Raw genomic sequence first — 56,268 nt, 5'->3', positions numbered from 1 at the left:
CTTTTCTCGGTGTTCTTTGCGATACCTTGCAGTCGCATCTAACGCGGCATCCTGACGTCATGCCGGTGACTGTCGCCCAAGGTGCGGGGCTCCTAGCAGGCTTATGGAAGAGCAGTGGGTTAGCACGCTGTGTTCGACCCACGACGGTAGCAGTGCCGAATAAAGCCTTAGGATCTCACTGATTCGACTGGGGTGGCGTGCCGCTTTCGCGGACGGCTGTCGTGAACCGAGCCACTCCGCGTCTCGGCCCTGCCGGGCTTCCATCCTCACGTCTTTGGCCATAGGCCTGCGCGCTCCGCTTACGTGGGGGCGCTGCGCGGTGCTAACGATTTTTAGATTTGAAATTGAGGCGAATTTGAATGTCCTTCACCTGGAAGAATAGATGCTTTCAGCCCTTCGGCGTTGAACATCAGGCAGAACAATTTATTCACTCGATCATCACGCTTTGGTAGTAGCCAGGCCACATTGAGCGAAGCGTTACCTTGCATAAGCTCTTCGACAGCATTTTCTTGTTGTTGGAAATTCTGACGATTTTTCGACCCGCAATCATATTACCCACCACTGCCTCAGATGGCAGTACCCATATCCAATTCGTCATCCTTTCCCCCTCATCAAAGCTTCCAAGTCGAATCACAGCCTACCAAACCAAAAGCATCGGAGTGCAGCGGTCTTTCTGCAAAAATCAGTTTTTTGATGTCTCTAACCGCGACTCGATGGATGAACTAAGCACAGTATTGGATCGATCTGCTGGGCTAGTGTCTGCGACTTGACTTTTATAGAGAAAATTTTCAGTATTGCCACTGCGCCAATGACGGTGGCGTTCAGCCCTAGCTAGATAAAGCCTCTGCACCGTTGCTTCAACTTCTTCATCCCAGCCATCTCGAATGGTCAACGGAATACTAGGGTTCAACGTTGGCCGTGAGAGGTTTGGCCATGAGTCGTTTTGTTACCCCCTCCCTCAGTGCTTTCAAGTCGGATGCAGCTGTCCTGCTTCGCGATTTCCGTGACGGTTGTCCTGATGCCACAAATAGGCTCGCTCGGTATTCGCCTCGTCCCAAGACAGAAATCAAGCTCGCGACATGCCTGCGAACCATCGCCAGAGAATACGAGACCACATACGAGGAAATCACAGCTGAAGAGCAGCTGATTTCTAGGTACGCGCAGCATTCCTATGCGCAGGGGTACTGGAGGCAGCCCTACAGCGGCGAGTTTCGTCGCGCTCGATTCCTGCTTCAGTTTGATGCGCTTATTGAGTGCCTACGAGATCAGGTGCCCCTTGCCGTCGCCGCCAACAAACGAAATGTAGATTTCAGTGGCTTTCACTTCAGTAGCTTGCTTTTCAGCAGGATCAGTCAAGTGCTCGCTCGTAAAAAACTCCCTGACTTTAGCAATCTCCAGGCACCAGGAAGCCTCGTGCACTGGCACTGGGTATTGGATGTGAAGAGTTTTAAGAACTCAAATTTGAGTGACGCAAAATTCTATTCGACGAGCGTCGATCCATTGGTTCTACCGGGGGTCAATTGTTGGATGGCAGACTTCGACAGCGCCGACTTAACTGGGGCGGATTTCCGCGGATCCTACCTTAGAGGTGCGAGTTTTTGTAGCGCGAAATTGGAAGGCGTGGATTTTCGTAATGCCAACATTTTCGAATGCAATTTCACCCGTGCTCAAGGGGCATTTGTGGGTGGTAACGTTCCGGATGATGATTGGGACGTAGGGCCAAAGGGGCTCATTGAACCGGACGCCGAATTCACGTCGCGGTGATGTATTTGGAAAGCTCATCACCTCGCTTTGTAGCCCAATCCTAGCCGCTCACATTGCTCAACTGTCTATCGAGCCAGGCAGGCGCCAGCCCCATTTACGGGGCTGGAATCTAATTGTTAGCGTTTATCTGGAGGTGCTTTTCGGTTGATAGCCGGTTCTTCAGATCTTCGCTGATATTCAGTAGTGGGAGGCGGAGGAGGTGGAGTCTTGTTCTCGTTGTTCTGCAGGTTCTTGTCTGTCATGAGGTCAGCTCTCTGATGGTTGTGAGAATCGCAAGTAGCATGAAAAACCCGGCGCCCCAGACAAGTTCGCTGTAAGCCAAATCAAGAGGCTTAGATTTCGCGTCGATGGCAACTTGGAGTTTTCCGATGGTGTCAATGTAGCATTTGTAAATGTGGAGCTTTTGCTGTTCAGCGTCTACGGCAAGCAAATACTCTGCAGTCTTACGACTCGATGGTAGGCTCGGACAATCGCAAATGCGTAATGCGCTGAAAGCATGCCCCCAAGAGCAAGCCACGCAGATGGCGGTAGCAGCAAATGAAATGAAGATCAGTGCAGCGAAAGGGGATGTCACCTGGAAAAGTATTCCGTTTTTCAAACCTGCCAACGCGCTCAAGGCCGCAATCCCAATCGATACCGCAGTCAGAAATTTTGCACATTTGTTTTCGAAGTGATCAAAGCGACCCTGTTCCTCTTTGAAGCGATCTTTCAGGTAGCTGATTGTCTCGTCCATATCAGTACGTATCCGTTTAAAAAGCGTGAAGGCTGTATAGAAAATCGAGTGGGCCACTCTACAGGGATTGCTATGATCAAGCTTCAGTCAAGGAGCGGCGCATGAGCATTGAAATGTATCGAAGGCAGGTCAACACGTGTCAGCAAAACATCGCAAAACTGCAAGCTGACAAGGGAAAGCTTTCGGTTAAAGCCGCAGCGGCATTGAAGAAAAAGCAAGACGCTTTGGCTGCCGCTGGCAGGTCTACTAGCTCTTCTACAATCAACATGAAGTTGCGAGAGGCGGATCGTTATGCATCCGATAACAGCAGGGCCACGATCGAAATGGCCAAGCTCGATAGCAAGATTGCCGATGAGCATAAGAAGCTTGTGGCCGCTCAAAGCAAGGTTAGCCAGGAGGAGACTCGCGAGCTGAAGAAGCAGGATGCGGCTAAGAAAAAGCGCGATGCCGATCTCAAGAAGCAACAGGCCGATCATAAACGCACAGAGCAGGCCAGAGAGCGACGTATGCGTGAGATGGGAGCAGGGCTGGCCAGGCATGAAGATTTGCACGCAGAAGCGGCCTTGCAGATTCAGATGCTGAAGGCATTACCTGAACAGATTACCGTACTTTTCATGGCGTCGGATCCCGGGACAAACAAGCTCGCGCTTGATGAGGAGGCTAGGTCTATTGGTGAAAAGCTCCGAGCGTCACAGCATCGGGATGCCGTAAATTTTCAGACGCGTTGGGCGGTCAGGCCGATGGATATTCTTCAGGCTATAAACGAACTCCACCCGACGATTGTGCATTTTAGTGGTCATGGCACCTCGGCAGATGCATTGGTTCTTCAGGATGATCATGGTAGGCCGAAGCATGTTTCCAAGGAGGGGATCGTCAGCGCAATCGCCTTCGGCTCTGATAGCGTCAAACTTGTGTTTTTCAATACGTGTTTCTCTTTCAATCAAGCGCGTAGCAGCGTTGAAAAGATAGATGCTGCCATTGGTATGAATCGTGAAATCGGCGATGAAGCTGCTCGGGTATTCTCATCCCAGTTTTACTCCAGCATTGGCTTCGGCCACTCAATCCCTAAAGCATTTGCACAGGCCACATCTGCGCTGATGATGGAGGATCTCACTCAGTGCGATATTCCAGAGCTCTATCTGAAGGAGGGGCTTTCGGACGAAGATTTGACGCTTGTGCGTCCTTCGACAACGTCAAATAAAAAACCCTGACTTTAGGAGTGACAGTGAGCGATGGGTGATTACGTTCGTCGCGTGGCCGCGCCTTTGGTGCATGAAGACGCGATCGAGCATGCAAGGACTTAGACCGGTATCGCATCTCTCTCAGGATTCCAAAGCCGCTCAACAGCCCAGAGCGGCTGACGCCCCTGAAATAGTCGTATAGCTTTGATATAAGCGTCGTAGGTCGCACGATCAAAGGTTGTCCAAGTTGTGCCCAGTTTCTTGGCAATTTTGAGCTTACGACGAAATTCCTCGAGATCGCATTCCTGATCTATGGACTCCGCTGAGTCTAGGGCCTTCAATAACACCGCATCGAGCGGAGGGTGCACACCTTTCGTGTGCGGATGATCATGATGTCCAGCGCAGACGATTTTCAGTTTCAAATACATGTTTACAAGCTTTTGAGCACGACCGTAGCTACAGAATAAAGGCTCTGTGGTGCTTGGCCCGCCTTTCGGACGCTTTGTGTAAGTGAGGCCTTGGGAAGCTGCCATGACAGCTTGTATCCGCTCATTTATAAATTCGTCCATTAGTTCAGGAGGCGGCAGTTGATCCGCTGTTTTGATTGATCCCAAACCAGAACGCTCGATTAGATATCTCGCGACTGCTATGGTGTGCCCAGGCCCTTGCCGAGAATAGGCACGACCAGCTCCCCAAACGGCGACACGATGCCGGTGCTCATGAATGTCGTACATAATTAGTTCCCGTTTCTCAATTTGCTTCCGAAGAAAGCCTATCCATGTATAAAGGTTTCACCGCGCTGACCTCGCGTTTCACTCAGAACGTATGTGAACGTGTTAAATGCGAAGGGCCAACACGAAGCATTCTCTTCAGTTTGTCGCGGTGGTCGTACCCGGAGCGGGGCCTTCACTGAACGTGTAGTTGATGACTACGTCGTTGCGGATAAGAACGTCGAGGGTTTTCTGAGTGCCAGTGGTCGTGACCTTCATGGTGACCAAGTAGCTCTGGGCATGTGCTGAGCCATTGGTGTAGGTGTAGATCCACTTCTCGTCGGTTTCGCTGACGGCGCTCTTGGCGTAGGGCTCACCAAGCAGCGACTTCAACTCAGAGGTGGTGGTTTTGCCTTTAGTGATGCTCGCCACACTGGCCGAAGGAAAGTCTCTACCTGCGGTGAAGTGCGACGTAGCGCAACCGCCCAGTGCCAGACAAATGGCCATAACTGCGATCAAATTTTTCATGGTCGTCCTTGATAATAGAAATTCTGAATTTAACTGGAGGCGAAGCTAAAAGCCATCACGCTTTTATCCGCTGATTTTCGCTACATCGACTTAATGGATACCGCTTCCACGTACCTGTACTTCTTACTAGGGCTTCACAGCCGTTTTGCGCTTGCCCCTCCGGGTACGGCTGTCGTAAACCGAACCGGCTGCGCCTGGTTTCGGCCCTACGGGCTTCCATCCTCAAGCCTTCGGCCTGAAGGGCCGGCGCGCTCCGCTTGCACTCTGGGTACACCCTCACTTGGGTAGCACGACCGACTTGGTCTTTGAACGATGGCATCACCTGCAATATGCCTTGGCCATACGCTTACGAATCAAGTAGCACAAGAGCACAGCATCGAAGGGTTAGTGATGGAATTCAGGGGTTGCGGAGTGCATTCGACTTGAGTGAGTTTAGGTTTCACTTATTCACGTTCCTTGAAGGGAAAAGCTTTGCGAATTCAACTATTGATTCAATGAATTTAGGGTCAAAGGAGGAAGCATCCATTCCCGAGAAAGAGGAGCTACGATCAATATTCCAATGCTGAAATACCTCCTTTAGCTCCGTCCATTGAGTTTTCTCACCAAAAGCACGCAAATAGAACTCTCCGAAACGTATCGCATGAATGCGATCTGAGCACTTCAGGGCCTCGCTCGCGTAAGACTTTCCGAGGGTAAATGCGTACTTCGCGCATGCTCCGAGTAATCCAATCACAAGAAGCGCCTTCAGCGCGGCAAGGATGAGACTTTGGCTTGGCAGAGCTGTTTGCGCACTCGCACTAGCAAGGCCAAGCAGCCCGAAGCCGATACCAATCAGTAGTGATAAGAACCCGAGGGAATACCACAAATAACCAAGGCGCCGGTCGCGCACCTCCAATCCCGCGAGAGAATCTATGGCTATTTTGATGTAATCAGCAGCGTTGGTTTGAAGCTTCTGAGCGACTTCGGAAGCCTCAATTTCTATCGCTGCGCGCCTCCCGATGAAAACCGAAACTGCTGTTTCGATCTTCTGGCAAATCTCATCGAGATTTTTATCAGGCTGGATGATTGCGTGAATATCCTGAAGTGCTAAAGGTGGTGGGCTGTGGTCGATGATTAGCGGCACGATCAGCATTCGACCGGATTCAGATGCGTAAGCTCTAGCTGCGCCAACCTCGGTCAATACGTACTGTGACTGCGTCGTATTCTCCGATATCACAACTATAAAAACTTCAGCCGATTTCAACCGCTGATCTAGGGCCGAGCGCCAATCCGTTCCCGCCGAAAGAGTGTCAATATCGTAGCCAAGGTTGTGCCCCTCGCTTTTTAGGCGCTGAGCTAGCGTAGTAACAAAGGATTGGTCGCTTCGCTGGTATGAAATATAAATATTTGCCATAAACTAAACCTTCCATGTTTATTTAAAGCGCCCTGATCTGCTTGAGCGCCGAGATATCAACGGAACATTACGGCGTGATCAGCACTGTGTCCATAAGTCTGTTTTTTGACGATAGCAGCCGGGCTGTATTAACCGCACAGCGCAGTAATTTATACAGGGCTGCTACCTAGCCTTTACCGTCCACAACTGATCAACCTTCGTCGTGTAGCTCTGACTCATCAGCTCCCGACGCATTGCCCAACTGGGAGCAGCAGGCACGCTGGCTAAACGCAGCACTCCCTTTCCCCAGCGGCCATTGATCTCATCCAGGACGGTCATCACCTTGTCCGCCGTAACAGGCTGGGAATGTGTAAACAGGTCGTCCGTGAATTCACCGGGCTGTCGCAAATCCATCAAGAGAACCTCCGCCTTGCTGTATTTGAAGCCTGGTCGGAAGAGGCGATTGACCGCTTCGGTTGCAGCTTTGGTCATGAGTCGAACGTCGTTTGTCGGGTAGGGTAGTTCGACCAGTGCGCCGTTCGCGTACTTCGCTTCTTCGGGATTGAACATGCCTGTCCTGATACTCACGCGGATCTTCTTGCACAGCGAGTTTTGCGCTCTGAGCTTTTCCGCCGCCCGTTGGGTATAGGTGGCGACGGCCTCCTTGATCGGCTCGATCTGCGTCAGCCTGCTGCCGAACATCCTGCTACAGCAAATCTCTTGCTTGGGTGGGTCAGCTTCGCCCAGTTCCAGACATGGGGTGCCGGCGAGCTCCCGTGCCGTCTTTTCGATCACGACGCTGAATTTCTGGCGAAGCATCCACGGATCGGCTTTCGCCAAGTCCATTGCAGTCTTGATGCCCATCGTTTCCAGGTGTGCCTTCATGCGCCTGCCGATGCCCCAGACCTCGCCGACATCGGTGTTGCGCAGCGTCCAGTCCCGTTTGAACGGGTCGCACAGATCCACCACACCACCGGTGATATCCAACAGCCTTTTGGCGGTATGGTTGGCGAGCTTGGCCAGCGTCTTGGTGCGTGCGATGCCTACACCGACAGGAATGCCTGTGCGTTTGAGAAGCGTGGATCGCATGTGCCGTCCGAATGCAGACAGATCGCCTGTGACGCCGGTCAGATCGGCAAACGCCTCGTCGATACTGTAGACCTCAAGCGCAGGCACCAACGACTCGATGATCGTCATGACGCGCTCGCTCATGTCGCCATAGAGCGCGTAATTACTGCTGAACGCGACAATACCGTTTCGGCGCAGGTGATCTTTGATTTGAAAGTACGGCTGGCCCATTTTCACAAAAGGCTTAGCGTCGTAGCTGCGCGCGATTACGCAGCCGTCGTTGTTCGAAAGCACCACGATGGGTGTCTTGGCTAGGTCTGGTCTGAAAACGCGCTCGCAGCTCGCGTAAAACGAGTTGCAGTCAACCAGGGCGAAGATTGGCTCAAGTGTTGTCATGATCGCGGACGCTGTATTTCACCACTCCCCAGATCACAAGCTCGTCCCCTTCCATCACATGCCTTGCTGGATATTTTGGATTTTCGGACAGGAGGATCACGGCGTTGTCACGTAGATGCAGGCGCTTGCAGAATGGCTCGGAGTTGAGAGCTGCGATGACAATATCCCCACTGACCGGATCTACACTTCGATCAACAACTACGAGATCCCCGGAATAGATACCTGCGCCCTGCATACTGTCTCCGTCGATCCTCACCAGGTACACGTGCGGGGCTCGAATTTCGAACAGCTCATCAAGGGAGATGTGCTTTTCGATGTGATCAGCCGCAGGGGAGGGGAAGCCCGCCGGCACCTTGGATGAATAAAGGGGCAGCTTCCTACCGCCAGTAGCGAGCGGGCCGAGGATGGTGATGCTCATGATGCAAGCCTTAAGTTTTAGACTGTACGTATATACAGTTAACGATTTGCATCGCTTGCGGTCAATCTCATAAGCATCACTATTCGACGGGTGACAGCATGTGCGGACGCTACTCGATCTACGAATCGATGGATTACTACCTGAAGGCGCTCGCGCCAGAGCAGTTGGTGATCAACGGCTACGATCTTTGGCCAGTAGAGCGATACAACGTCGCACCCTCGACCCGCGTGGAAATTATTCGCTCCTTAGACGAAAAGCTGAGCATTGATAAGGTGAAGTGGGGATGGTCGCCATTTTGGGCGAAAGGAAAGCGTCCTGATCCGATAAACGCCAGGGTTGAAACACTCGTAACAGGGAAGTTTTTCAATCAGCTCTGGCCAAACGGTCGCGTCCTTGCACCGGCGAACGGGTGGTTTGAGTGGGTCAAAGATCCGGCTGATGCAAAGAAAAAGCAGCCTTACTTCATAACCCTGAAAGAGCAGGCTCCGATGTTCTTCGCTGGTTTAGCAGAGGTTCACCACGGCCTGGAGCCAGACCCTCGCGACGGCTTCGTCATCATCACCGCCGCCAGCGATCAAGGGATGGTAGATATCCATGATCGGAAACCGCTGGTTTTGGCTCCTGAGCACGCCCGCGAATGGATCGCCTCAGATACTTCCCCTGAACGTGCGCGGGAAATCGCGATGAAACACTGCCGGCCTGCCACCGATTTTCATTGGTATAAGGTGAGCAAGGCTGTGGGTAGCGTTCGTAATCAGGGCCCAGAATTGGTTAAGCCGCTCTCAGGGGCGTCAGATGTCGATGAATGATCAACCTGAGTCGTACATCCCGTTGGCTGTAGATGTTGATGGACGGCAACTGGAGCGTTGTCCTGCCTGTCCATGAGTAGTTCTTGTCAGCTTTCATCAAGAACGGACATCGCTTAGATCAACCACCAGTTTTGACACCCGGCATACCTGAGACTGCCCAGATACCGGCTGGTACTGTAGGGGTCATGTGGTGGGATTATTCGCCCCGAAGAGTTGGACACCATTAGGGTGGCCTGACATAAATTAAGGACAAATTATGTTCAGCAAATCTCAGATCATTACCATCCCAGTCCTGATCTCGTCGGTACTTTTACTCACCGGTTGCCCCCCATCACCGGAATTCACCCGATGGCAACGCACTTCGACCTCTGTAGATGGTGTAAGAGCTGCAATGGCAGAATGCGGCGACCCTGTGGCAGGGCCACAAAACCATTTCCCAATAAACGAACAGATAATTCACTTTCAGTGTATGCAGCGCCTCGGTTTTACCCGTAAAGACGGCTTTGAATACTGTGAAATAATGAAGAATATGCCAGCCTGCGTCGAAGAAAGGCAGGGTCGTCCGCTCAGTTTGTCGCAGCTCGAAGCGTTGCCGTTTGTAGAGGATGAAGCATTTCACCCAATCAAGCCTAATTCTGGTCGGGATGAACGTATGCAGGTCTCATGGCGTAAAGCGGGAGCATCACTCCATTTCTCAGTCCAGGTAGCCAATGATAGTGAAGCCTTGCCGGTGATGTATGCATGCGGCTATGCGAAGCCACTTGGGTCGAATCTGGACGTCGCAAGCATCGGTCGCACTGCAGAAGTGCAGCGCTGCATGATTGATCACGGCTTTGAGCCCAAAAATAAAATTATGCTGGTTTGCCAGACCTACCCACAAGTGACGGGCTGTTCGTCGACAACGCCGCCGAGCTGATTCAGATAGAGAGCGGAGTGAAGAGGGGCTTGCTCGTGAGAAATAAGAGATCTTCCTAAGCGCACGACGTTCTACCTCATGAGCCCAGCTACGTTTCTACATCGATTTGACCGATACCACTTCCACGTACTTGTACTTCTTCCTCGCAGCCTTCACAGCCTCCTGCTCAGCAAGCAACGAGCTCAACGTATCAGCCTCGTGAATCAACTCGATCATTTTCCCTTCAAATTCGTTTCCAACACGTAACGTGACCCTCAGCCTTGGCGTAAATGCTTTCGCCACTTTCTTCTTCACTTGGGGAGCTTCTGCTGGCTTTGTAGGTACCACTTCTGGCTCAGGCTCCTGTACTTGAGGCGCAGACACCTGGTCTTCGGGCTGAGGCGTACCGAATAGGGCACGACGCATTTCTTCTTCAGTTAATTCAGAGCTCATAGAACATCTCAAAGGGGGCGGTAATCAGCTCGACGAATTCTACTAGGATGGCTGCTCCAGCGTGTCCTCTGGAAGCATGTATACCCACTGTGAATTCGGGCTACGTGCTCGCAACATTTCAACGTGGTAGCGGGCCTGATAGCGATAAAAATGATGCAACGTAAGCTAGGCTATTGAGGGCTTAAGGGGTCATCGCAATGGTTGTCTGGCTTCGTCTTCGACAACTGAGTGAACTGCTCCAATGCGTTTTGGAAGGCCTCCAATGCGAAGCTTACCGGCTTGCTCTCGGCGATCCATTTTGTCGAGATTCCAACTTCCAGTTTGTCCGAAATACTTCGACCGAAGCGCCGCCAGTGTACGGTGTCAGCCTCGATTACCTGCTCAGCGACCAAGACGATACAGTCGAAATTCATGTCATCGCTACAGACCAGCAACGGCACGATTGTGGAGCTTCCATCCTCCGCCGGAATGATGCGACGGTTCGCAAGAGCGTCTTCGTCTTCGTCGATAAGCCAGATTAGAGAAAGACCAAGGCTTGCGACGTCTGACCATTCGAGATGAGTGGACAGCCATTGCTCAATGCCAATGCCGTCAATCATTAACCATGCGCAAGCGCTCCTGGCGAATCCAGGTCGGTAGTAAGCGGCGCTGATAACTTGGTGCATGGCGAAGTCCTTTAGTGCGGTGCGGCTGGGTCATAGAGAATGATGATACTCCAGTGGTATTAAGCCTATCGTCGTAGCGCCTGCTTCAAGCCGAACGCCTAAACCAGATCAACAGCCCTGACCTCCTTAGCTCGTTGAAGGACAAAGCTGGCACCTTGTACTGTGCAGGATCTGAATCAAACTACAAGGAGGCGTGAGGTGCGCGACAAGCAGATTTGGGAACTGACAGCGAGCGATCTGCACGATGTTGGGGTATGGTGCTTTCCGATGGACGAGTCCGTTGAGGATGAATGCACAGTCCGACCTTGTGTTGAGGAAGTAGGCTTGGCGATGATCGTGCGAGCCGAATTTTGCGATGCCGATGGCACTCGCTATCTGGGGTACGTGCACTGGAGTCTGGTTGAACATATTGGCCATCGACAACCCACGCTGTTCCTCAATGACGGCACAGCTGTCTCGTTCTGGGGAGGAATTGTTAAACCCTCCTGGGATGAAGCCTCAGATGAAGCGAAACGGATTTCTTTCCCCATCACATTTAAGTCTGAACCGTTACTCGGGCTCACGCCGATGGTTGGTTTCCTAGAAGGGATGTATTACTTAGATAGCAATGACCAGATTTCTTGCCTTCGATAGGTGAAAGGTAAGGGCAATAGCTACGCTAATCTGGCTTACACCAGAGCCAGAATGCGGCAAAAAAGCCAGCGCATGTCGACCGGTTCTGGCCGTTTCAGCCGATCACCTCAGGCAGAAAACGGTCAATAGCGGATTGTCGTTCCCATCCGGAGCGGACAAGGAATCGTTCATGGATGTGATCTGCTATAAGGGATAATCGACAGGTTTCAATCAAAAAAACTCAACATACCAATCTCTGGAACGGTTGAAACGGTGGAAAAAATCAAGTTGATCAAAGCGATGATGAAAGCCGGTCGGGCTAAAGATCTACTGGCATTCGTCGAAGGTGAGTCCCCCTACCTGACTGATGCGTCGGAGGGCGTACCAAATGCGCTAGAGCTGAGGCGCAATTGGATTCTGGTCGTTTATCACCTGCGATTTGTATCTATATTTGGGCACGAAAAATCTCCTCAGAAATGGAAAGGCAAAATTTTGGCGTCATATCCTTCTGACTTTGAGTTTTGGCTTGGCGCCGGAGCCCCAGGGATTGCGGAAGTGGATCTGCAGGCTTATCTGGCAGACTACCCTCTGTGAAGTTATCCAGAGGGCTGGCGGTCTAGAGCCGGTGTCACGCTTTATATTGAGTATCGTTCGGGTGTCCGCTGAGGGTCGGTGGCAGCGCTTCATTACAGGCTACTACCGACCCATAGCAGCCCTTCACGTTCTGCGACAGTCGGCCAGAAGCTGGCACTCACGGATGAGCGCCCCCACAACACCGAAAAAAGCTGTTATAGCTGTGTTCATCACTTGTCACTGATCAGGTGAAATGACTAGGCTTACCGGAATCTCGCCTGCAACTCTCGATAGTTCTTTTTTCAGTGCCACAGGGTTTTTAATCAAGCCGCAAGGGTCATAGACGAAGAAGAGAATTGCCTGGCAATCCGGGTGGGCACGATAGCGTGCGATATCTAATATAAGGTCGTCCGCCAGCGATCTTACTGTCATGCCAGCGCGTGTCATTTTCAGTTCAACAACGAGCCCATGGTCAGGTAGGAGAAAGTCTAGACGCGTACCGCCAGCTGCCAGGCTTGGGGCAGGCTCCTCTGGCTTCACATTATCGAATTGCATCCTCAGCAGTGCATTCACCAGAAACTGTAAATCGTATTCATCCTTGACCTGGATACCGTTTCGACCGCGTGGGCCGTGTTCCAGATCTTTAGCGAAACGATGAAAGCGCTCCAGCAGGCGTTCGACGGACTGGTCGGCACGCTCAGATGTCGCTGGCTGATCTAGACAAAAGTGCGCCTGCAAAATCTGCTCTTCAAACCGGCGCTGTGCTTTGGGCGGGCCCAATAGGAAAAGTAAAACAACCAACCCGAGCAGTGCTACTTCGATGCCCAAAAACACGATAAAATAGTTAGTGGAGAGCGATACTCTGTAGTGTCCAGCAAGTTTGTATTTAGTGCCTCCTCCCTCTCTGGGCTCGTCCCGCGCGACCAATTCCAAGTTGAATGCGACTGTCACGCCGCGAACCTGTTGTACCCCCTGTACACCATGCAGTGCGTCTAGGCCAACCGTCCCTTGGTTGTATAGGGCGAGCAAAGCGTATGCCTCAGAGGCAGCTTGCTTGTACGGCTCACTATTGATCACCTCAAGCACTGCAGAGTTCGTGACTTCCGAATCCTCGAAGATTGGCGCAACCCACAAAAGATATAGGAGGATAGGCATCATAGGCAGCATGGCGGACGAAACTTTGGCAAGTATTCGCCACCGTCGAACCGACATCATCAATTCGCCTAGCGTGCTATGTTCGCTGCTTCTCGCAAAAGCTGTATGTATCCAATTCAGCAACGTGACTTCCCCAATGTTCAGTTATGCAAGGTGCGCATCATGCACTCAGACTGTGTGTTGACTTTTTATCGACGCATAACAGAGCCACTTTAAATTCTGCGAAGTTGTACTCTATTTGACACTGTTCGCATTCGAACTGACCAGCCATCTCATTCCAAATCACCAACGATGTATTGGATCTGGAAGGAGCAACCGAGAGTCTCCTGAATAGCTTACAGGTAAGTCTGCTGCTGAGCGCGAGCGTTCCCGATTGAACGACCGCTTTTGGCCGTTAGCCGACCTCGGCCAAAGGCAGCTATGGATCGAAAGCGGCCCGTCCTGGCGGCGAATATCTGTCTGAACGCTTTCGGCTACTATACCTTCTGGCCGCTGGGCGCCATCCAAGCTTCGGGATATTGCATGGAAACTGTCGACGCAAACCGCCTGAAGATCTGGCAGGCACTTTCAGAGTTTTTTCTCGATACTGAGATCACCGACTCGACTTTTGACTATGTCGCTCGCGTAGTCTTGGAAACAGGCTATTCGCCCCAAGAAATTCACAGCATCCTGTGGGGTGAAGTTTTCCCGGCACTTGAGGAAAACCTCAAATCCGTTGCAGGTGAATGGGTGGGATGGACAGATGAATGGCTATTAGAGCATCTGTCGGTATGTGAGGTCTCTACAAGCAAATTGGGTGACAGCAGCCTTATTAAAGAAATCAGAAGATGCTGGGGCCAAGTGGCAACCCGGCTTTCGCCGGCATATGACTGAAACTCGACTTCATCCAATGCCCCTGGTGGCTACCGGCTAGATGTGGGCCTTGATTGATGGCCGCTTCTGGCCGATTACTGCCGCTCGTGACGGGCAGCTATCGGCCAAGAGCAGTCGCTCAGATGTGTCTATAAAACTAGGCGCGATTCAACCCGCCGACATTCCGACGCAGCCTCTTTAGGGCGCGCGTTTTGTTTCAAATAAGTGGCAACATTTACGAGGCTGTGCCAGCATCCGGCTACAAACTTTGGCAAGGAAGCTGAGCAATGCTCGATGCTCTGGAAGGCACGCCACTCTGGGTTTACGGCGCATTTCTCTTGGTCTGCTACTACGGGTTGAGTGCCAGGAAAACCAATGCTGAAAGTCAGCGGTCGCTGATCATCACACCGGTTATTTTGGTGATCTGGTCACTCCTTTCTCTCAGGTATGCTGACCGCGTTGAGTTGACCGTGGGCAGTTGGTTCACTAGGTGGCTTAGTCGCATTTGCACTATTTCCTCGACGCGGACTGACTTTAGACGAGGAGGGCAAGCACCTGATCGTGCCTGGGACATGGAAAGTTCTTGGTATCTCGCTTCTCTTTTTTGCCGTGAAATACTTCATCGGTTATCAAGCTGCCGTACATCCAGAATTCTCGGCCACTCTGGAAATGCTCGTCCTTGCTGGTTCCGCATCAGGGTTTACCGTTGGCTTGTTCTGCGGACGCGCGGGTGTCTTCTACTTGGCGTGGCTTGCACTACGAGATGCCCATGAAAACAAACGCACTCTTTGAACTCGCTCGTTGATAGCTCGATGCACTCCACCAGAGAGGGGCGGGCAGTTAGCGACAGGCTGTCGTAGTGTTCATTGTTTGGCCCAGACTAAGGCGGTCAGACCACTAATAACGTGAGGTAAACTTGAGCTATCACGTCATACACAGATACGGCGCCATGAGCTCCAACCCTGGCATACACACGTTCCCTGAGCTTCTCGCCGAACTGAAAACTCGCCCGGAAGATGAGGAACACGGTGTTGTTTCGGTGACCGACGAGGCTGACTGGTGCATTTCGGTGAACCTGTCACGAACCGTCACTTTTGAAAACCTAGAGTCCGGCGAGCCTCGCAACATGAAGGGCGTTCCAGAGACAAAGATCTTGGAATTGTGGCGTCTATTGGTCGATGGAGACCTTGCAGCAATCGAGCAGGAACCATGGCTGCCTGGTTACCTCTAGGTTACCGCCGAAGGGCAGCTATCGGCCAATAGCAGACATTTGAATCCCATTCTTGCGGCTCAGACTCTAGTAGCGAATCTGCTGGAACAGGCGAGAAAAAAAGGCGCCAAATTGGCGCCTTATCGCTGCTAAGCAACTTTGATCACTACTTTTCCAAATGCTCCCCTCGCGAGATGCTCGTAAGCTTCTCGTGCTTTCTCGAACGGATATACCTGGTTGATCACGGGACGAATCTTGTATTCGTTGAGGAACGCATTCATCCGGTCGAACGATGAGCGCGGCGCTACAGCGATACCGCGGATGGTCGTCTGGCGAAAGATAAGTGGCATCAGATTGAGTTCAACGGTCTGCCCTGTGAGAAAACCGATCTGCGCAATACGCCCCGATGCCTTGGTCGCCGCGACCGATTGATTGATGCCGCTGCCTCCGGCCACATCGAGGAGCAGATCCACGCCCTTGCCTTGGGTCAGCTTCAGCACTTCCTCCGCCCAGTTCGGTGTCGTTCTGTAGTTGATGCCCGCCACGGCCCCCAGATCCTTCACGGTTTGCAAATTCTGGTCGCTGCTCGATGTTGCAATTACCTTCGCGCCAAGCGCAGTAGCGATCTGCACGGCGAATATCGACACGCCTCCAGTGCCTTGAACCAATACGGTCTGGCCCGGCTGGATTTGTCCAAAATCCACCAGCGAATACCAAGCCGTGAGCGCAGCAATAGGAAGTGTTGCCGCCTCTTCGTCGCTCATGTTGTCGGGTGCGCCGACGGCGCTGTCTTCATGGATGATCATGTATTCGGCCAAACCGCCGGGCAACGGCGAGCCGAAGCAGTAATCGGGTTCGTTCGGCCCTGGCTCGCCATCCAGCCAGCGTGAGTAGAGATGGGAGTTGACGCGATCACCGACTTTAAAGCGCGTGACGTTTTCACCAATCGCTACCACCGTGCCGGCGGCATCGCTCACGGGGATCAACGGTTTGGGCACCATGTGCGGTTCGTAAATGCCGTCGACGATAGCCTTGTCGCGAAAGTTGAGCGAGACAGCACCGACCTTTACCAGCAACTCGCCAGCCTTGGGCTGAGGGGTCGCTACCTCTCCCAATTGCAGATTGTCGAGTCCGAAATCTTTCAATAACCAAGCTTTCATTGCGAATCTCCAAATACACGCCAATGGCCTCGAACCAGAGTCGGTTCCGCCTTGGGTGTATTTTTCGCTTTTGACCGTGCGCAATAAATGCGTATGAAAAGACATGATTGTTCTATTCTTAGATAACAATCTCTCGATTCAATCGGTTTTGATAGGAACGCGTCATGGAACTGCTTCAATCGATGCGACTTTTCGCCAGGCTTGCCGAACTCGGCAGCTTTACTAAAGCCGCCGAATCGCTGGACATCGGCCGCCCTCAGGTGACTCGGTACATCCAGGAGCTGGAGACGTCATTGGGCGTGCGCCTGTTTCAGCGCACCACGAGAAAGGTGGCCCTTACCGCCGAGGGCGAGAGATTCTATGAGCGGGTACAGGAGATCTTGGCTGATATTTCTGCTGCGACTTCGATGTTCGACCGATCTGGAGCAACACTCACGGGCCGACTTCGCGTCGATATTCCGACCGCTTTCGCGCAAATGGAATTCATCAAAAGCCTAAAAGAATTCACCACCTCCTACCCAGGTATCAACATGGTTCTGGGCGTGACTGACCGGGCCGTCGACCTGATTGGCGAAGGTATCGACTGTGCGTTGCGTATCGGCGATCTACCGGATTCAACCTTGATCGCTCGTCCTATCGCGATGGCGACCATGGTGACGTGTGCCGCGCCCGAGTATCTGCACGAGCACGGCGAACCCGAGACACTCGACGATCTGGCCTCCCATCGAGGCGTCAACTTCCTATCCGGTCAGAGCAACAGAACATTACCTTGGCATTTTTCGGTGAATGGTGAGGATCAATCATTTGTGACTAACGCCGGCATCACCGTCACCGAGTCAAATGCGTACGTGCAGTGTGGTGTTTCGGGTTTCGGAATAATCCAGGCCCCCGGGATTACCGTGGCCGAGCATTTAGCCAGTCGCGGTTTGGTGGAAATTTTAAAGCCCTATCGGCCAGCCCCTCGCCCTGTATCGTTGCTATACCCGAGCCGGACTCATCTGGCCCCCCAGGTTCAAGCTTTCATTGAGTGGCTGCAAATGCGTTTTCCGCAGCTTCATTCTGACTGGATGGAAGCATAGCGATCATTGAGTCTCGTATACGGTGGCTACCGGGTAGGAATGGTCACTCATGAACGTCCGCCCCTGGCCGATTGCTGCCTTCACGAGCGGCAGCTATGGGTCGGAAGCAGTCAGTCGCATGTACCTATAAATACTTGGGCCAATTCACCCTAAAGAGTTCAATGCCGACTCCCTCAATACCGTGCGACGCCTTTATGGCTTCATTGCGCCGACTCACAGGCCTTCAACGGCTCCTTCGGGTGCAATGCACAGATGTCGAAACCGTCACGCCGGGTATAGCCCGCACGCTTCATACATACAAATCGCTGGGCCATCTCTTGGAAGCTGGCATTAGGATCGATGCCGGAGCCATTTTTCTCACCGCAAGCTAGCATGGACGCCAAGACATCATTCCTGCTCGCTCCCGGCTTCTCCCATAAGTCAGCATCAGCCGTAGGGGGCTGAAAAGGCTCGCTGAAACATGCGGTGACGAGGGGGCAAATCAACAGCGCAAATGCCACATTTTTGAGCCACATGATCAATCTCCTTATTTTCTGGTGCTGACGGGCATCAGCGCGGGCTCGCCTTCCGGCTAATAATCTTGCACAGGCTCGTGTATCACTTTCATAACAGCTGTGCATAGTCGTGACACCGATGAAGATGTTACCCAACTCCTTTAACAAGCTACTGCCCTCAGGTAGCACGCTGAATCGTCCAAAATTTCGTAGGGACGACTGACCGCTTTTGGCCGATAGCTGTCAGTCGTTCCATAGGCAGCACGCCGTCGTGAACTGTGCCGGAATGCGTCTGAAGCCAGTGCTTTTCTTCCGTGCTGTGCTGATTATTAAGCTGGCAGTATTGAACAGGGGAGGGTGGGTTAAGGTTTATCCAAGCGCGGCCATCTGCATGTAAAACCAGGCGGGTCAGTCATGGGATTCCCCTTGTCTGTTCGTACTTGCGCCTTCAATTGTCCGACGTTGATCCGGGGCGTACTTTCCACCATTGGCGCGGTTGAGCTGCAGACGCTTGGAACGACCCGCTATGCCTGTAAGTCTACCTGTGTCTACTCACGGGTAAGGTACAGTGCAATGGATAAGACAATCACCGTCGATCAACTGGCGACCACTGACCTGAGATCAATCAACGAGATATGGCTCGGCGGGACTCATACCCAGCTATGCCTATGGCGTGGCGAACAGGTCTTCACCCACGAGATGATGAGCGAGGGCACCCACGATCAGAATGTCAGACGTCTTTGCGTGAAGGTGGTCAACCCTGGCGATCACGCTGCTGTGGCCAACGTTGAGTTGATGGTGCGCGAACGGCTGGAAAAGATGGGGAAGGAAGGCGAGTTTTATCCGGCTGAGGAGACGGACACTCATCGATAGCACCCAGCAGCTCTGGTAAAAAAATAGGGTCTCGGCTAGTCGTGAGTGCCTCAGTACGCCATTTGAGCATGTGTTGCGATTTCCGCTTTATGGGCAAATTGCACTAGCTCTGTGCTTTGGCGCTCCTGTACTGTTCGTTCAACCAGATGACAAGTTCAGCATGTTGCTCGTGAGTGATCCATGCGAAATTTGTTTTGTCCGCCGGGTCGCCCCCAAAGACTAAGGGCTTCGTATACCACTTGATCTTGCCAGCGAAACGCTCGTCCGGCTCAAGGGAAATCTGCTGGGGAAGGGCAAACGGCGCGGCATAGGACGCATCGAGTGGCAGCGTCGGAATGGTAAACATTACTCCGGAAGAGTTGATGACGATAAAGTCGTCCCATCCTCTTAGACCTAATAGCGTGTACCCCGGAAGATGATGATCAAATCCGTAGGCCTTCATGGCAGCTAAGCTCTCATCCTCCGTGAAGATGATGAAATAGTCGTCGTTTTGCCAACCTTCGTTCATGAGGGGGTGACTCACTTTTGGCAGATAGGGAGGTACTCGGTGTGCTACCAGCGTCTCGTGGCCGACAGAGAGCAACGGTTGCTTACAGTCGGATGATTGTCTGATCACAGAAGGGCTGCATTGTTTTGGTACAGGCGCAAATCACTGGGAGCGTAGACGTTGCCATTGATTCCAGCAGTCCTCCGCGACGATGTCTGGATAACCACGATCTTCTTCCACTGCCAAGGCTGCGCTAAAAGGCAAAGCGATGCAGGTGGATATGTCTCGGATTTCACACACCTCAATCTCGGTAAGCGGCTGGCCCTTTTTATCCTCGGCGGCTTGCAGCACTGCCGCCAGAGCCGGCACAAAGACTAGACATAACGGATCTGTAGTCATCAGTTTCTTCCCTGAGTCGATTAGAAATTGCATGGTAGGCCAGTTTCGGACATCAACATTACCTCGAAGTGCGAACGTCAAAGTTAGCGTAGCGCGCTGCTATGTGGTGGCAGGAAGACTTATTGTCGCTTGGCGGCAGACCTTCAATGATGATCCTGAAACGCTTAGGATTACTCACTCAATTCAGTACCAAAATGGAGCAGGCCACGGTTTATGGATATCGAATTTCGCGGTAACGGCAAGCGTGATAATCCGTCTGTAGGTACATGCGATGAGTACGGCGTGAGCGGGATTACCAGCTTTGACGATCTGACCGAAGCTCGTCGTAAGATTGCTGAGGCGCATCCAGGCTTTAAACCTCTGTTCTCGCTCGATGATCTGCACCAAGCCCGCTACACCTCGGGACATGTGCGCAATAATTTAGGGATGGACGATGCATCGGAGCAGGACATAGCGGGCTTGCCTCCAGAGTGCTTTGAGAATGGTGAATACATAGGCTATCCGACTACGAAAGAGGAGTTCGCAATCTGTCTTCGCAATTTCATGACCCTGGTTGCAGCCACGTCTTTCGAGGATGCTTGTACTCATGGTTTGACGCTAGATCAGCAGGCCCTCCAGGAGTGGATCGGTTACCAGAACAACCCTATCTCTCTTCTAGAGCAGCCTCTTTCAGCGCTCCTGGTACCCGTTCAGCAGTCCTGCCAGGCACTCGCGGCTTTTCCGAATGGCTATTTCACTTCAGACCTGGATCCTGCGAAAAACTTTGCAGTTGCGCGTCATTTTTCAGAAGAACATGGCTATGAGTTGATGGGCGTAGGTGCCTCTTACATCGGCTTCATTCGTGCTGAACCCCCTGATACATTCCTTGCTAACGTCGTCGCCAAAGACTTCTGTGCGCTTTACAACACTAGCGATGAAGACCTACAAGCACGTATATCTGCAGTCGCACAGGCGATTTCCGGTCGGACGCATTTGTGGCTCCGTTACGTGGAATGATCTCCGTGCGCAGCAAAAGCCCGACTGAATAGAGACCAGAACTTTTGAGAAGTCTGGGGCTTTTGGCAGCCTTGTAGAGAGGGCATTTGCATTGCGCGTTGTGTTCGGCCCACGACGGTGTCGAGCCGCAAGATCTGGCTGACTTACCTCGGTTGGCTAGCCACTGTGCGCGGGCAGGCTGTCATGAACCGAGCTCCTGCGTCCCGCCGCATCTCGGCCTTGCGGGCGTCCATCCTTCACGCCTTCGGCTGTGCCAGTCTGCGCGCTCCGCTTGCGTCGGTTACTCAGCGCTTTCCGACGTTCTGTACCCGAGCAGCTTATAGAATCTAACCATTGATACTTCTGCTTCATTTAAGTGTCTATTCTATTGTGACTTGACTGTACCAATTGCTTAGGAAGCTCCCATGTCCAAACTCGCAGAATTCCGCCAGCTTGAAAAACATCTTGCCGAACAGCTCCAAGCGCTTGAGGCTCTCAAGGGTGATGCGGGCCTCAAGAAAGAAATAGAATTCGAGACCAAACTGCGCGATTTGCTCGCAAAATATGGCTACAGCCTTAAGGATGTGATCAACCTGCTTGATCCACATGCCAGTCGTCGCGCTCCACTGTCTGCGTCAAAAACCGGCACACGTAAAGCCCGCACGGTGAAAGTCTACAAGAACCCGCACACCGGCGAGATTATCGAAACGAAAGGCGGCAATCACAAAGGTTTGAAAGAGTGGAAAACTGAGCATGGCGCAGCGACTGTCGAATCCTGGCTAAGCAAGTGATTTGGGGTTGACTACATAAGGGCCGGTGATGGCTCTTTTTTGGGGCTCATTTTTGGGTGCGTCGGCAGCGCTCCGAGCAGCAGCGAACATCCTCTTCCTCCATGTGAAGGGGAGGCCGCACGTTAGACAGATTTTACGGGAAGATCGCTCTTTCTCATTGCTGCACCGATAGGCGCTTCTAGGTTTCCTGGAGAGATACCAGCGATGCGAGGTTTGAATCGCCCCTGCGCAGTATTAATACCGTCACCTCATATACAAGGACGGTTTTCCCCGCCGTCGTAGCGACGTCAGCTTTAAATACAACCCACCCTCGTGCATGGTTTCCAGCGTGGATGAGTGATCGAACGACTGGAGCTGAGAGCGTGAGAATGTCTCCAGGCACTACTGGAGCAACCATCCTAAAGCCATCAATCTTCCCTCCCGCAACGACGTTTGTCTGAAGAAGTAAGGCATCACACATCAAACGTTGCGAGATACCGAACGACTGTACCCCGCTGGCACAGTGCACCCCAAGCGGACTCGAACGGGCAAGGTCAGGGTCAATATGTATATCGAGAGGATCGTACTCGGCAGCAAAAGCGATAATTTGTTCCGTTGTGATAGGAGCAGATTGCTTGGCTGTCCAAGTTCTACCTAGGATGAAGTCTTCCCAAAACAGCTCTTTATCTGCCACGGTATCTCCTCGATTTCGCAGCGTTTAACTCGCGACACTTCCGCTCAAAACTTAGCTGTGCTTTTCCTCACAAATGCTCGCGCCCCTTCTTTCTGGTCAGGCATTTTGTTGATAGCTCATAACTGAATCTTCTGTTTCATTTTTGGGCGTGGCTGGTGACCGGTCATAGACGTTTAGCTCGATCTATTTCGCGGCCATTCTCAAAGCGCCATCCAAACGGATCACCTCACCATTGAGCATGGAGTTTTCGATGATGTGCGCTGCCAAGGACGCGTATTCTGAAGGTCTTCCCAGCCGTGGAGGGAACGGCGCATTGGCTGCCAATGATGCCTGCACTTCCTGAGGCATACTCGCCATCATCGGGGTCTCAAATATTCCGGGTGCGATGCACATCACACGGATGCCTGAACGCGCCAGGTCGCGTGCCAATGGCAGTGTCATGGCAGCGACGCCGCCCTTGGATGCGGCGTAAGCGGCTTGGCCTGTCTGTCCGTCATACCCGGCGACTGAGGCTGTATTCACTACTATGCCGCGCGCTCCCTCGACACTGGGTTCTCCTCCCGCCATAGCCTCGGCGGCAAGGCGAACCATGTTGAAGCTTCCGATCAAGTTGATCTCGACAGTTCGACGAAAACTTTCCAGTCCATGGGGGCCATTACGACCTAAAACCCGTTCGGCTGGTGCAATACCCGCGCAGTTGATCACGCCATGCAATGCACCGAATGTGCTAATTGCAGAGGCTATTGCTGTTCGGCAGTCAATTTCACTGGTGATATCGGCTCGAACGAAGATCGCACATTCTCTCAGCTCGTCAGCGCGAGCTGCACCAGATGCTTCGTTGACCTCAACCAGCACCACGTTTGCACCCCGGGCCACCAATTCACGCGCCGATGCCAGACCGAGTCCGGAACCTACGCCAGTGATTAGAAAGACTGAGTTTTCGATGCGCATGATGTCCCCCTAAAAGTGGGTAGTACCGCACAAGCGGTTACTTGACAGATAAAAGGCTCAAATGCCGGTTCGCTTCAGGTGTCAGCCACGCCGAAGATTGTTGAACCGATAGTGTCGGCGGTCAGTGATCCCGACAATGCTCAAACGCCTCAGATTGTTTGAATGCTTTGGACATCGAGGCCAGGCATCAAGAAAAGGGGTGGCACATGCACTTGACATTCAATGCAGGGAAGCTGAAACGTACACAAAGAATTGAGGCTCGTCAGGTTGTTCGAAGTAGAATTACCGAAAAGACCTAAAGCTCAGCATCACGTCAGAAATCATATGCGCAGAGGAATAAGCGTGCTCATCCAGGATAAGGGAACGACTTCAATTGGATTGGTGCTTGAAGCTCTCGATGGCGCATCGCGACGCCAACTGGACACCTCCATCGCATTGCAGCAAGCGCGTATAGATCCGGAACTCCTGACTTCTCCCCAAGCCAGGGTTTCGGCTGCTGCATTCTCTCGCTTGTGGGTCGCACTTTCAGATCTGCTCGATGATGAGTTTTTCGGAATCGATAGCCATCCAATGCGACGAGGCAGCTTCCAATTGATGTGCCAGTCGTCAATTGACTGCGAGTCGTTAGAGCAAGCGTTGCGTCGGATTCTGAAATTCTTACGCCTCGTATTGGACGATATTCACGGTGAGCTGAAGATTGAAGACGACTGCGCCGTCATTTTTATCCATGACAAAGGCGTTGAACGCCGCCTGTTTAGCTACGGAACATGGTTGATTTTAGTTCATGGGCTGCTCTGTTGGCTGGGTAACAGGCGTATTCCGATAAAGGAACTTTGCTTTAAACCGAATCGACCACTGGACGACAGTGACTATCGGATGCGCTTCTGTGAAGAAATCCAGTTTGGTGCTCCCGTTACGATGATTCGTTTTGATCGCACGTTTCTGAGCCTCAAGGTCGTGCAAAACAAAGCCAGCCTATCGGCGTTTTTGAAAGAGTCGCCTGCCAGTCTGCTGGTGAAATATCGTAACGAGGACAGCACCAGCGCCCAGATCCGGATGAAATTGCGAGGCCTGAATCCGGAGGAATGGCCAGAGCTGGATAAGGTGGCAAACACGCTACGCATATCCTATTCGACGCTCCAGCGAAGACTACAGGCCGAGGGCGTTAGCTATCAGCGTTTGAAAGACAATCTGCGACGTGACATGGCAATCAATCTGCTGTGCCAACCGAACATGACCGTAACCGAAGTGGCTGCTCTCACTGGCTTCCAGGAGAGCAGCGCATTTCATCGTGCCTTCAAGAAGTGGACGGGAGTGAGCCCTGGCGCTTATCGCCGCTCCAATGCTGACGAATCGGGCGGGATCTAACAGCCTTTCCTTCGGAGCAGGAGAACCACTTCCCGCCGGATTACGTACTGAGATCTGCAACGCGCTTCACCCGCCGGATGCCGATGGGCATCTCTCGCTAAAGTCATCCTCGACGTTTATGACGAGCTGTTGGTGTCTAAATCGGTCAGGCAGAACGAAGTCGCTGGGCATAGGCCTCAGCAAAGGCAACTTCTACGATGCGACGCAGGCACCCTTTGCGTCGCATATCAAGCAAACCACCGAGCCTTCAAACGGTGCGTGTTCAACCTCGATATAACTCCAAAGACCAGGTGCCTGATGAGGCAGATGCAAGTGCACTTCACAAAAAAAACAAGATCGAAGGAGACGCGATATGCAGCCGGTAAACGTTTATACACTCGCAGTTGAGTCGAAGTTCAACCGCTTCCATAGGCTCATTCTGTTTTGGTGCGTGCTCATTCTGATCATCGATGGCTACGACCTCGCCGTAGTGGGTGCGGCCCTGCCGGCAATCATGAAAGACATGAACATTGATCCAACTAGCGCCGGAATAATGGCCGGGTCTGCGCTCTTCGGAACGATGCTGGGCGCGATTTTTCTTGGAACGCTAGCGGATCGTATCGGGCGCCCCAAGATGATCGCAGTCTGCGTTGCCTTGTTCAGTATCTTCACAGCAGCGGCAGGTCTCACCAGTGATCCTATCAGCTTCAGCATTTCGCGCTTTATCGCTGGTCTTGGGATCGGCGGTGTACTGCCAATTTGCACCGCCCAGATGGGTGAGTTTTCTCCACTCAAATTACGTACTCGGCTGGTAACTCTCGTGTTCGCAGGGTACTCCGTGGGCGGTATTTTGGTTGCGATGACTGGCAAGCAACTCATTGAGAGTCACGGATGGCAGTGGGTGTTTTATGTGGCGGTGCTGCCAGTACTTCTGATTCCCATGATCCTGAAGACCATGCCCGAGTCCATAGGTTACCTGCTCAAAACCGGACGTCAGGATGAGCTGCGAGCAATTGCTCGAAAGCTAGACCCTACTCTCATCATTGACGAAAACACTGTTATGACCGGGAATGCCGGAATAGTGGATAAACAAGAAGCACCAGTTCGCAATTTGTTTAAGGATGGTCGAGGTTTTAGCACCGTCATGATCTGGGCGGCATTCATGACCGGTCTGTTCATGGTCTACGCCCTTAACTCCTGGCTAACCAAGCTTATGGCGATGGCGGGATTCAGTCTTGGCTCGGCGTTGAACTTTGTGATTGTTTTCAATGTGGGGGCCATCGCCGGTGCTATCGGCGGTGGATGGTTGAGTGACAAATTAAACATCAAACACGTACTGGTCTGCTTCTACATCGTCGGTGCAATTGCTTTAACCATCTTGGGTTATACGCGCTCAACGACTTTGCTTTTCCCCGTGGTGTTCGTTGTCGGTGCATCGACCCTGGGTACCCAGTTGTTGGCATATGCGTATGCAGGAGATTTCTACCCGTCATCGATTCGATCAACCGGTGTGGGCTTTGCGTCTGGAGTGGGAAGGATTGGCGCAATCGTCGCACCGGTTCTCATCGGCTGGTTGGTGTCGTTAAACCTTCCGCTTGAGAAAAACTTTATGGCCATCAGCCTTGCTGGGCTCATCGGCGCAGTCGCAGTCACCATGATCAATCAGTCGCGTGCTGACTCTACTCAAGTCAAAAAAGCCCCAGCACCGTCTAGCTACTCCCCTGATGCACCTGACCGAAGCTGAATTCGTGGAATTGAAGGTATGAAAATCAATCGCTTATCCGAACCGCCAATATCGTCTGAGCTTCTCAGCCAAACGGTTGATTGGGCGATAGCTTCACGACGCAGCATTCGGGCCTTTTTGCCCACTCCTGTTCCACGCGAAGAAATCGAAGCGATCCTTGATATCGCTCGGTTCTGCGCAACTGGAGTGAATATGCAGCCTTGGTGCGTCCATGTTGTCACTGGAGAAGCGAAGACTCATCTCTCATGTGCCATTGCCGAGGTCGACAATAATCCGTCACTCAGCAACCACCTTGAAGATGCATACGAATATTACCCACAAAAATGGACTTCACCCTACGTGGATCGCAGAAGGAAAGTAGGGTGGGAACTCTACGGATTGCTGGGAATCGAGAAGGGTGACAAGCAGCGGATGCATGCACAGCACGGCCGCAATTACCGTTTTTTTGATGCGCCAGTAGGATTGATCTTCACCATTGATCGAGTCTTGAAAGAAGGAAGTCTCCTTGATTATGGAATGTTCCTGCAGGCAGTGATGGTGGCGGCGCGTGGCAGAAACTTGCACACCTGCCCGCAAGCAGCGTTTTTGAAATATCACCACGTTATTTCGCAGGCCCTTGCGATCCCGGCAGATCAAATGTTGGTCTGCGGAATGAGCCTTGGATACGCCGACGAGTCCTGTATAGAGAACACCTTGGTCACGGATCGGGAGCCTGTGGGCGCGTTTTCCACTTTTCATCACAATAATAAGGAGACGACATCATGAAGCCTGGTGCTTACGAGAATGGGCTTGAACAATGCAAGGCCAACTATTTGCCCCTGACTCCACTTGGTTTTCTTGATCGTGCAGCTATCGTGCACCCGGATCGGGTAGCTGTGGTGCATGGCGAACTTCGCAGAACCTGGAGTGAGACCCGCGAACGTTGCTTTCGATTGGCCTCGGCTCTTTCCAAAAAGGGAATGGGGGCCGGAGACACCGTTTCAATCCTGTCTCCTAATACCCCGGCAATGCTCGAAGCGCATTTTGGGATACCCCTCTGCGGCGCAGTTCTGAACACCGTTAACTACCGCCTGGATGCAGAAGGCGTGGCATTCATACTTCGTCACGGGGAGTGCAAGCTCCTCTTGGTTGATCGAGAGTTTGCCGCGCTGGCTAATGCCGCAATTGAACTCCTTGAGCATCGTCCAATTGTCATCGACATAAATGATCACTTAGCTCCACTTTCCGAGAGCATTGGGGAGGTCGATTATGAAACGTTTATCGCTAGTGGTAACCCTGATTTCGAGGGCGTATGGCCCAGTGACGAGTGGCAGCCGATTGCGCTCAACTACACTTCAGGTACAACCGGTGATCCGAAGGGTGTAGTGGCCAGTCATCGCGGGACATACCTAATGAGTATGTTGCAGATCACCAACTGGCCGCTTTCTCGTGCACCTCGTTATCTGTGGACACTACCGATGTTCCACGCAAACGGATGGTGTTTTACCTGGGCTATCACTGCCGTCGCTGGCACGCATGTGTGTCTAAGAAAAGTTTCCGCAGAGACGGTTTTTGAGTCGATAGACAACCATGGTGTCGATCACTTCTGTGCGGCGCCCATTGTGATGGCAATGATCGCGAACGCCGCAAATCGCCCGCCGCTCAAAAGTCCGGTTAGAGTGCTGACTGCTGGTTCCCCACCTCCTGCTACCGTACTGAATGCGATAGTCTCACATGGCTTTGACGTTAACCATGTTTATGGAATTACAGAGGTTTCCGGCACCCCAATTGGCTGCGAATGGCAAGACGGTTGGGATGATTTAACACCGAGTGAGCAGGGTGCTCTTCGTGTACAGCAAGGGGCTCGAGCTGCAGCGTTCGAAGGCGTAATGGTCGCGGACTCGGAAACTTTGCAGCCAGTACCGAAAGACGGCCAAACAACGGGTGAGCTACTGCTCAAAGGCAATACCGTGATGATGGGCTATCTGAAGAATGAAAGCGCAACCCGAAAAGCCTTTGAAGGCGGCTGGTTTCATACTGGTGATATAGCCGTGGTGCACCCCAACGGTTATGTACAAATTACCGACCGATGCAAGGACGTCATTATTTCCGGTGGCGAGAATATATCGTCTGTAGAGATCGAGGAAACCATTCACGGTCATCCATCTGTTTTACATGCTGCTGTTGTCGCTCAGCCTGATGACAAATGGGGCGAAGTGCCATGTGCGTTCGTCGAGTTGAAACTGGGTGTAGAACCTACGACCGAGGCAGAACTAATGATGTTCTGTCAGGCCCGTCTCGCACGGTTTAAATGTCCGCGTAGAGTGGTTTTTATGGAGTTGCCGAAAACCGCAACTGGTAAAATCCAGAAATTTTTACTTCGAGAGCAAGCAGGCAGTCGTGACGCGATTATCCGTTTAGCCTCAAATAGCTAATGCTTGAGTACATCACGTTGGGAAAAACTGAGTCGTTTGCGAAGATGTAAGCGGCGCGAATGGAGATTTTCGTAAAAACTGATGAGGTTAAACGGATCATAAGGCTAGTTTGCATCTTTCGAATAATAGAAAAGCATTCCAGCCTTGCCTATTAATATCTCAGTGCTGTTGGTAAATTTTGTGGCTTTCGGGTGCGTTTTATTTGTAGGGAGAGTTAGTTGTTGCTTCTGTTGCTTACCAATAATAAAAAATCGGAGCGTTATACAGTGAGTCTAAAGAAAATATCTGTAAAACTGGTGTTTGTCAGTATTGCCATAAGTGGCCAGGCGTCTGCTGACTTTCTAAGTGACAGCAAAGCCACCTTGGGAATGCGGAACTTTTACTTCAATAACGACAACCGGGATGGTACCGCTGCGCCTTCGAAAACCGAAGAGTGGGCGCAAGGTTTCATGTTGGATTTCAAGTCGGGATATACCGATGGAACCGTTGGTTTTGGCGTTGATGCCTTGGGACTGCTGGGCATTACTCTGGATTCTGGCAAGGGACGACACGTCGGCAGCTCTATGATTCCATCGTACAGTAACAACCGCGCCGTCGACGAGTGGAGCCGGCTGGGGCTGACCGGAAAAGTCAAAATGTCGAAGACCGAACTACGCTACGGCACCTTGATTCCGAAACTACCGATCCTGGTCGCCAACGATGGACGGGTGCTTCCACAAACCTTCGAGGGTGGCCAAATTACCTCAAGCGAGTTCAAGGATCTGACCCTGACGGGTGGGCGGATTGAACATGCTACTGGTCGCGGTTCAACTGATCAGACGGGGCTGGCCGCTATGGGTGGTACGCGCGAAAGCAACCAGTTCGCTTTCGCAGGGGGCGACTGGAAAGTCACCAAGGATTTAACGGCTCAGTACTACTATGCTCATCTCGATAATTACTATAACCAGCAATTTTTCGGACTGATTCACACGCTCGCAATCTCGGATAACCAATCTCTTAAAACTGATCTTCGCTACTTCAAAACTGACTCGTCAGGTGAAAACAGCTCCGGTACATCAGGTTACCGAATCAGTGGCTACACAAAGAACGGTGATGGCGTGATCGACAACCGTCTTTGGAGTGCTGCATTAATTTATAGCCTTGGCGCCCACGCATTTACTGCGGGCTACCAAAGCGTTTCGGACGGGAGCAGCTTCACCCAGCTGAACCAGGGCAGTTTAGTGGATAAAGGCGCCGGAGGTAGCAGCCTGTACCTATACACAGACCGTCTGATCCAGAGCTTCACCCGCGCAGGGGAACGTACGTCATTTGGTCAGTACGCCTATGACTTTGCCGCCTTGGGTATTCCTGGCCTGAAAGCCTCGGTCATGTACCTCTCCGGGGACAATATTAAGACGAGATCCGGCGACAATCAGAAGGAATGGGAAAGGGATATCTTTCTGGACTACGTTATTCAGTCGGGAGCGCTCAAAGGCGTTGGCTTTGGTTGGCGTAACGGTAAATCCAATAGCGAAGCCGCACGTGATCAAGATCAGAATCGGGTGTTTGTTAGCTACAGTATCCCACTTCTCTAAAAGCTAAACGCAACAGTATTAAACTAACTTTGAGAGTTTTAAAATGTTAAATTTAACTCGTTGCTGACAAGTTAGCACAAAGGGCCTGAAAATGGCCTTTTGTATTAAAGTGTTTACTAGCCAAGATACTCCAAGGGTTTTCCTTCGATTGCAGAGCGCCTGAACGCCAAAATCGCAGGCTCATGTACTGCTCCCCATTCCCGCATCGCCTTTACCAAAGGCATGAGCGTACTCCCTAACTCTGTAAGCGAATACTCCACCTTTGGCGGAACCTCGCGATAAATCTCACGATGAATAACCTGATCTGTCTCCAGCTCTCTCAGCTGGAGCGTGAGCATCCTCTGAGCAATATCTGGCATAAGCCGTCGTAGCTCGTTGAAACGTTTCGTTCCGGACATTAGATGGAACAATATAAGCGCTTTCCATTTACCACCGATGACGTCGACAGTGAACGCAACGGGGCAGGCAAACGCCTCTATTTCACCTTGAGGCGTACATTTCTTCATCTTTCAGCTCCCAGGTATAAAAAATGTGCCTATAGCACAAAAAAGTGCGTACTTACGTATTCGACGTGCATACGTTAGCATCATTCCGTATCAACCACTACGGAATATATCAAATGAGCTTGTTGCTATCCCCCCATGAAATAAAAGGCCTGAAACTGAAGAATCGCGTGGTCATGTCGCCTATGTGCATGCACATGGCTGCCGATGACGGCTTTGTCACTGAGTGGCACCGAGTGCATTACGGTGCTCGCGCTTTAGGCCAGGCGGCGCTGATTTTTCCCGAGACGCTGGCAGTTCACGCCGATGGCCGTATCGGGGCCGGTGACCTCGGTATCTGGAGCGACGCACACGTCGTTGGCTTGAAAGCGCTGACCGAACTGCTTCACAGCTTTGGTGCAAAAGCTGGCGCTCAGATTGGTCATGCGGGACGCAATGCTGACCTGCCGAACCTTATTCATATCGCGCCATCGGCTATCCCTTTTACGGAAACTAGCCCTGTGCCTCGCGCACTCGCGGCTGACGAAATTCCGGGATTGGTGAAGCTCTATGGCGACGCCGCACGACGTGCCAGTGACGCGGGCTTCGATGTGCTTGAGATCCATGCTGCACATGGTTATTTGCTCAATGAGTTCCTCTCGCCACTCGCCAATACTCGCGATGACGAATATGGCGGTGACGCCAAGCGTCGCTATCGCTTCCTGCGCGAAGTGCTGGAGGAAGTCAAAACGCATTGGGGCGATCGTCCCCTTTTTGTTCGAATCTCCAGCTCTGATTACGCCGACGGCGGAAACACGCCCGAGTCATTCCTTGAGTACGGTCGCTGGATGAAAGAACAGGGCGTCGATCTTATCGACTGCAGCTCTGGCGGTATCAAGATGGTCAAGGTGCAAACCTATCCGGGCTATCAGGTACCGGCTTCGGAACTGCTACGCAAGGAACTCAGCATTGCTACGGGGGCTGTGGGTGTGATCCAGAGTGGTCGCCAAGCCGAAGAAATTCTGCAGAACGGCCGAGCTGATCTAGTGTTTGTCGGTCGGCAAATGCTGCGTGATCCATTCTGGGTGCGCACTGCAGCAGATGATCTGAAAGAAATCATTGAAATTCCTACTGCCTACACACGTTACGGTTCTGTATGGCTTGATACCAAAGCCTAATTATCCATTCGTGCCGTAAAAGGGCGATCGGACTTAGCTACTCTCGATATCGAGAAATGACGCGCCAAAAAATACACTTCATTCTGTGGGAGTTGTTGCGCCCGGTTAAGCATAGCTAACTTGCATGCGTCACTATCGGGCAGATTTTTCATAATGGATGAAAGATGCCGGCCTCCCACGGGCGGCTGGCAAGTCAGTGAGATGAGAGATTATTAGATTTAATTGCATAGTCGCGATGATAATTTAATTAGTGCGTTGCCGTGCTGCGCAGTAATCTGAGTTGCCGCCCAGATCAAGGCTCTCGATACGAGCCTTGATTGAGTAACTATTTTAGCGCAACTTCTTGATTTGCAAACTTGGGCTAATTGCTAAAAATTGCCCGAAACTTTAATAGATTTTTTAAGCGAGATCGTATACATGACTACTTCAATTCAGGGACTCGGCCGCTTGCAATCCAAAGTGGCTGTTATTACCGGAGCTGCTAATGGTATTGGTCGAGCAACCGCCGAGGTCATGGCGCGAGAGGGCGCGAAGCTTGTCCTGTCTGATATTAATATCGATCTTTTGAGCACGCTTGCTGACTCGCTTCGAGTCAAGGGCGTTGAAGTTATCACTATAAAATGCGACGTATCTGTAGAACAAGATATTATCGAGATGATTGCGGTAGGCATCAAAACCTTCGGGCAACTCGACGTAGTCGTTTCCAATGCAGGGATCATTCCGGAAGCAGATCTCGAGCAGGCAACCGCAGAACTCTGGGACAAGGTGATGTCGATCAACGCCCGCGGCATGTTCCTTGTTGCAAAGCATGCTGCTGTTCACATGGTTCCTAAAGCTACAGGCTCGATAATTTTCCTTTCATCTATCGCAGCCTTGAATGGGATTCCTGGTTTGGCGGTTTATGGCCCAAGCAAGTTCGTGGCGTCAGGTCTTGCACTTCATCTCGCCGCCGAACTGTCACCAAAGGGCATTCGTGTCAATGCCGTTGCGCCAGGTACGATCGATACTCCCGCAGTCAGTAACATCTCCGAAGAGTATTTGAAGGTGATGACTGATAAACAAATGATCAAACGACTTGGCAGGCCTGAGGAGATCGCAAACTCTATTCTCTTTCTGGCCTCTGATGAAGCATCGTTTGTTACCGGAACCGTATTAACCGTTGATGGTGGTTATTCGGCTCTGTAATTTCAACTTCATTATAGATTTTGCGAAAATCAGGCTAAAGATTTTCAGAGGTCACAATTGAGGTGCAACGCTTAGGTGCGGCTCTTTTATAGCGGAGTCGCGTCTAACACATCATTGATCGATCAAACTGAATAATCTCCAATTTTATTGAAATAGCCAGTGCAATGAGCGGTGGGATAAGGTCTTTCCCATACAAATATAAAAAGCTCGGAGACACCCTCATGCTCGTCCCTTCGTCCCTTTCACTTTTTGCTGAACGCCACCCATGCTTTAGCGAAGCTTCGCTTATTCCGCAGCAGAGTGCATGCCCTTAGCGGAAGGCCTGAGATGGCTTCTGTTCTAACGTCCCGTAAACAAAATTAGCAGCTGAGCAATACGCCAACATTGAGTTGAATGCTCAAGCTATGAAGGGGTCAGCGATGAACGCAACTCTTACCTCCTTTGCGCCGATCTCGCTCGGCACGGTTCCGGCTGTGCCATCAGCGCTCTCGAATGCAGTTATTGGTGTCAACGAGCGTACGGATGAATGGGTGTATTACGCGAGTCGCGTTCGCCCGCACTACGAGAGGATGAACAGTCTCGTCGGACAAATTGCAGGGCTCCTGATACTGGGTCAGGCGAAGGGGTGCTTCGATACCTATTTTGAGATGTCCAGAACGCCAAAAGAGCAGGCGCAGGCCTGTATTGAAGAGCTTTACGCGTTAAGCGCTCCTGTCACTGCGGCTGTGCACCTCAACCACCTCCGAGAAGCAGCACGGCAGCTTTACCAAGTTGCCGACGACCTTAACGTTGCGGTGCGGAACACCCGCGAACTCACCCTCAAGCTTGCGCAGTGGCTTACGCAGTTAAAGGCAGTCACCGCTGTCCTTCATTGCGCCGCCGATCCAGTCGTATCCATGCAGCCCGTGGCATTTGAAGACGCATGCGCGTGTTGCAACATAGGCTCCACCGCTATTTCTTAAAACTGCAACACATCATGTGCAACTACTAATTACAAGAATTGGGAGCACCTTATGACCGACAACACCTACTCCATCTGGGTCGCTGAATATGCCTATGTGGTGAATTATCCCGTCAGTGGCGTGCTTTACGGTGCGCATAACGAAGGAGTTCGTAAGCTCCCTTATTGCTACGTCGTTATCAAGGGTGGCGGGCGAACCATGATGGTAGACGTTGGCTACAACCACCAGGCTTATGGCGGGGTCTTGGGTGAACGTTTCGGTGTCGAACACTGGCATTCGCCTCGCGAAGTACTCGCAGAGTGCGGGGTGACGCCGGAAGAGGTGGACACTGTATTCATTACCCACTCTCACTTCGATCACCTGGGCAATACTGACGCTTTCCCGAACGCTACGTTTTACATTCAGGAGCGCGAACTCTCGAAGTGGATTTGGGCTATGGCCCAACCGGAGCATATGCAATGGATGATGGCGGGTACTGATCCGTCGGACATCCTTAGGGCTGTTGACCTAGCTAAGCAAGGCCGCTTGAAGTGCCTGGACGGTGCTCTGGAAGATGTGGTTCCGGGCATCGATATTCACGTCGCGTTCGACAGCCACACCTATGGCTGCATGTGGCTGCATGTTCGTAATGACCTTGAGCGCGAGTCTGAAAATGGATGGGTGCTGGCAGGTGATCTTGTGTACGTCTACGAGAACCTGGTGAAGAACCCGCAGGTTCTCGATGGCCAGATCGACGGCCGACTAAGTATCAAACCGGTGGGCCTTGCGATGGGCAGTAACACCAACCTGGTAGCAGCGTCGGATGACATGCTCAAAGCTGTTGATTATCAGGTCAAGCGCGTTATCCCCATTCATGAGGAGCGGCTTAAAGACGTGTTCCCATCTCGTAATACTAAGTTGGGATTGCGGGTCAGCGAGATATGCCTGGCAAGAGGCCAGGAATCGGTCGTAGCGTAATTCTCCACTGCGCTGCCTATAACGTCAGGCATCCTGAAAGTAGCGCCCATTGAAGCTGTATGGGGTGCTACTGAATGGATGCTAATGGCGCTTCTTGTGTTCACCATCGTTCACCTGCCCGTAAACATTTGGTCAATTGTGCAGTGATGCACGTGATCTAGTGGTGCATCCCATGGCACTCGTAAAATTTACTTAACCTATTGAATTAAATACTAAATATTGATAATTTCATTAAATTGCATAATTGAAATGATTATTCGATTAGTGCCCTTTCAGCGCTTCTTTTAGGATTGACCTCAGCTCACCGGTGCACCTTTTTGCGCCGGTCGAAGAACAGCATCTGAGGAGTCTCAATTGGGCCAGACAAATAACAATCAGCCTATGGCCGGTGTCCGCGTTTTGGATATCGCGACCTTCGTGGCAGCGCCATTTTGCGGGACGATCCTTGCCGATTTTGGTGCCGAGGTTATCAAGATCGAACAGCCTGCTGGGGGTGACACCCTGCGTAAATTCGGCACCCCGACTGAGTGCGGCGACAGCATGGTCTGGCTCAGCGAGGCCCGTAACAAGCAGTCAGTGACGCTCGATTTGCGTTCGGAGCAGGGTGCCGAGTTGTTCCGACAATTAGTGGCGAAGTCAGATGTAGTGCTTGAGAACTTCCGCCCCGGAACCCTAGAGAAGTGGGGCCTGAGCTTCGAGTCGCTGCTGGAGATCAACCCTAAGTTGGTCATGTTGCGCGTCAGTGCTTATGGACAGACCGGCCCAAAACGCGGCGAGCCGGGTTTTGCGCGAATTGCTCACGCCTTCGGTGGACTCGCATTTTTGGCAGGCGAAAACGATGGCCCGCCTGTTGTTCCTGGCTCGACCTCACTGGCGGACTATATCTCCGGAATGTGGGGTGCAATTGGTGTGTTACTCGCCCTGCGTTCTGTAGAGGCAGGCGGTACGGGGCAATTCGTTGACATTGGGCTGTACGAGTCGGTCTTCCGTTTGCTCGACGAGATTGCGCCGGTGTACGCCAAGTACGGCTACGTGCGTGAGCGTATGGGCGCCGACACGATCAATGTCGTCCCACATAGCCACTACCAAACGAAAGATGGTGAGTGGATCGCGCTGGCCTGCAGCAACGATCGTATGTTCGAACGACTGGCGCAAACCATGGGCACGCCGGAGTTGGCTATCGAATACCCGACCAGCCCCGATCGCGTGAAAGATCGCGCCAAGATCAATGCGCTGGTTGCTCTTTGGGTATCCGGCTTCACTCAGAAGGAACTGCTGGATATCTGCAAGGAAGGGCAGGTGCCTGCTGGCCCGATCAACTCCATCGCCGACATTTTCGAAGACCCTCAGTTTGCCGCTCGGGAAAACCTGATCAAGGTTCAGGATCCGCGTATCGGTGAGCTGGTGCTGCCTAACGCAATGCCCCGCCTTTCCAAAACACCTGCCGCGTTTGTCTCTACCGGCCCTGCACTGGGGTCGAGTACCGACGACATTTTGAGCCGTCTCTTGGGTCTTTCTCCTGAAGTGCTGCAAGCGCTCAAAGCCAGCAACGTTATCTGAATCGAACAAGGGAACCAGCATGACTCACTACAAAATGTACATTGGCGGCGAATGGGTTGACGCCATTGAAGGTGAAACCTTCGACACCCAGAACCCTTACACGGGCGAAACCTGGGCCACTTTGCCTCGCGCTCGCGCCGCTGATGCAGATCGTGCCGTTGCAGCCGCTAAAGCAGCCTTTAATTCTCCTGAATGGTCAAAGATGAAGCCAAGTGCGCGTGGGCAGTTGTTGCGTCGCCTGGGCGACCTGATCGCTGAAAACGTTGAGCACCTTGCCACCACTGAAGTTGCCGACAATGGCAAGCTGCTCGCTGAGATGCGTGGGCAAGTACGGTACCTACCCCAGTACTTCTATTATTTTGGTGGCTTGGCCGACAAAATTGAGGGGGGTGTACTGCCTATCGATAAGGCTGACACGTTTACGTTCACCCGTTACGAGCCGCTTGGGGTATGCGTGGCCATTACCGCTTGGAACTCACCGTTGCTGCTGGCTGTGAATAAGCTGGCGCCTGGGCTGGCCGCAGGTAACACATTTGTTCTCAAACCCTCTGAGTTTACCTCCGCCTCAGCGCTTGAATTGGCCAAGTTGATTGAAAAGGCAGGTTTCCCCGCAGGTGTTGTCAACGTCGTAACCGGTTTTGGGCTGGAAGTGGGTGAACCGTTGGTGACTCATCCAGACGTCGCGAAAATCGCTTTCACCGGCAGCGAGTATGGCGGTCAGAAAATCAATGAGTCGGCGGCCAAGAACTTCAAGAAAGTGACTCTCGAGCTCGGGGGTAAATCTCCAAACATCGTGTTCGATGATGCGAACCTTGATAACGCAGTCAAGGGCGTTGTGGGTGGCATCATGGCCGCCACCGGCCAAACCTGCGTCGCAGGCAGCCGTCTGCTTGTTCAAGCGTCAATCCATGATGAGTTCGTGGAGAAACTTCTGGCCTTCGCACGCACGGCGAAGATGGGCGATCCCATGCTGCCCACCACACAAGTCGGCCCTGTAACGACGCCCGCCCAATACCAGAAAATTCTAGACTATATCGCCATCGCCAAGGCTGAAGGTGCTGTCTGCCGACTCGGTGGCAACCCTTCCACCAACCCGGAATGCGGTAACGGTCTCTTTGTTGAACCGACCATTTTTACTGGCGTGAACAACCAGATGCGTATCGCACGCGAGGAAGTATTTGGCCCTGTCCTCAGCATTATTCCCTTCAAGGATGAGGAAGACGCGATTGCGATCGCCAATGACACGCCTTATGGCCTGGCGGCGGGGGTGTGGACTCAGAACATGCGTCGCTCCTTACTGATGTCCGAGCGCCTTCAGGCCGGGATGGTTTGGGTGAACATGTACCGCGCGGTCAGTTACATGGCGCCCTTCGGTGGCTTCAAGCGTTCCGGCGTAGGTCATGAGAATGGCCAGGACGCCATCTATTCCTATCTTCAGACCAAAAGCGTCTGGATCAGCACTGCACTCGAGACGCCGGATCCGTTTGTCCTCGGCTGACACATCGCTCCTGTTGATCCAACAGTAAGGATAAGAATGATGGAAACTCAATTCCCAATGCCTGGGCGGTTTCTGGAAGATTTCAAAGTGGGTGATGCCTACCGTCACTGGCCAGGTCGCACCATTACAGAAGCCGACAACATCCAGTTCAGCCTGATGACGATGAACCAGCACCCGATGCATTGTGATCATCACTTTGCATCGTTAAGTGAGTTCGGTCGCCCGCTGGTCAACAGCGGCCTGACAGTGGCCATCGTATTAGGTCTGACGGTTGCAGACGTCAGCCTGAACGCTATTGCCAACCTGGGTTGGAAAGACATAACGCTCAGTGCGCCGGTGTTTCCGGGCGACACCCTGTATGCACGTTCTGAAGTGACCGAAGTGCGCGAGAGTGCCAAGCGGCCAGGACAGGGCATCGTTACAACCCGTACCGAGGCGTTTAACCAGGAGGGCACCGTGTGCATGAGCTTCACGCGTGCATGCCTGGTACCGACGCGGCGCAACGCGACCGAGTTGCGTGCGCAGAGGGCAGAACGATCATGAATTACGATCTGCTAAAAGGCGTAAGGGTCATCGAAAGCTCCGCGTTCATTGCTGCACCGCTGTGTGGCATGACCTTGGCGCAGTTGGGCGCGGAGGTCATCCGTGTCGATCTGATTGGTGGAGGCATTGACTACCAACGTTTGCCGATGATGCCCGAGGGCCGGAGCATTTACTGGACGAGCCTCAACAAGGCCAAGAAGTCCGTTGCGATTGACATCAAGCGCCCGGAAGGGCGTGAGCTTGTGCAACAGCTGATCGGGGCGCCGGGTGACGCGGGTGGCATCCTGCTCACCAATATTGGCACCCCATGGCTGAGCCACGAGCTGCTGTCTGAGCTGAGGCCTGACCTGATCTCTTGCACCATCGAGGGTAATTTCGATGGGAGCACTGCGGTCGACTACACCGTCAATTGCGCAACGGGATACCCGATGCTCACCGGGTACGGAACAGCTGATCGTCCCGTCAATCACACGCTACCTGCCTGGGATGTGATCTGTGCGAATCAGGCAGCCACGGCCATCGTGGCTGCGCTTGCACGCCGACAGGTCAGCGGGGAGGGCGCCCAAATACGCTTGGCACTTTCTGATACGGCTTTTTCAACCCTGTCGTCTCTGGGTTTGCTGACAGAGTCGGAACTGATTGAGCCGCAACGTGAATCCCTCGGCAATCACCTATACGGCGCCTTTGGGCACGACTTCGCTACCTCAGACGGTCGCCGGGTGATGATCGTGGCGATTTCTGCGCGGCAATGGCGGGCGTTGGTAAAAGCCTGTGATTTGCAGCCTGCCGTTGAGGCCCTGCAGGTCGCACTAGGGGTGAACTTTGATCACGAAGCTGACCGGTTTGAGGGGCGTGAATTACTCGCCGCCTTGGTTAAACAGTGGTGCATTAAACGCTCGCTTGCCGAGATTGAAATGCACCTCTTCCAGCACGGCGTTGCGTTTGGCCCCTATCGAACCGTTCGCCAATTGCTCCACGAAGACAAACGCGTCTCTCTGGAAAACCCGGTCTTCGAGCGCATTCAAACGTCGGGGGTCGGCGAGCATCTGGCGGCTGGCACTCCACTCAGGTTTGGCGGGGCGCCTCGCCTTGCTGTGCAGCCGGCGCCCGAACTCGGCCGCGACACCGATCAGGTATTGGCCGACGTCCTTGGACTGAGCGATCACGAAATCGGTGTGCTGCGGGACAGCGGCGTCGTAGGCAGGGCGTCTGGATAAATACTGTCTGTAGCAGAACGCGCGACTTATAAAAATAAAAGCGAGCAACTCCAATGAGTAGTCTATTGATCTGCCTGGCATCGCTGGGATTCTTGATGTTCGTGGCCTACCGGGGCTTCAGTGTGATCCTGTTCGCTCCGGTAGCAGCCTTGGCCGCAGTCTTATTGACAGAGCCTGCAATGGTCGCGCCCGCTTACAGTGGGCTGTTCATGGACAAGATGGTGGGGCTTCTGAAGCTCTACTTTCCGGTATTTATGTTGGGAGCGGTATTCGGGAAACTGATCGAGGTCTCAGGGTTCGCACGCTCGATAGTAACCGCCATCTCGAAGGTTTTCGGCAGCAGCTATTCGATCACCTGCATCGTTTGCGTGGGGGGAGTGTTGACCTACGGCGGAGTGTCGCTGTTCGTCGTGGTGTTTGCGCTGTATCCGTTTGCGGCTGAGCTGTTCCGGCGCAACGACATCCCCAAGCGTCTGATACCTGCGACGATCGCCCTGGGGGCGTTCACGTTCACCATGGACTCACTTCCAGGAACGCCGCAGATTCAGAACATCATCCCCACTGCTTTCTTTGGCACAGATGCATACGCAGCGCCCTGGCTGGGCATTATAGGCGCGATTTTTGTCGCCGGGTGTGGCATCACTTATCTGGAGTGGCGTCGCCGCAGCCTCATGGCGCGAGGCGAGGGCTATGGGCAAGGGCACACCAACGAACCCGCCCCGCCTACCGACGAGCCAATGATCAGCCCCTGGCTCGCCATCCTGCCGTTGGTCATCGTTGGCATCAGCAACAAACTGTTTTTGGATCTGATTCTGAGCTACTACGGCGCAGGAAATCAGGTGCTGGTGACGTTCCGTCCGGACTTTGCCGCCGTGTCCCAGGACGTGACCAAGATGGCTGCCGTTTGGGCGGTGGAGGGCGCACTGACGCTTGGCATCATTGTTACCTTGATTATCGGTTGGGGCCGTATTCGTGGAAAGTTCACCGAGTCAACCCAGCTCGCGGTTTCGGGCTCCCTATTGGCAGGCGTTAATACGGCGTCGGAATATGGATTTGGTGCGGTGATCGCGGCGCTGCCAGGCTTCAAGATGGTCGCTGACACGCTCTCCCACATCGAAAACCCACTGATCAACCTCGCAGTGAGCGTTAACGTCCTCGCAGGCATCACCGGCTCGTCCTCTGGCGGCCTCAGCCTCACCCTCGGAGCGCTTGGGGATCACTTTGTGGCACTGGCCCATCAGTACGCGATACCGGCTGAAGTGATGCACCGTGTGGCTTCGATCGCCGCCGGAGGCATGGATACTTTGCCTCACAACGGCGCCATCATCACGCTGATGGCGGTGACCGGGCTTACACATCGTCAGGCGTATGGAGACATTTTCATACTGACCATTTTCAAAACCATGGCGGCCTTCGTGGTGATTGCCGTGTTTTATTTGACCGGGCTGGTTTGATCGCTCGGCTCCCGACAAAAACAAATGACAGGGGTGAAAAAATGAACGCATCGACCTATGACTACGTCATCGTAGGCGCCGGATCCGCGGGTTGTGTATTGGCAAACAGGCTAAGCGCCGACCCCTCGAAGCGCGTATTACTGCTTGAGGCGGGCCCGTCTGATGACTTGCTCTGGATCAAGATTCCAGCGGGCATGACCCGTTTGTTTTCCAACAGCAAGGTTAACTGGCGGTACCAGGGAGCAAAGGAGCCTGGACTCAACAACCGCGTTCTGTACTGCCCTCGAGGTAAGACGTTAGGTGGATCGAGTGCGATTAACGGCTTGGTGTATATGCGCGGCAACGCCTACGACTACGATGCCTGGCGCGATGATGGTAACGAAGGCTGGGGGTGGTCGGACGTTCTACCGTACTTCAAGAAAAGTGAGCGCCAACTGCGTGGCGCTGATCAATACCATGGTGCAACGGGGGAGCTCGCCATCTCCGACGTAGTCAATCCCCATATTGCATCCTTGACCTTCATCGAGTCTGCGAAAACGATCGGCATTCCTTTCAATAAAGACTTCAACGGTGCCCAGCAATACGGCGTGGGCTACCCGCAGATGACCGTTGAAAAAGGTGTGCGCCAGTCCGCCGCCACAGCGTTCCTGAAGCCTGTGCGCAGCCGTCCAAACCTTGAGGTGCAGGTGAACGCCCATGCTGAGAAGATTTTGTTCGAAGGCAAACGCGCAGTTGGCGTGCGTTACGCAATCAAGGGACAGAACGAAAAGCATGAGGTCTTCGCTAAGGAAGTCATTCTAAGCGGTGGCACCATTGCATCCCCTCAACTGCTTATGCTCTCGGGTGTGGGGCCTGAAGATCATCTGAAAGAGCATGGCATTGAGGTCGTTCACGACCTGCCGGGCGTGGGTGAGAACCTTCATGACCATGCTTACGTTCACTTCTTGAACCAGGTCACGCCCAAGTTCTCCATCAATCATGAGATCCAGGGCTGGCGCCTGATCCCCCATGTTCTGCATTACGTAGGTGCACGCAAGGGATTGCTGACGTCGGCTGCGGCGCAAGTTGTCTGCTTCATCAAATCCGATCCCTCGATGGTCTCGCCCGACCTCCAGATCCAGTTCAGGCCCTTCAGCATCATCGTGACCGAAGACGGCAAGATCGTGCCTGAGAAAATCCCGGTGGTGACCGCCTCCTGCAGCCAGATTCGCCCTAAATCCCGCGGCCGCATCCGCCTTAACTCTTCAGACCCTTACGACGACCCGAACATCCTCATGAATTACCTGATGCACGAGGATGACTGCAAGGCTCTGATCGCCGGTATCCGCTGGATGCGAAAAATCCATGCCGCCGAGCCGCTGTCGCAGCACATCGTCAAAGAGACCATGCCCGGTAGTCATGTCCAGACTGATGAGCAATTGCTCGATTATCTGCGCAAGTTCGGCCAGTCCATGTACCACCCCGTTGGCTCTTGCCGCATGGGTAACGACGAAACAGCCGTTGTCGATTCGCGCTTGCGTGTAAGAGGCATTGAAGGATTGCGCGTAATCGATGCCTCGATCATGCCGAGCATCAGCTCCGGCAACACCAATGCACCGGCCATCATGATCGCCGAGAAGGGCGCTGACATGGTGCTGGAAGATGCTCGTTCAACAAACAATATTGTCAGTCAAGGCCTAGCAGCCAAAGCTGCTCTGGCATAAGGAGGGCTCGTGGAACACTCACAGTGGATCGGTAAAACCCAGGATCGTGCTGAAGTCATCACCGAGGCGAATGCTGCCCGGATCGCTGCCACGCTCAACGAAAACCCGCCAGTAGATGGCGATGCCTTACCTCTGCTGTGGCATTGGGCGTACTTCCAGGATCTCGCTTCAACAGAGGCGCTGCGTACCGATGGGCATGCCAAGACCGGTGATTTTCTTCCCGATGCTGGCGACCGCACGCGCATGTGGGCCGGTGGCCGCTTGAGCTTCATCAAGCCGCTAGTGGTGGGCAAGTGCGCCCGACGTTCTTCTGTTATTCACGACGTGAAGGAAAAACAGGGCCGAACGGGCTCTTTGCTGTTCGTGACGGTACGTCACGAATACCTTCAGGACGGTGAGGTCGCACTGGTCGAGGAGCAAGACATCGTCTATCGCGCCGTCACCAAGGCGGTGGTGGATGACGGTGAACCACTGCCAGAAGCCGAATGGTCTGAGGAGATCGATGCGAGCCCAACCATGCTATTCCGTTATTCAGCGGTCACCTTCAACTCCCACAAAATCCATTACGACTGGCGGTATGTCACGGAAGTTGAAGGCTACCCGGGACTGGTCGTACATGGCCCCCTCACGGCGACGCTGGTGATGCGTGCATTTTCGAAGTTCACCCCAGATTCGACCGTCCGAACGTTTGCCTTCCGCGGTGTACGACCGCTCATTGCCGGAGAAACCCTGATTGTGGGCGGCCGTGTGAATGAGTCTGGGCAAGCGTCGGTCTGGGCGGGAAACCAGGGTGGAGTCGGACAGGTTGGCGAGATCGGGTTTGATTGATCATTTCACGTTTCAACAGCAGGACTAATCATGGGTAACGCTTCGAACCAATCTTGCGCACACGATGTGGTGCGTTCTGCACTTTTTGTCCCAGGCAATCGTCCAGAGCGCTTTTCAAAAGCGCTTGCGAGCGGTGCTGACCGGGTAATCGTCGATTTTGAGGATGCTGTGGAGGAGGGTGCGAAAAGTGGAGCCAGGCAAATGCTGGGCGACTATCTCGTTGCTAACCCGGACACGAGAGTGTGGGTGCGCGTCAACTCGCCCGGGCATGAACAGCACGATCAAGACCTCGCATTCTGCCGTGAGTATCATGGGGTTGTCGCGATCATGCTCCCCAAGACGGAGACCAAAGTGCAGGTAGAAACCGCGGCCGCTACCGGAAAGCCCGTTGTCCCGATAATCGAAAGTGCCGTAGGTGCAGCGAATCTGAGCGATCTGTGCTCAGCATCGGGTTTGGAAAGGCTTTGCTTTGGGGCAATCGACATGGCCCTTGATCTAGGGCTCAAGGATGGATCAGCAGGTTCTTTGAAGGTGCTGGAGCACCTGAAGGTTGGGATCGTCGTCCAATCCAGAGTCCATGGTCTGGCCCCAGCCCTTGATGGCGTGTTCCCGTCAATAAATGATTCGCCCGGCCTGATACAGGCGGTTCAAACAGCCGTGCAGATGGGTTTCGCAGGCGTACTATGCATCCATCCCAAACAAGTAGCGGACATCCATTTTGCACTGGCGCCAGAGGCGAATGAGATCAACTGGGCGAACCGTGTTCTGGCTGCCGCTGAGATGCATGGCGGGGCTTTCAAGCTCGATGGACAGATGATTGATGCGCCAGTACTCGCTCGGGCAAGACGCATCCTCAGCAAGCTGAGTAGCTAATCCGCTCGTTAGCGGGCAGCACGGTGGCGATCAGTGGTGTGCGGCGCTGTGATCAGCAGCCGCACTAGCTGAGCCAGCCGTGAAGCTGCCGGTGATAACTTTCGTCCCTTCAGCGTGATGATCGCCAACTGCCGAGTCAGCTCTGGCTCGATAATCAGCATTTCATGAGTGTCCGCGCTCGGATGATCCGGCAGCGCTACAGCGGGTAACACCGCGGCGCCCAGCCCTGCGTTAGCCATGGAGATCAGAGTCTGTGCCTGGTTGAACTGATATCGGGTCTTCAACTCCAGGCCGAGCCGTTTCGCAGTGTCATCGACCACGGCCCGCAACACGGTTGCGGAGTTCAGGAGCAGTAGCGGCAGCTCGGCCAACGCTGTCATTGTGATCGTAAGGCCTGCGGCCTCCCTGAATTTTTTCGGTACCAGGGCGTAGAGATTTTCCGTGAGGATGGTCTCGAAATTGAAGTCCTGATTGTCACTGACGGGGCCGATTCCGAAATCCACCTCTCCCTTACGAATGCTGTCATGCATATCGCCTGAGGTTAGCTCATGCACGAAGACTTCAATGCCCGGGAAATCGCTTTCAAACGCTGCAAGGATCTTTGCCAAACGCGTGGAGGCAACGGTTGTCGAACAGGCGAGAAAAATCCGTCCTCGTTTTAAATCGGTCGTTTCCTGGATACGGCGCAAGCCCAGCTCAACCTCATGCACCGCTCGTTTAGCGCTCTCCAACAGCTCAACACCTGACTCCGTGAGACTGACCTGCCGAGTCGTTCGGTGGAAAAGCTGCACGCCGAGCTGTGCTTCCAGCTGTTTAATTTGACTGGTTACCGCTGACTGAGACTTGTGCGTCAAATCGGCTGCCTGTCGAAAGCTTCCGTGCTCCGCGACGAGCATGAATGCTTGCAGAAGCTTGAGATTAACGTTCGGCAGGGGCTGAGGATCGAGTGGTGCGGCCATGATGAGCTCATTATTAGATTAGATTGCACAATCACCATGATAATTGAATTGGTCGCTTTCGCCAGTGCCCAGTAACCTCAATTTCACCGAAAAGGTAATGGCGCCATACAAAAATAAAAGGAGCCCACCGTGTATTCGAATCCTGTTTCGCTTGCAGATCCCATTTTGAAAGTGAGCGACTTGCGCAAGTCTTATGGGCCGACGCACGCACTGAGCGGGGTCAGCTTTGATATCAACGCAGGGGAAGTTCATGCCTTGCTCGGTGAGAACGGTGCGGGCAAGTCGACCCTCGTCAAGATCCTCACCGGCGTAGTGTCTCCAAACAGTGGCAGCATGAATTTTGCCGGCGCGCAGTACTTGCCAAAGACGATTATGGAAGCACGCAAGGACGGGGTGACCACCGCTTTTCAAGAGCTCAGCTTGCTGCCCAATCTTACGGTTGCGGACAACCTGGCACTCCCGGTATTAGCCAAGAGCTGGCAAGGCCTGAACTCAAAATCCTTGAATCAAGAAGCAGCGCGTCTGACGCTGGCCACCTATGGCCTCAACGACATCAAGTCTGCGTCCCTCGTCAGTGAACTCTCCTTGGCGGATAAACAGCGACTAGAGATCGTGCGGGCGCTGAGTCATCACCCCGCATTGTTGATCCTTGATGAGCCAACTGCAGCTCTGCCTTCCACCGACTGGTTGTTTGATCTCATTCGCAAGGAAACCGCAAAAGGCACTGCTGTTCTGTACATCTCACATCGACTCAATGAGATCCGCGAGCTTTGCAGTCGCGCGACGATCTTACGCAGCGGTTGCAGCACCGGTACCGCTGACTTGCTGGACACGGATGACGCTAAGATTTTCGAAATGATGGTCGGTCAACGCATGGCGGCTGCGACAGTGAGGTCGATGCCTACCGAAAACCGAGTGATCCAGCAGCCTCGCCTCCACGTTGAGGGGCTGACCGCCGGTAAGGTCAAGGATCTCGGCTTTAAACTCTACCCAGGTGAGATCGTAGGTTTGGCAGGGTTGGACGGGCAGGGGCAGTGTGATTTGTTTCATGCGCTCTACGGCCTGATCCCCAAACATGCCAAGGCGATCGAGGTCGAAGGCAAAAGCGTTTCGATCGATTCACCGTCCGCTGCACTCGATGCTGGCATTCAGGTCGCGTTGCTGCCGGAAGAGCGCAAGACTCAAGGGATTTTCGGGGACTTGGCCGTTCGATCGAACATGGCTGTATCGGCGTTAAATCGCATTGGCCTGATGGGCTTCACCTCTCGAGGTAAGGAGCGTCAACTGGCCAGTGGCATCGCCAGCCAAGTCGATCTCCAAGACCGCTACCTGGATTTTCAAATTAAGGAACTGTCTGGTGGCAATCAGCAGAAAGCACTCTTGGGCAGGGTACTGCTTACGGGGGCAAAAACACTCTTGCTTTTCGATCCTACTCGAGGTGTCGACGTGGGTACCAAACAGGCCCTGTATCTAGCGATAGAGGACTTCGCAAGGCAGGGCGGAAGCGTTCTGTTGTACTCGTCCGAACTCGCAGAACTGGTGCGTTTGAGTCAGCGATGCCTCGTGATCTACGAGGGCCGGATCGCCGCGGAGCTCGAAGGTGAATCGATTGAAGAGACAGCACTTGTGGCGGCGGCGACGGGCAACCCGCGCCACCTAGAAGGAGCGGTCGCATGAAAAGTGTGGCTTCGACGCTGGCACCCATTGCCAAGAGCGGCGCAGGAATGGCGGCCATCTTGTATGTAGCACTCTACATAGCCTATGCCATTGTTGAAAAAAGCGCGTTGAGTGCTTACGCCTTCAATGACCTGCTTAACAACGCAGCGCCACTGGCCGTAGCAGCAGCCGGAGGTACCTTGATCGTTCTGATCAGAGGCTTTGACCTGTCTGTCGCCGGCGTAATCTCGCTGGTGAACGTAATGTTGGCAACCTTTCCCTTGGAAGGGCCAGGAGGCGCAGCTGCGAGCTTGGGTCTTTCATTGGTGATTGGATGCGCAGTCGGCCTGCTGAACGGCATTCTCGTCGCCTACGGTGGTTTTCAGGCCGTGGCCGTGACACTGGCAACGATGATCATGACGTTGGGGCTCTCACTGGTCGTGCTCGATGCGCCCGGTGGCCATGTTGCCGACTGGTTGAGCGAGAACCTCACGGACACCGTCGCCGGCTTCCCTGCTTCGGGTGTGGTGCTGGCGATTGTGGTCGCTCTATGGTTAATCGTCCGTCGCACGGACTTTGGAATCTCACTCTATGCCGTGGGCCAGGATGACCATGCTGCCGCGCTTTCTGGCATCAAAGTTCAGCGAACCCGCTGCCTCGCGTTTGTCATCGCTGGCGGACTATATGCCCTGGCCGGCTATATGCTTTCAGCCCAAACGGCCACCGGCAATCCCACCTCAGGTAACTCCCTTCTGCTGCTGACCTTCGCTGCGATCGCGCTGGGTGGAACCTCGTTCCGGGGCGGAGTAGGCGGCCTTACCGGAAGCATCATCGGCGCCGCCAGTTTGATGCTTCTGCAAAAGCTTTTGTTCTCGATGGGTGCCCAGTCCTTCTACATCGGATTGTTGCAAGGTCTGGTGATGATTCTGGCAGTCGGCCTGATGAACGCCGGTGATCGGTTCCGTATGAGGAGAGCTTGAGATGAACAGTGGAAGCATTGAATCGACTGAAGCTCTGCAGGTAACTGCCATGAATAAGGGGCTAACGGATACCCGAACATCCGCGCGGATATCCCGAGAGGCTCTCAACATCGGTGGCGTCTTTTTACTCTGCATCATTGCCCTGTTCGTGGCTCGCTGGGTAAATCCGAACGCCAGTTCTTCACAGCAGCTCGAAACTGTACTGATCCTAGGCGCGTTCCTCATCGTAGTCGCCTTCGGCCAAGGGTTGGTAGTGCTGATCGGAGGCTTGGATCTTTCCATCCCGTCGGTCATTACCCTTGGCGGCATTCTGACAACGGCCTGGGTAGGGGTTGATGGCGAAGAGTGGAAGCTGCTCATCGTGCTTGGGGTCTGTGCGGCGGTAGGTGCGTTAAATGGTTTAGGGGTAGCAGTGTTCAAGGTGCCGGCATTCATTATGACGTTAGCCATGGGCATCATCGTCTACAGCCTCAGCTTAGGGGCTACAGGGGGAGCACCCAGTGGCACGTCACCGGATCACCTGACTTGGCTGATGACTGCCCGCACCTTCGGCGTCCCGGTCATCATCACTTTCACACTCTTCGGTGCGGCAATCGCTTACATCCTCCAGGCACGCACCCGCTTTGGGACACGACTCTACGCCTTGGGCTCAAACCCGGTCGCTGCGCGTTTCGCTGGTTTGCACACCGTGCGGCTGACGGTCATGACGTATGCGCTGTGCGCGCTGCTGGCAGGTATTACCGGGATGCTCCTGGTGGGTTATTCCAACGGCGCGACGCTGCGCATGGGGGAGCCATTCTTGCTGCCCTCAGTCGCAGCCGTAGTGATCGGCGGCTCAGCGATTAGCGGAGGGAGAGGCAGTTTCCTCGGCACCCTGGCCGGTGCACTGCTGCTGACCGTACTCGACATGATCATTTCGAGTCTGGGTTTCTCCCAGGGATGGAGAACGATCATCTGCGGGGCAATCATCCTGTTCGCCATTCTGCTTCAGCACGAGGGGGCTATGGACTACTTGCGCTCAATACAACGCCGCAAGTCCAAAGCCATGGCCTAGATCCAAGCCGTTCATAGCAAACCAACAACAATAAAAGGGGCATGACATGACAAAAACAATGACGTCGCCGTCCTCAAGGTTCTCCAAGCGCATGTTTGCGACGCTGGCATGTACAGCGGCCGCCATGGGCGCGTTAGGAATATCCGGAGCCCACGCGGCTGAGGCTAAACCCAAGGATCACTATCTCATCTACCTGAGCGTCAGCTACAGCGGCAACGCCTGGCAGTCAGAAGCCGCGAACGTTGTAAAGGCGCTGGCGAAAACGCCGCCTTACGACAAGTTGGTCGAGCTGCGAGAGGTGATTTCGGGCACCGACGTCCAGGCACAGATATCGGCCTATGAAAGTATGATCGCAGCAGGTGCGGACGGCGTCATAAGCTTTCCCATCTCGCCCACAGCTTTGAATCGCACGATCAAACGGGGTTGCCAGCAAGGCACGTTGTTTTATATGTATGACGCCACCGTCACTGAGCCCTGTGCCTACAACGTCAGCTACATCACCGCAGGTTTTGGGGAAAACACGGCGCAGGCACTGGTGAATGAGCTCAATGGTAAAGGCAAGATTTTCTTGAGTCGCGGCATGTCGGGCAACTCGGTGGACAAGCGCCACTATGACGGGGCCATGAGTGTCTTCAAGCGCTATCCGGACATCAAGATCGTTGCTGAGTACTACAGCTTCTGGGATGACCGAACCACGCAGCAAGAAACCGCGAAAGCTCTGGCCGCGCACCCGGACGTCGATGGCATCTGGGCTCAGGCCGGCGAAAACGGAGCGCTCAAAGCGTTGCTCGCGGCCAATCACAAGCTGATCCCCATCACCGGCGAGAACTCAAACGGTTTCCGCTTGGGGCTCGCCAATCCCGACTATCAGGCGAAGGGGCTGCGAGGCGTTTCCTCCGGATCGCCACCCGCATCGGCAGGTCTGGCGTTCAAGCTGATGATGGAGCAATTGTTGGGTAAGCGCGAGATGAAGGAACACAACATCGAGTACGCCTTGCCATGGGTTCCCGCAGATAAGGTGAAAGTGTGCGACGGCGGTGTGGTCACACCGGCCTGCAACACCCTTCCGGCAGGCACAGTTCCAGATTCCTTTGTGACCGAAATTTTTAACCCGGTACTGCTCCCGGAGATCTCGCTGCAGTCAGCCACCGACGGAAAAGCCACTCCTAGCGCCACAATTCAGCCTCTTCCACAAGACGCGGCTCAAGCGGCGGGTAACGAGCCCGGCGTGAACTGTGCCAAATGCGAACCGGCGCCTGACCTCTACAAACTCACCAAGATCCAGGCGCTCGGCGCGCAATAAGAAGGTTAACCGGGATTGATAACGATCGGTGTGCAGGTCTTTCCCACTCCGATGATAGGGATCCCGGTTTCACTGAAATCTAATGGCGCCATACAAAAAGAAAAGGAGCCCACTGTGTATTCTGATATCAAACCTTTCGTAGCCCCAAGCTTCCGTCTCGACGGAAAAACAGCACTGATTACAGGCGCAGGCGGTGGTATCGGCGAGGGCATCGCGCTCACGTATGCCAGCGCAGGCGCTCATGTAATTCTCGTCGGTCGTGATCGCGACCCACTTGATCCGGTAGCCACCTATATCCGCTCCCAAGGCGGTCAAGCCACCGTATCGGTATGCGATGTCACCGATAGCGCTGCTATCCGCGCACTGATCGGTGAGCTTCCAGTGCTCGATATTCTGGTGAACAACGCAGGCACTAACTTCCCCGAGCCAATGGGCGAAGTCAGTGATGAACATCTGGATGGAATGCTTAATCTCAACGTCCGGGCTTGCTTTGTCACCGCGCAGGCCGCGGCGAAAAAAATGTTGAGCACGGAGAAGGAAGTTCCTGGTGTCGTGATCAACATCACCTCCCAGATGGGCCACATTGGCTCACCTAACCGCACGGTCTACTGCATGACCAAGCACGCGGTAGAAGGGCTCACCAAAGCGATGGCAATCGAGTTTGCCGACCGCGGGCTGCGTGTGAATAGCATCGCTCCCACCTTCGTCAACACGCCGCTCGTTCGCAGCATCGTCAACACCCCGGAGAAGATGCAGTTTCTTGTCTCCAAGATTCCATTGGGCCATATGGCGCAAGTCGAAGACATCGTCGGCGCTGCACTCTACTTGGCTAGCCCAGCAGCCAGCATGGTCACCGGTGCCAGTTTGAAAGTGGACGGTGGCTGGACTGCACAGTAATCACATATCGACGAATCCGAATAGCGAGGTACTGCAATGACCAGTTCTACAGGCGCATTGATTGTCGAAAAAACCGGCGGCCCCGAAGTGCTGCAATGGAAGGAAATTGAGCTTCCAGAGGTTGGTGATTCGGAAGTACAGATTCGCCAGGAAGCGATCGGCGTCGACTTCATAGATACCCAGTTGCGTTCTGGGCTCCTTCCGCTTCCAAAGCTGCCCAGCGGGATTGGCTTCGCCGCAGCAGGTGTGATCGAAAAGGTCGGCAAGTCGGTCAAAGGTTTTGCCGAAGGGGATAAGGTGGTTTACCACTTCCTGACACCTGGTGCCTACGCCGAGCGTCGCAATGTCCCCGCTGATCGCGTATTCAAACTGCCCGATCAAGACCTTGATTCTGCAACTGCCGCTGGTGCGTTGTTTCGTGGACTCACGGCCTGGTATCTCGCCACGCGCTTGAAAGACATCAAGGCCGGTGATTGGGTGCTGGTGCATGCAGCTGCTGGTGGTGTTGGGCTGATTTTGACCCAGTGGCTTTCTCACCTTGGGGCCAATGTAATCGGTACCTGCGTGGGTGATGAGAAGGCCAATATCCTAGGAGAGTACGGCTGTGCTCATCCCATCAATACCGAAAAGCTGGATTTCCTTGAGGAGACGAAGCGCCTGACTGATGGAAAGGGCGTCAGCGTCGTTTACGAGTCCATTGGCAAGGATACCTTTGAGAAATCGCTCGATTGCGTCCAACGATTTGGGCTGGTGGCTTCCTTCGGCTGGGCATCTGGCGACGTACCGCCCGTGGATCTGGCCTACCTGCGCAACAAGGGTTCGCTGTTTATCACGCGTCCCACCATCTCGCATTACGTGGCAGAGGCAACTGATTTCCAGCGCGGCGCAGCAGAGCTTTTCGAATTGGTGAAAACCGGTGCATTACGCATCCGCGTCGACAACGCCTACCCATTGAAGGAAGCGGCTACTGCGCACCAAGACCTGGCGTCCCGTAAAACCAGCGGCTCGGTGATTCTCACCGTATAACCGCGACGCTTTCTCCGCAAAACAAGAAGAAAGGGAGAACACCATGTTACTTAAAGGCAAGACCGCCATCATTACCGGTGCCGCCTCGCTGAAAGGAATCGGCTGGGCAACTGCTAAGTGTTTCGTCGAAAACGGTGCGCGTGTCGCGCTCTTAGATCTTGATCGGAGTGCTATCGATACCGCTACCGCTGAACTTGGAAACGGCTGCATTGGGTTGCAGTGTGATGTTCGTTCTGCGGATGCCTGCCAGCGAGCTGTTGATGCCGTTATCGACGCTTTTGGTCATGTCGACATCTTGATCAACAACGCGGGCGTCAGCCAGCCTTTCAAGCTAATGGATAGCGCGCTCGAGGACTACGACCTCGTTATGGATGTCAGCCTGCGCGGAGCATTCAACATGTCTCGTGCCCTGGTTCCGCATCTGCGCGCCCAGCGCAGCGGTGCGATCGTGAACATGGGGTCAGTGGCGGCTCAGCGTGGTGGCGGCGTGCTCGGCGGCCCACATTACGCAGCGGCGAAGGGCGGGGCGCAAACATTGGCGAAAGCCATGGCGCGGGAGCTTGCCAGCGATGGCATCCGAGTCAATGCGATTGCTCCAGGCTTGGTCGACACCGAACTGTTGATTGGAAAGCTCACTGATGAGGGCCGCCAGGCTGCACTCAACGCCACGCCTCTGGGCCGTCTAGCCATACCCAAGGATATTGCTGACGCATGCCTGTTCCTCTCGTCCGACCTCTCAAGCTACGTCACCGGCGTGGTTCTGGACGTCAACGGCGGGCTTCACATCCATTAGGTTGACGCCGCCATTGCCGGCTTATAGGGGAGATACCGATATGTTGCTCAAGGATAAGGTCGCGGTTGTTACGGGTGCTGCATCACTTAATGGCATTGGATGGGCGATCGCCCGTCGATTTGCCGAAGAGGGAGCGAAGGTAGTGCTCCTCGATATCGCCGCTGACAAGCTCGAGATCGCCAAGGAAACCCTCGGGGATCCGCACAAGGGCTTCGTCTGTGATGTCCGACACCCTCAGGCCTGCAAGCGTGCTGTCGAGCAGATCATTGCCGCCTACGGACAGATCGATGTCCTGGTGAACAACGCAGGTGTCAGCCAGCCGCGTCGCCTGCTGGAGATTGATGACGAAGGTTACGACCTGGTTATGGATGTGAGCCTACGTGGTGCGTTCAACATGTCCCGAGCCGTCGTGCCTTACCTGCGCCAGGCGGGGCGCGGCAGCATTCTGTGCATGGGCTCAGTCTCAGCCCAACGCGGTGGCGGCATCATGGGCGGCGCCCACTATTCGGCGGCTAAGGGTGGCATTCAATCCTTGGCAAAGGCATTAGCCAGGGAGCTTGCTCCTGATGGCATCCGTGTGAATGCCGTCGCCCCTGGATTGATCGAGACCGATCTGATTGCCGGAAGACTCTCCGACGAAAATCGAAAACTTACGCTCACCGCTACGCCTTTGGGACGTATAGGGCAGCCCGTAGAAGTGGCCAATGCCTGTTTGTATCTCGCGTCGGATATGGCCAGTTATGTGACAGGAGTCGTATTGGATGTGAATGGAGGGATGCACATCCATTGACTGCACTCCCGCTTAACGATTTGAAAACAATAAAAACGGAGACAAATCATGAAATTGATCCTGCGCACGACGTTGGCTGTATCTGGACTCCTGCTGGCCATGAGCTCCATGGCAGCTGACCCTATCAAGATTGGGGCACCAGGCCCCTACACGGGCGCATCTTCACCTATGGGCGTGTCCATGCGTGACGCCATGCGAATCGCGGTGAAGGAAATCAATGACAAAGGCGGCGTTTTAGGCCGGCCCTTGGAGCTTGTTGAACGAGATGACGAAGCCAAGAATGAGCGCGGCATCCAGGTAGCGCAGGAGCTGATCTACAACAATCAAATCGTGGCCGCTGTGGGTGTCATCAATACCGGTGTCATGCTTGCGAGTCAGCGCTTCTACCAAGAGTCTAAAATTCCTGTCATCACACCGGGGCCATCCGGCACTGAAGTGACGAAATCCTTTCTGCCGGACAGCTATATTTTCCGGGTCTCGCTTCCCGACCGCATCCAGGCTGAAATGATCGTCAAGGAGGCAATCGACACTCGAAAACTCACCAAGGTTGCGATCCTGGCCGACTCCACCAACTACGGCCAATTGGGGCGAGCGGATCTTGAGGCCGTGCTCAAAGAGAAAGGGATCGAGCCCGTCGCGGTCGAGAAATTCAACATCAAAGACGTCGACATGACACCTCAGCTGTTGCGCTCGCGCATGCGCGGTGCTCAGGCAATCCTGACTTACGGCATCGGCCCCGAACTAGCACAGATCGCCAACGGCATGGCCAAGCTTGGGTGGAAGGTACCCATGATCGGCAGTTGGACATTGTCGATGCCGAACTTTGCCGAAAACGCAGGTGCCAATGCCGAAGGCGTGCGCATGCCCCAGACCTTCATTCTCGACGGTGCGACAGACAAGCGCCTGGCCTTCATCGACAAGTATGAGAAGACCTATTCGGTCTCCAGAATTCCGGGCCCGGTCTGGGCGGCCCAAGGTTATGACTGCATCTACATCCTGGCAGCAGCCATTGAGCAGGCAGGCTCCACTGACGGCGCCAAGGTCAAGGAAGCACTGGAAGATCTGCAGAAACCGGTAGAGGGCCTGGTCATGACCTACGACAAACCGTTCTCCAAAACCGATCACGAGGCCTTCAAGTCTCCAGCCGTCGCGGTGATCGGTGAGATTCGGGATGGCCGGGTCGTTTATGCCTATGACGCCGACCGAAACAACCGCTAGTTCCCCAGCGCTGAAACTCGGGTAGTAGAAGACTCTGCTGCCACCTTTATCGACCCCGATTAGGGGAGGGCATATCAATGGACGAGCTACTTCTACAAGTACTGCTCAGCGGTATCTCCGTGGGCATGATTTACGCGGTCATTGCCTTTGGCTACCAACTTACGTTTGCGACGTCCACGACGCTTAACTTTGGTCAGGGCGAAGCTCTTGCGCTAGGAGCGCTTGTCGGTCTCACGCTTTATCCCTACGTCGGTTACTGGGTCGCCATTCCTCTGGTCATGTTGTTTGGCGCTTTGCAAGGCGTAGTGGTCGAGCGGATTGCGGTGCGTCCGGCGATGAAAATCAAATCTGAATTCGGCTGGATTATGTCGACGATCGCTTTGGCGATCATCTTCAAGAACGTGGCAGAAAACATCTGGGGCAAGGACGACATGAAGTTTCCTTCTCCCTTACCGGAATTGCCTTTGCAGATCGGCTCGGCGTTCGTGATGCCGATGGAGCTGCTGGTGGTAGCCGGCGCCATCCTGATGATGCTGGCGGTGGAGTTCTTCAATCGCAAGACCATTTTCGGCAAAGCAGTGGTTGCCACGAGTTCTGATCGGGATGCCGCAGGGTTGATGGGGATCAACACGGGCTCGGTCATTACATTCTCGTATGCACTGTCCTCGATGACCGCGGCATTTGCAGGAATTCTGGTAGCTCCGTTGACCCTCACTGGCGCAAGCATGGGGGTCGCATTAGGCCTCAAAGCCTTCGCGGTAGCCATTATCGGCGGCCTGACCTCCGGGTTCGGCGTC

Annotated in this window: 57 protein-coding genes and 1 pseudogene (1 of these 58 cut by a window edge); 40 read left to right on the top strand and 18 right to left on the bottom strand. The window is 53.7% G+C overall.

Annotation, left to right across the window (positions count from 1 at the left end):
* The first annotated feature begins 933 nt into the window (after window positions 1–933).
* Window positions 934–1,764, top strand: a complete 831-nt coding sequence (locus tag AC3ZU9_RS01370; RefSeq protein WP_490090199.1) for a pentapeptide repeat-containing protein — start codon at window positions 934–936, stop codon at window positions 1,762–1,764.
* A gap of 238 nt (window positions 1,765–2,002) precedes the next feature.
* On the opposite strand, the gene AC3ZU9_RS01365 is transcribed toward AC3ZU9_RS01370, so the two are convergent.
* Window positions 2,003–2,497: a hypothetical protein gene (locus tag AC3ZU9_RS01365; RefSeq protein WP_490090198.1), complete on the bottom strand. Its 495-nt coding sequence runs from the start codon at window positions 2,495–2,497 to the stop codon at window positions 2,003–2,005.
* A gap of 101 nt (window positions 2,498–2,598) precedes the next feature.
* On the opposite strand from AC3ZU9_RS01365, the gene AC3ZU9_RS01360 reads away from it, so the two are divergent.
* Window positions 2,599–3,708: a CHAT domain-containing protein gene (locus AC3ZU9_RS01360; protein ID WP_247267519.1), complete on the top strand. Its 1,110-nt coding sequence runs from the start codon at window positions 2,599–2,601 to the stop codon at window positions 3,706–3,708.
* An 89-nt stretch (window positions 3,709–3,797) separates the two neighbouring features.
* On the opposite strand, the gene AC3ZU9_RS01355 is transcribed toward AC3ZU9_RS01360, so the two are convergent.
* From AC3ZU9_RS01355 to AC3ZU9_RS01335, 5 genes are all read right to left on the bottom strand, one after another.
* Entirely contained in the window at window positions 3,798–4,412 is a 615-nt protein-coding gene (locus AC3ZU9_RS01355) for a hypothetical protein (protein WP_490090197.1), read from the bottom strand.
* Window positions 4,413–4,547: 135 nt separating this feature from the next.
* Entirely contained in the window at window positions 4,548–4,916 is a 369-nt protein-coding gene (locus AC3ZU9_RS01350; RefSeq protein ID WP_490090196.1) for a hypothetical protein, read from the bottom strand.
* Between the two features lie 439 nt (window positions 4,917–5,355).
* Window positions 5,356–6,309, bottom strand: a complete 954-nt coding sequence (locus AC3ZU9_RS01345) for a toll/interleukin-1 receptor domain-containing protein (RefSeq protein ID WP_065945805.1) — start codon at window positions 6,307–6,309, stop codon at window positions 5,356–5,358.
* A 162-nt stretch (window positions 6,310–6,471) separates the two neighbouring features.
* Complete coding sequence (gene umuC, locus AC3ZU9_RS01340; protein WP_490090195.1) at window positions 6,472–7,752, bottom strand: translesion error-prone DNA polymerase V subunit UmuC; 1,281 nt, start codon at window positions 7,750–7,752, stop codon at window positions 6,472–6,474.
* Complete coding sequence (locus tag AC3ZU9_RS01335) at window positions 7,739–8,170, bottom strand: LexA family protein (RefSeq protein WP_490090194.1); 432 nt, start codon at window positions 8,168–8,170, stop codon at window positions 7,739–7,741. The genes umuC and AC3ZU9_RS01335 overlap by 14 nt, the downstream gene beginning before the upstream one ends.
* A 98-nt stretch (window positions 8,171–8,268) precedes the next feature.
* Here AC3ZU9_RS01335 and AC3ZU9_RS01330 point away from each other — a divergent pair, with 98 nt between their 5' ends.
* Together AC3ZU9_RS01330 and AC3ZU9_RS01325 are read left to right on the top strand one after the other, a co-directional pair.
* Entirely contained in the window at window positions 8,269–8,979 is a 711-nt protein-coding gene (locus AC3ZU9_RS01330) for an SOS response-associated peptidase family protein (RefSeq protein WP_490090193.1), read from the top strand.
* 256 nt (window positions 8,980–9,235) lie between these two features.
* Complete coding sequence (locus AC3ZU9_RS01325; protein ID WP_490090192.1) at window positions 9,236–9,895, top strand: hypothetical protein; 660 nt, start codon at window positions 9,236–9,238, stop codon at window positions 9,893–9,895.
* A 96-nt stretch (window positions 9,896–9,991) separates the two neighbouring features.
* Here AC3ZU9_RS01325 and AC3ZU9_RS01320 read toward each other — a convergent pair whose 3' ends face one another.
* Both AC3ZU9_RS01320 and AC3ZU9_RS01315 read right to left on the bottom strand, forming a co-directional pair.
* A complete protein-coding gene (locus AC3ZU9_RS01320; protein WP_490090191.1) occupies window positions 9,992–10,327 on the bottom strand; it encodes a hypothetical protein in 336 nt (111 codons plus the stop codon).
* Between the two features lie 170 nt (window positions 10,328–10,497).
* Window positions 10,498–10,992, bottom strand: coding sequence for a hypothetical protein (locus AC3ZU9_RS01315; RefSeq protein ID WP_083357654.1), 495 nt, complete (start codon window positions 10,990–10,992; stop codon window positions 10,498–10,500).
* Window positions 10,993–11,190: 198 nt separating this feature from the next.
* Here AC3ZU9_RS01315 and AC3ZU9_RS01310 point away from each other — a divergent pair, with 198 nt between their 5' ends.
* Complete coding sequence (locus AC3ZU9_RS01310; protein WP_490090190.1) at window positions 11,191–11,625, top strand: hypothetical protein; 435 nt, start codon at window positions 11,191–11,193, stop codon at window positions 11,623–11,625.
* Between the two features lie 252 nt (window positions 11,626–11,877).
* Complete coding sequence (locus AC3ZU9_RS01305) at window positions 11,878–12,198, top strand: hypothetical protein (RefSeq protein ID WP_490090189.1); 321 nt, start codon at window positions 11,878–11,880, stop codon at window positions 12,196–12,198.
* 216 nt (window positions 12,199–12,414) lie between these two features.
* Here the strand turns inward: AC3ZU9_RS01305 and AC3ZU9_RS01300 are convergent, their stop codons facing one another.
* Complete coding sequence (locus tag AC3ZU9_RS01300) at window positions 12,415–13,263, bottom strand: PD-(D/E)XK nuclease domain-containing protein (protein ID WP_489096682.1); 849 nt, start codon at window positions 13,261–13,263, stop codon at window positions 12,415–12,417.
* 591 nt (window positions 13,264–13,854) lie between these two features.
* On the opposite strand from AC3ZU9_RS01300, the gene AC3ZU9_RS01295 reads away from it, so the two are divergent.
* From AC3ZU9_RS01295 to AC3ZU9_RS01285, 3 genes and pseudogenes are all read left to right on the top strand, one after another.
* Window positions 13,855–14,205 carry a DUF7079 family protein gene (locus AC3ZU9_RS01295; protein ID WP_490090188.1) on the top strand — a complete coding sequence of 117 codons (351 nt, stop codon included), beginning with the start codon at window positions 13,855–13,857 and terminating at the stop codon, window positions 14,203–14,205.
* 266 nt (window positions 14,206–14,471) lie between these two features.
* A pseudogene (locus AC3ZU9_RS01290) lies at window positions 14,472–14,976 on the top strand (hypothetical protein).
* A 157-nt stretch (window positions 14,977–15,133) separates the two neighbouring features.
* A complete protein-coding gene (locus AC3ZU9_RS01285) occupies window positions 15,134–15,415 on the top strand; it encodes a hypothetical protein (protein ID WP_489096685.1) in 282 nt (93 codons plus the stop codon).
* A 128-nt stretch (window positions 15,416–15,543) separates the two neighbouring features.
* On the opposite strand, the gene AC3ZU9_RS01280 is transcribed toward AC3ZU9_RS01285, so the two are convergent.
* The gene (locus AC3ZU9_RS01280) at window positions 15,544–16,554 is read right to left on the bottom strand and encodes a zinc-dependent alcohol dehydrogenase family protein (protein WP_490090187.1); all 1,011 of its coding nucleotides are present in this window, start codon (window positions 16,552–16,554) and stop codon (window positions 15,544–15,546) included.
* 164 nt (window positions 16,555–16,718) lie between these two features.
* Between AC3ZU9_RS01280 and AC3ZU9_RS01275 the strand changes: the two genes are divergently transcribed.
* Entirely contained in the window at window positions 16,719–17,633 is a 915-nt protein-coding gene (locus tag AC3ZU9_RS01275) for a LysR family transcriptional regulator (protein WP_490090186.1), read from the top strand.
* A 200-nt stretch (window positions 17,634–17,833) separates the two neighbouring features.
* On the opposite strand, the gene AC3ZU9_RS01270 is transcribed toward AC3ZU9_RS01275, so the two are convergent.
* Window positions 17,834–18,148 carry a hypothetical protein gene (locus tag AC3ZU9_RS01270; protein WP_017530066.1) on the bottom strand — a complete coding sequence of 105 codons (315 nt, stop codon included), beginning with the start codon at window positions 18,146–18,148 and terminating at the stop codon, window positions 17,834–17,836.
* Window positions 18,149–18,700: 552 nt separating this feature from the next.
* Here AC3ZU9_RS01270 and AC3ZU9_RS01265 point away from each other — a divergent pair.
* Window positions 18,701–19,000, top strand: coding sequence for a hypothetical protein (locus AC3ZU9_RS01265; protein ID WP_056789366.1), 300 nt, complete (start codon window positions 18,701–18,703; stop codon window positions 18,998–19,000).
* Window positions 19,001–19,103: 103 nt separating this feature from the next.
* Here the strand turns inward: AC3ZU9_RS01265 and AC3ZU9_RS01260 are convergent, their stop codons facing one another.
* On the bottom strand, window positions 19,104–19,508 hold the full coding sequence (locus tag AC3ZU9_RS01260; protein WP_490090185.1) for a hypothetical protein: 405 nt from the start codon (window positions 19,506–19,508) through the stop codon (window positions 19,104–19,106).
* Window positions 19,509–19,649: 141 nt separating this feature from the next.
* Window positions 19,650–19,886, bottom strand: coding sequence for a hypothetical protein (locus tag AC3ZU9_RS01255; protein ID WP_490090184.1), 237 nt, complete (start codon window positions 19,884–19,886; stop codon window positions 19,650–19,652).
* A gap of 213 nt (window positions 19,887–20,099) precedes the next feature.
* Between AC3ZU9_RS01255 and AC3ZU9_RS01250 the strand changes: the two genes are divergently transcribed.
* Window positions 20,100–20,882 carry a DUF4253 domain-containing protein gene (locus AC3ZU9_RS01250; RefSeq protein ID WP_490090183.1) on the top strand — a complete coding sequence of 261 codons (783 nt, stop codon included), beginning with the start codon at window positions 20,100–20,102 and terminating at the stop codon, window positions 20,880–20,882.
* A gap of 404 nt (window positions 20,883–21,286) precedes the next feature.
* Complete coding sequence (locus AC3ZU9_RS01245; protein WP_490090182.1) at window positions 21,287–21,652, top strand: histone-like nucleoid-structuring protein, MvaT/MvaU family; 366 nt, start codon at window positions 21,287–21,289, stop codon at window positions 21,650–21,652.
* On the opposite strand, the gene AC3ZU9_RS01240 is transcribed toward AC3ZU9_RS01245, so the two are convergent.
* The 3 genes from AC3ZU9_RS01240 to AC3ZU9_RS01230 all read right to left on the bottom strand — a co-directional run bounded on the left by AC3ZU9_RS01240 (window position 21,641) and on the right by AC3ZU9_RS01230 (window position 23,276).
* Window positions 21,641–21,784: a hypothetical protein gene (locus tag AC3ZU9_RS01240; RefSeq protein WP_490090222.1), complete on the bottom strand. Its 144-nt coding sequence runs from the start codon at window positions 21,782–21,784 to the stop codon at window positions 21,641–21,643. The two genes, AC3ZU9_RS01245 and AC3ZU9_RS01240, sit on opposite strands and share 12 nt — an antisense overlap.
* Before the next feature lie 46 nt (window positions 21,785–21,830).
* Window positions 21,831–22,325, bottom strand: coding sequence for a MaoC/PaaZ C-terminal domain-containing protein (locus AC3ZU9_RS01235; RefSeq protein WP_490090181.1), 495 nt, complete (start codon window positions 22,323–22,325; stop codon window positions 21,831–21,833).
* Window positions 22,326–22,508: 183 nt separating this feature from the next.
* Complete coding sequence (locus AC3ZU9_RS01230) at window positions 22,509–23,276, bottom strand: SDR family NAD(P)-dependent oxidoreductase (RefSeq protein WP_490090180.1); 768 nt, start codon at window positions 23,274–23,276, stop codon at window positions 22,509–22,511.
* 342 nt (window positions 23,277–23,618) lie between these two features.
* Here AC3ZU9_RS01230 and AC3ZU9_RS01225 point away from each other — a divergent pair, with 342 nt between their 5' ends.
* From AC3ZU9_RS01225 to AC3ZU9_RS01205, 5 genes are all read left to right on the top strand, one after another.
* Window positions 23,619–24,644: an AraC family transcriptional regulator gene (locus tag AC3ZU9_RS01225; protein ID WP_490090179.1), complete on the top strand. Its 1,026-nt coding sequence runs from the start codon at window positions 23,619–23,621 to the stop codon at window positions 24,642–24,644.
* Between the two features lie 352 nt (window positions 24,645–24,996).
* The gene (locus AC3ZU9_RS01220; RefSeq protein WP_064053060.1) at window positions 24,997–26,367 is read left to right on the top strand and encodes an MFS transporter; all 1,371 of its coding nucleotides are present in this window, start codon (window positions 24,997–24,999) and stop codon (window positions 26,365–26,367) included.
* Between the two features lie 18 nt (window positions 26,368–26,385).
* Entirely contained in the window at window positions 26,386–27,132 is a 747-nt protein-coding gene (locus AC3ZU9_RS01215) for a nitroreductase (protein ID WP_490090178.1), read from the top strand.
* Complete coding sequence (locus AC3ZU9_RS01210) at window positions 27,129–28,781, top strand: AMP-binding protein (protein ID WP_490090177.1); 1,653 nt, start codon at window positions 27,129–27,131, stop codon at window positions 28,779–28,781. The genes AC3ZU9_RS01215 and AC3ZU9_RS01210 overlap by 4 nt, the downstream gene beginning before the upstream one ends.
* 266 nt (window positions 28,782–29,047) lie before the next feature.
* On the top strand, window positions 29,048–30,355 hold the full coding sequence (locus AC3ZU9_RS01205; protein WP_064053057.1) for an OprD family porin: 1,308 nt from the start codon (window positions 29,048–29,050) through the stop codon (window positions 30,353–30,355).
* A gap of 116 nt (window positions 30,356–30,471) precedes the next feature.
* On the opposite strand, the gene AC3ZU9_RS01200 is transcribed toward AC3ZU9_RS01205, so the two are convergent.
* Window positions 30,472–30,861: a winged helix-turn-helix transcriptional regulator gene (locus AC3ZU9_RS01200; RefSeq protein WP_490090176.1), complete on the bottom strand. Its 390-nt coding sequence runs from the start codon at window positions 30,859–30,861 to the stop codon at window positions 30,472–30,474.
* Window positions 30,862–30,974: 113 nt separating this feature from the next.
* Between AC3ZU9_RS01200 and namA the strand changes: the two genes are divergently transcribed.
* From namA to AC3ZU9_RS01140, 12 genes are all read left to right on the top strand, one after another.
* Window positions 30,975–32,015 carry an NADPH dehydrogenase NamA gene (namA, locus tag AC3ZU9_RS01195; RefSeq protein WP_490090175.1) on the top strand — a complete coding sequence of 347 codons (1,041 nt, stop codon included), beginning with the start codon at window positions 30,975–30,977 and terminating at the stop codon, window positions 32,013–32,015.
* A gap of 417 nt (window positions 32,016–32,432) precedes the next feature.
* The gene (locus AC3ZU9_RS01190; protein ID WP_064053054.1) at window positions 32,433–33,200 is read left to right on the top strand and encodes an SDR family NAD(P)-dependent oxidoreductase; all 768 of its coding nucleotides are present in this window, start codon (window positions 32,433–32,435) and stop codon (window positions 33,198–33,200) included.
* Between the two features lie 419 nt (window positions 33,201–33,619).
* Window positions 33,620–34,162: a hypothetical protein gene (locus AC3ZU9_RS01185; RefSeq protein WP_147469650.1), complete on the top strand. Its 543-nt coding sequence runs from the start codon at window positions 33,620–33,622 to the stop codon at window positions 34,160–34,162.
* 51 nt (window positions 34,163–34,213) lie between these two features.
* Window positions 34,214–35,119 carry an N-acyl homoserine lactonase family protein gene (locus tag AC3ZU9_RS01180; RefSeq protein WP_490090174.1) on the top strand — a complete coding sequence of 302 codons (906 nt, stop codon included), beginning with the start codon at window positions 34,214–34,216 and terminating at the stop codon, window positions 35,117–35,119.
* Between the two features lie 354 nt (window positions 35,120–35,473).
* On the top strand, window positions 35,474–36,679 hold the full coding sequence (locus tag AC3ZU9_RS01175) for a CaiB/BaiF CoA transferase family protein (RefSeq protein ID WP_208602899.1): 1,206 nt from the start codon (window positions 35,474–35,476) through the stop codon (window positions 36,677–36,679).
* Between the two features lie 19 nt (window positions 36,680–36,698).
* Complete coding sequence (locus tag AC3ZU9_RS01170) at window positions 36,699–38,177, top strand: aldehyde dehydrogenase (protein WP_064053050.1); 1,479 nt, start codon at window positions 36,699–36,701, stop codon at window positions 38,175–38,177.
* A 39-nt stretch (window positions 38,178–38,216) separates the two neighbouring features.
* Window positions 38,217–38,720, top strand: coding sequence for a MaoC family dehydratase (locus tag AC3ZU9_RS01165; RefSeq protein ID WP_244159504.1), 504 nt, complete (start codon window positions 38,217–38,219; stop codon window positions 38,718–38,720).
* A complete protein-coding gene (locus AC3ZU9_RS01160) occupies window positions 38,717–39,937 on the top strand; it encodes a CoA transferase (RefSeq protein ID WP_490090173.1) in 1,221 nt (406 codons plus the stop codon). The genes AC3ZU9_RS01165 and AC3ZU9_RS01160 overlap by 4 nt, the downstream gene beginning before the upstream one ends.
* Before the next feature lie 53 nt (window positions 39,938–39,990).
* On the top strand, window positions 39,991–41,391 hold the full coding sequence (locus AC3ZU9_RS01155; protein WP_064053047.1) for a GntP family permease: 1,401 nt from the start codon (window positions 39,991–39,993) through the stop codon (window positions 41,389–41,391).
* 41 nt (window positions 41,392–41,432) lie between these two features.
* Window positions 41,433–43,094, top strand: coding sequence for a GMC family oxidoreductase (locus AC3ZU9_RS01150; RefSeq protein WP_490090172.1), 1,662 nt, complete (start codon window positions 41,433–41,435; stop codon window positions 43,092–43,094).
* Between the two features lie 9 nt (window positions 43,095–43,103).
* Complete coding sequence (locus AC3ZU9_RS01145) at window positions 43,104–43,922, top strand: HTD2 family dehydratase (protein WP_064053045.1); 819 nt, start codon at window positions 43,104–43,106, stop codon at window positions 43,920–43,922.
* A 30-nt stretch (window positions 43,923–43,952) separates the two neighbouring features.
* Window positions 43,953–44,795: an HpcH/HpaI aldolase/citrate lyase family protein gene (locus AC3ZU9_RS01140; RefSeq protein WP_490090171.1), complete on the top strand. Its 843-nt coding sequence runs from the start codon at window positions 43,953–43,955 to the stop codon at window positions 44,793–44,795.
* A gap of 8 nt (window positions 44,796–44,803) precedes the next feature.
* Here AC3ZU9_RS01140 and AC3ZU9_RS01135 read toward each other — a convergent pair whose 3' ends face one another.
* Window positions 44,804–45,754, bottom strand: a complete 951-nt coding sequence (locus tag AC3ZU9_RS01135) for a LysR family transcriptional regulator (protein WP_490090170.1) — start codon at window positions 45,752–45,754, stop codon at window positions 44,804–44,806.
* A 129-nt stretch (window positions 45,755–45,883) separates the two neighbouring features.
* Here AC3ZU9_RS01135 and AC3ZU9_RS01130 point away from each other — a divergent pair, with 129 nt between their 5' ends.
* The 10 genes from AC3ZU9_RS01130 to AC3ZU9_RS01085 form a co-directional block, all read left to right on the top strand.
* Window positions 45,884–47,431 carry a sugar ABC transporter ATP-binding protein gene (locus AC3ZU9_RS01130; RefSeq protein ID WP_490090169.1) on the top strand — a complete coding sequence of 516 codons (1,548 nt, stop codon included), beginning with the start codon at window positions 45,884–45,886 and terminating at the stop codon, window positions 47,429–47,431.
* On the top strand, window positions 47,428–48,390 hold the full coding sequence (locus tag AC3ZU9_RS01125) for an ABC transporter permease (RefSeq protein WP_064053041.1): 963 nt from the start codon (window positions 47,428–47,430) through the stop codon (window positions 48,388–48,390). The genes AC3ZU9_RS01130 and AC3ZU9_RS01125 overlap by 4 nt, the downstream gene beginning before the upstream one ends.
* Window position 48,391: 1 nt before the next feature.
* The gene (locus tag AC3ZU9_RS01120) at window positions 48,392–49,444 is read left to right on the top strand and encodes an ABC transporter permease (RefSeq protein WP_064053040.1); all 1,053 of its coding nucleotides are present in this window, start codon (window positions 48,392–48,394) and stop codon (window positions 49,442–49,444) included.
* 91 nt (window positions 49,445–49,535) lie between these two features.
* Window positions 49,536–50,747 (top strand): sugar ABC transporter substrate-binding protein, encoded by a 1,212-nt coding sequence (locus AC3ZU9_RS01115; RefSeq protein ID WP_490090168.1) that lies wholly within the window; start codon window positions 49,536–49,538, stop codon window positions 50,745–50,747.
* Window positions 50,748–50,861: 114 nt separating this feature from the next.
* Window positions 50,862–51,644 (top strand): SDR family NAD(P)-dependent oxidoreductase, encoded by a 783-nt coding sequence (locus tag AC3ZU9_RS01110; RefSeq protein ID WP_064053038.1) that lies wholly within the window; start codon window positions 50,862–50,864, stop codon window positions 51,642–51,644.
* 36 nt (window positions 51,645–51,680) lie between these two features.
* The gene (locus AC3ZU9_RS01105) at window positions 51,681–52,670 is read left to right on the top strand and encodes a quinone oxidoreductase family protein (protein ID WP_490090167.1); all 990 of its coding nucleotides are present in this window, start codon (window positions 51,681–51,683) and stop codon (window positions 52,668–52,670) included.
* A 43-nt stretch (window positions 52,671–52,713) separates the two neighbouring features.
* Window positions 52,714–53,463 carry an SDR family NAD(P)-dependent oxidoreductase gene (locus AC3ZU9_RS01100; RefSeq protein WP_490090166.1) on the top strand — a complete coding sequence of 250 codons (750 nt, stop codon included), beginning with the start codon at window positions 52,714–52,716 and terminating at the stop codon, window positions 53,461–53,463.
* Window positions 53,464–53,503: 40 nt separating this feature from the next.
* A complete protein-coding gene (locus AC3ZU9_RS01095) occupies window positions 53,504–54,253 on the top strand; it encodes an SDR family NAD(P)-dependent oxidoreductase (protein ID WP_490090165.1) in 750 nt (249 codons plus the stop codon).
* A 48-nt stretch (window positions 54,254–54,301) separates the two neighbouring features.
* Window positions 54,302–55,471 (top strand): ABC transporter substrate-binding protein, encoded by a 1,170-nt coding sequence (locus tag AC3ZU9_RS01090; RefSeq protein WP_064053034.1) that lies wholly within the window; start codon window positions 54,302–54,304, stop codon window positions 55,469–55,471.
* Between the two features lie 77 nt (window positions 55,472–55,548).
* Window positions 55,549–56,268: the 5' portion of a branched-chain amino acid ABC transporter permease gene (locus tag AC3ZU9_RS01085; RefSeq protein ID WP_064053033.1), read on the top strand. 156 nt of this gene lie beyond the right edge of the window; 720 of the gene's 876 nt are visible here — the first part of the coding sequence; the start codon lies at window positions 55,549–55,551; its stop codon lies beyond the right edge, outside the window.

It is taken from the genome of Pseudomonas sp. A39, from assembly GCF_058145955.1.
This window is presented reverse-complemented; position numbering and strand designations above follow the sequence as displayed.

What these genes read in the sequence shown, in the direction of transcription:
- AC3ZU9_RS01180 (WP_490090174.1), top strand. Translation starts at nt 34,214, where the DNA reads ATGACCGACAACACCTACTCCATCTGGGTCGCTGAATATGCCTATGTG.
- AC3ZU9_RS01155 (WP_064053047.1), top strand. Translation starts at nt 39,991, where the DNA reads ATGAGTAGTCTATTGATCTGCCTGGCATCGCTGGGATTCTTGATGTTC.
- AC3ZU9_RS01140 (WP_490090171.1), top strand. Translation starts at nt 43,953, where the DNA reads ATGGGTAACGCTTCGAACCAATCTTGCGCACACGATGTGGTGCGTTCT.
- AC3ZU9_RS01350 (WP_490090196.1), bottom strand. Translation starts at nt 4,916, where the DNA reads ATGAAAAATTTGATCGCAGTTATGGCCATTTGTCTGGCACTGGGCGGT.
- AC3ZU9_RS01250 (WP_490090183.1), top strand. Translation starts at nt 20,100, where the DNA reads ATGGATATCGAATTTCGCGGTAACGGCAAGCGTGATAATCCGTCTGTA.
- AC3ZU9_RS01260 (WP_490090185.1), bottom strand. Translation starts at nt 19,508, where the DNA reads ATGAACGAAGGTTGGCAAAACGACGACTATTTCATCATCTTCACGGAG.
- AC3ZU9_RS01315 (WP_083357654.1), bottom strand. Translation starts at nt 10,992, where the DNA reads ATGCACCAAGTTATCAGCGCCGCTTACTACCGACCTGGATTCGCCAGG.
- AC3ZU9_RS01230 (WP_490090180.1), bottom strand. Translation starts at nt 23,276, where the DNA reads ATGCGCATCGAAAACTCAGTCTTTCTAATCACTGGCGTAGGTTCCGGA.
- AC3ZU9_RS01295 (WP_490090188.1), top strand. Translation starts at nt 13,855, where the DNA reads ATGGAAACTGTCGACGCAAACCGCCTGAAGATCTGGCAGGCACTTTCA.
- AC3ZU9_RS01280 (WP_490090187.1), bottom strand. Translation starts at nt 16,554, where the DNA reads ATGAAAGCTTGGTTATTGAAAGATTTCGGACTCGACAATCTGCAATTG.
- AC3ZU9_RS01105 (WP_490090167.1), top strand. Translation starts at nt 51,681, where the DNA reads ATGACCAGTTCTACAGGCGCATTGATTGTCGAAAAAACCGGCGGCCCC.
- AC3ZU9_RS01210 (WP_490090177.1), top strand. Translation starts at nt 27,129, where the DNA reads ATGAAGCCTGGTGCTTACGAGAATGGGCTTGAACAATGCAAGGCCAAC.
- AC3ZU9_RS01285 (WP_489096685.1), top strand. Translation starts at nt 15,134, where the DNA reads ATGAGCTCCAACCCTGGCATACACACGTTCCCTGAGCTTCTCGCCGAA.
- AC3ZU9_RS01185 (WP_147469650.1), top strand. Translation starts at nt 33,620, where the DNA reads ATGAACGCAACTCTTACCTCCTTTGCGCCGATCTCGCTCGGCACGGTT.
- AC3ZU9_RS01125 (WP_064053041.1), top strand. Translation starts at nt 47,428, where the DNA reads ATGAAAAGTGTGGCTTCGACGCTGGCACCCATTGCCAAGAGCGGCGCA.
- AC3ZU9_RS01360 (WP_247267519.1), top strand. Translation starts at nt 2,599, where the DNA reads ATGAGCATTGAAATGTATCGAAGGCAGGTCAACACGTGTCAGCAAAAC.
- AC3ZU9_RS01135 (WP_490090170.1), bottom strand. Translation starts at nt 45,754, where the DNA reads ATGGCCGCACCACTCGATCCTCAGCCCCTGCCGAACGTTAATCTCAAG.
- AC3ZU9_RS01325 (WP_490090192.1), top strand. Translation starts at nt 9,236, where the DNA reads ATGTTCAGCAAATCTCAGATCATTACCATCCCAGTCCTGATCTCGTCG.
- AC3ZU9_RS01090 (WP_064053034.1), top strand. Translation starts at nt 54,302, where the DNA reads ATGAAATTGATCCTGCGCACGACGTTGGCTGTATCTGGACTCCTGCTG.
- AC3ZU9_RS01320 (WP_490090191.1), bottom strand. Translation starts at nt 10,327, where the DNA reads ATGAGCTCTGAATTAACTGAAGAAGAAATGCGTCGTGCCCTATTCGGT.
- AC3ZU9_RS01150 (WP_490090172.1), top strand. Translation starts at nt 41,433, where the DNA reads ATGAACGCATCGACCTATGACTACGTCATCGTAGGCGCCGGATCCGCG.
- AC3ZU9_RS01330 (WP_490090193.1), top strand. Translation starts at nt 8,269, where the DNA reads ATGTGCGGACGCTACTCGATCTACGAATCGATGGATTACTACCTGAAG.
- AC3ZU9_RS01355 (WP_490090197.1), bottom strand. Translation starts at nt 4,412, where the DNA reads ATGTACGACATTCATGAGCACCGGCATCGTGTCGCCGTTTGGGGAGCT.
- AC3ZU9_RS01170 (WP_064053050.1), top strand. Translation starts at nt 36,699, where the DNA reads ATGACTCACTACAAAATGTACATTGGCGGCGAATGGGTTGACGCCATT.
- AC3ZU9_RS01345 (WP_065945805.1), bottom strand. Translation starts at nt 6,309, where the DNA reads ATGGCAAATATTTATATTTCATACCAGCGAAGCGACCAATCCTTTGTT.
- AC3ZU9_RS01335 (WP_490090194.1), bottom strand. Translation starts at nt 8,170, where the DNA reads ATGAGCATCACCATCCTCGGCCCGCTCGCTACTGGCGGTAGGAAGCTG.
- AC3ZU9_RS01200 (WP_490090176.1), bottom strand. Translation starts at nt 30,861, where the DNA reads ATGAAGAAATGTACGCCTCAAGGTGAAATAGAGGCGTTTGCCTGCCCC.
- AC3ZU9_RS01270 (WP_017530066.1), bottom strand. Translation starts at nt 18,148, where the DNA reads ATGTGGCTCAAAAATGTGGCATTTGCGCTGTTGATTTGCCCCCTCGTC.
- AC3ZU9_RS01370 (WP_490090199.1), top strand. Translation starts at nt 934, where the DNA reads ATGAGTCGTTTTGTTACCCCCTCCCTCAGTGCTTTCAAGTCGGATGCA.
- umuC (WP_490090195.1), bottom strand. Translation starts at nt 7,752, where the DNA reads ATGACAACACTTGAGCCAATCTTCGCCCTGGTTGACTGCAACTCGTTT.
- AC3ZU9_RS01220 (WP_064053060.1), top strand. Translation starts at nt 24,997, where the DNA reads ATGCAGCCGGTAAACGTTTATACACTCGCAGTTGAGTCGAAGTTCAAC.
- AC3ZU9_RS01160 (WP_490090173.1), top strand. Translation starts at nt 38,717, where the DNA reads ATGAATTACGATCTGCTAAAAGGCGTAAGGGTCATCGAAAGCTCCGCG.
- AC3ZU9_RS01365 (WP_490090198.1), bottom strand. Translation starts at nt 2,497, where the DNA reads ATGGACGAGACAATCAGCTACCTGAAAGATCGCTTCAAAGAGGAACAG.
- AC3ZU9_RS01115 (WP_490090168.1), top strand. Translation starts at nt 49,536, where the DNA reads ATGTTTGCGACGCTGGCATGTACAGCGGCCGCCATGGGCGCGTTAGGA.
- AC3ZU9_RS01165 (WP_244159504.1), top strand. Translation starts at nt 38,217, where the DNA reads ATGGAAACTCAATTCCCAATGCCTGGGCGGTTTCTGGAAGATTTCAAA.
- AC3ZU9_RS01255 (WP_490090184.1), bottom strand. Translation starts at nt 19,886, where the DNA reads ATGACTACAGATCCGTTATGTCTAGTCTTTGTGCCGGCTCTGGCGGCA.
- namA (WP_490090175.1), top strand. Translation starts at nt 30,975, where the DNA reads ATGAGCTTGTTGCTATCCCCCCATGAAATAAAAGGCCTGAAACTGAAG.
- AC3ZU9_RS01190 (WP_064053054.1), top strand. Translation starts at nt 32,433, where the DNA reads ATGACTACTTCAATTCAGGGACTCGGCCGCTTGCAATCCAAAGTGGCT.
- AC3ZU9_RS01275 (WP_490090186.1), top strand. Translation starts at nt 16,719, where the DNA reads ATGGAACTGCTTCAATCGATGCGACTTTTCGCCAGGCTTGCCGAACTC.
- AC3ZU9_RS01245 (WP_490090182.1), top strand. Translation starts at nt 21,287, where the DNA reads ATGTCCAAACTCGCAGAATTCCGCCAGCTTGAAAAACATCTTGCCGAA.
- AC3ZU9_RS01265 (WP_056789366.1), top strand. Translation starts at nt 18,701, where the DNA reads ATGGATAAGACAATCACCGTCGATCAACTGGCGACCACTGACCTGAGA.
- AC3ZU9_RS01095 (WP_490090165.1), top strand. Translation starts at nt 53,504, where the DNA reads ATGTTGCTCAAGGATAAGGTCGCGGTTGTTACGGGTGCTGCATCACTT.
- AC3ZU9_RS01120 (WP_064053040.1), top strand. Translation starts at nt 48,392, where the DNA reads ATGAACAGTGGAAGCATTGAATCGACTGAAGCTCTGCAGGTAACTGCC.
- AC3ZU9_RS01100 (WP_490090166.1), top strand. Translation starts at nt 52,714, where the DNA reads ATGTTACTTAAAGGCAAGACCGCCATCATTACCGGTGCCGCCTCGCTG.
- AC3ZU9_RS01215 (WP_490090178.1), top strand. Translation starts at nt 26,386, where the DNA reads ATGAAAATCAATCGCTTATCCGAACCGCCAATATCGTCTGAGCTTCTC.